Annotated in this window: 49 protein-coding genes (1 of these 49 only partly in view); 30 read left to right on the plus strand and 19 right to left on the minus strand. The window is 61.5% G+C overall.

The window, feature by feature from the left end; genetic code table 11:
* The 3 genes in view from E1N52_RS27460 to E1N52_RS27470 are tightly spaced (at most 23 nt apart) and all read left to right on the plus strand, a layout consistent with a single transcriptional unit that may run on beyond the window.
* Window positions 1-463 carry the 3' portion of a fumarylacetoacetate hydrolase family protein gene (locus E1N52_RS27460; protein WP_133185937.1) on the plus strand. 236 nt of this gene lie to the left of the window's left edge, so only the last 463 of its 699 coding nucleotides appear in the window; the start codon falls outside the window, past its left edge; the stop codon is at window positions 461-463.
* A 19-nt stretch (window positions 464-482) separates the two neighbouring features.
* Window positions 483-1133, plus strand: a complete 651-nt coding sequence (maiA, locus tag E1N52_RS27465) for a maleylacetoacetate isomerase (RefSeq protein WP_133185938.1) — start codon at window positions 483-485, stop codon at window positions 1131-1133.
* A gap of 23 nt (window positions 1134-1156) precedes the next feature.
* Entirely contained in the window at window positions 1157-2365 is a 1209-nt protein-coding gene (locus E1N52_RS27470) for a 3-hydroxybenzoate 6-monooxygenase (RefSeq protein ID WP_133185939.1), read from the plus strand.
* 446 nt (window positions 2366-2811) lie between these two features.
* On the opposite strand, the gene E1N52_RS27475 is transcribed toward E1N52_RS27470, so the two are convergent.
* Window positions 2812-3759, minus strand: coding sequence for a LysR family transcriptional regulator (locus tag E1N52_RS27475; RefSeq protein ID WP_133185940.1), 948 nt, complete (start codon window positions 3757-3759; stop codon window positions 2812-2814).
* Window positions 3760-3930: 171 nt separating this feature from the next.
* Here E1N52_RS27475 and E1N52_RS27480 point away from each other — a divergent pair, with 171 nt between their 5' ends.
* The 7 genes from E1N52_RS27480 to E1N52_RS27510 all read left to right on the plus strand — a co-directional run bounded on the left by E1N52_RS27480 (window position 3931) and on the right by E1N52_RS27510 (window position 11408).
* Window positions 3931-4977, plus strand: coding sequence for a 4-hydroxythreonine-4-phosphate dehydrogenase PdxA (locus E1N52_RS27480; protein WP_133185941.1), 1047 nt, complete (start codon window positions 3931-3933; stop codon window positions 4975-4977).
* A 72-nt stretch (window positions 4978-5049) separates the two neighbouring features.
* Entirely contained in the window at window positions 5050-6222 is a 1173-nt protein-coding gene (locus E1N52_RS27485; protein WP_133185942.1) for an L-rhamnonate dehydratase, read from the plus strand.
* A 2-nt stretch (window positions 6223-6224) separates the two neighbouring features.
* Window positions 6225-7142, plus strand: coding sequence for a dihydrodipicolinate synthase family protein (locus tag E1N52_RS27490; protein ID WP_133185943.1), 918 nt, complete (start codon window positions 6225-6227; stop codon window positions 7140-7142).
* 65 nt (window positions 7143-7207) lie between these two features.
* Window positions 7208-8500: an MFS transporter gene (locus E1N52_RS27495; protein ID WP_133185944.1), complete on the plus strand. Its 1293-nt coding sequence runs from the start codon at window positions 7208-7210 to the stop codon at window positions 8498-8500.
* Window positions 8501-8580: 80 nt separating this feature from the next.
* Window positions 8581-9528 carry a YncE family protein gene (locus E1N52_RS27500; protein ID WP_133185945.1) on the plus strand — a complete coding sequence of 316 codons (948 nt, stop codon included), beginning with the start codon at window positions 8581-8583 and terminating at the stop codon, window positions 9526-9528.
* The gene (locus E1N52_RS27505) at window positions 9497-10465 is read left to right on the plus strand and encodes an amidohydrolase family protein (protein ID WP_133185946.1); all 969 of its coding nucleotides are present in this window, start codon (window positions 9497-9499) and stop codon (window positions 10463-10465) included. The genes E1N52_RS27500 and E1N52_RS27505 overlap by 32 nt, the downstream gene beginning before the upstream one ends.
* Window positions 10466-10640: 175 nt before the next feature.
* The gene (locus E1N52_RS27510) at window positions 10641-11408 is read left to right on the plus strand and encodes an MBL fold metallo-hydrolase (RefSeq protein WP_133185947.1); all 768 of its coding nucleotides are present in this window, start codon (window positions 10641-10643) and stop codon (window positions 11406-11408) included.
* Between the two features lie 41 nt (window positions 11409-11449).
* Here the strand turns inward: E1N52_RS27510 and E1N52_RS27515 are convergent, their stop codons facing one another.
* The 3 genes from E1N52_RS27515 to speB form a co-directional block, all read right to left on the minus strand.
* A complete protein-coding gene (locus E1N52_RS27515; RefSeq protein WP_133185948.1) occupies window positions 11450-12997 on the minus strand; it encodes a DUF3138 family protein in 1548 nt (515 codons plus the stop codon).
* A 203-nt stretch (window positions 12998-13200) separates the two neighbouring features.
* Complete coding sequence (locus E1N52_RS27520; protein WP_133185949.1) at window positions 13201-14301, minus strand: polyamine ABC transporter substrate-binding protein; 1101 nt, start codon at window positions 14299-14301, stop codon at window positions 13201-13203.
* A 45-nt stretch (window positions 14302-14346) separates the two neighbouring features.
* The gene (gene speB / locus E1N52_RS27525; RefSeq protein WP_342777894.1) at window positions 14347-15465 is read right to left on the minus strand and encodes an agmatinase; all 1119 of its coding nucleotides are present in this window, start codon (window positions 15463-15465) and stop codon (window positions 14347-14349) included.
* Between the two features lie 6 nt (window positions 15466-15471).
* On the opposite strand from speB, the gene E1N52_RS27530 reads away from it, so the two are divergent.
* The 5 genes from E1N52_RS27530 to E1N52_RS27550 all read left to right on the plus strand — a co-directional run bounded on the left by E1N52_RS27530 (window position 15472) and on the right by E1N52_RS27550 (window position 21541).
* The gene (locus E1N52_RS27530) at window positions 15472-16383 is read left to right on the plus strand and encodes a LysR family transcriptional regulator (protein WP_133185950.1); all 912 of its coding nucleotides are present in this window, start codon (window positions 15472-15474) and stop codon (window positions 16381-16383) included.
* 134 nt (window positions 16384-16517) lie between these two features.
* Window positions 16518-17576, plus strand: coding sequence for a LacI family DNA-binding transcriptional regulator (locus E1N52_RS27535; protein WP_133185951.1), 1059 nt, complete (start codon window positions 16518-16520; stop codon window positions 17574-17576).
* Between the two features lie 91 nt (window positions 17577-17667).
* Complete coding sequence (locus E1N52_RS27540; RefSeq protein WP_133185952.1) at window positions 17668-19026, plus strand: sugar MFS transporter; 1359 nt, start codon at window positions 17668-17670, stop codon at window positions 19024-19026.
* Window positions 19023-20189: an ADP-ribosylglycohydrolase family protein gene (locus E1N52_RS27545; RefSeq protein ID WP_133185953.1), complete on the plus strand. Its 1167-nt coding sequence runs from the start codon at window positions 19023-19025 to the stop codon at window positions 20187-20189. Before E1N52_RS27540 ends, E1N52_RS27545 begins: the two co-directional genes overlap by 4 nt.
* Before the next feature lie 209 nt (window positions 20190-20398).
* The gene (locus E1N52_RS27550) at window positions 20399-21541 is read left to right on the plus strand and encodes a porin (protein WP_133185954.1); all 1143 of its coding nucleotides are present in this window, start codon (window positions 20399-20401) and stop codon (window positions 21539-21541) included.
* A 96-nt stretch (window positions 21542-21637) separates the two neighbouring features.
* Here E1N52_RS27550 and E1N52_RS27555 read toward each other — a convergent pair whose 3' ends face one another.
* From E1N52_RS27555 to E1N52_RS27590, 8 genes are all read right to left on the minus strand, one after another.
* Window positions 21638-23155 (minus strand): mechanosensitive ion channel family protein, encoded by a 1518-nt coding sequence (locus E1N52_RS27555; protein WP_246089233.1) that lies wholly within the window; start codon window positions 23153-23155, stop codon window positions 21638-21640.
* Window positions 23148-24608: a xylulokinase gene (gene xylB / locus E1N52_RS27560; RefSeq protein ID WP_133185955.1), complete on the minus strand. Its 1461-nt coding sequence runs from the start codon at window positions 24606-24608 to the stop codon at window positions 23148-23150. The genes E1N52_RS27555 and xylB overlap by 8 nt, the downstream gene beginning before the upstream one ends.
* A 47-nt stretch (window positions 24609-24655) precedes the next feature.
* Window positions 24656-25549, minus strand: coding sequence for an AraC family transcriptional regulator (locus tag E1N52_RS27565; RefSeq protein WP_133185956.1), 894 nt, complete (start codon window positions 25547-25549; stop codon window positions 24656-24658).
* Window positions 25550-25603: 54 nt separating this feature from the next.
* On the minus strand, window positions 25604-26776 hold the full coding sequence (locus tag E1N52_RS27570; protein ID WP_133185957.1) for an ABC transporter ATP-binding protein: 1173 nt from the start codon (window positions 26774-26776) through the stop codon (window positions 25604-25606).
* A gap of 3 nt (window positions 26777-26779) precedes the next feature.
* Complete coding sequence (locus tag E1N52_RS27575) at window positions 26780-27814, minus strand: NAD(P)-dependent alcohol dehydrogenase (RefSeq protein WP_133185958.1); 1035 nt, start codon at window positions 27812-27814, stop codon at window positions 26780-26782.
* A 10-nt stretch (window positions 27815-27824) separates the two neighbouring features.
* On the minus strand, window positions 27825-28637 hold the full coding sequence (locus tag E1N52_RS27580) for a carbohydrate ABC transporter permease (protein ID WP_133185959.1): 813 nt from the start codon (window positions 28635-28637) through the stop codon (window positions 27825-27827).
* Complete coding sequence (locus E1N52_RS27585; protein ID WP_133185960.1) at window positions 28625-29503, minus strand: carbohydrate ABC transporter permease; 879 nt, start codon at window positions 29501-29503, stop codon at window positions 28625-28627. Before E1N52_RS27585 ends, E1N52_RS27580 begins: the two co-directional genes overlap by 13 nt.
* A 73-nt stretch (window positions 29504-29576) precedes the next feature.
* Window positions 29577-30848: an ABC transporter substrate-binding protein gene (locus E1N52_RS27590; RefSeq protein ID WP_133185961.1), complete on the minus strand. Its 1272-nt coding sequence runs from the start codon at window positions 30846-30848 to the stop codon at window positions 29577-29579.
* A gap of 683 nt (window positions 30849-31531) precedes the next feature.
* Between E1N52_RS27590 and E1N52_RS27595 the strand changes: the two genes are divergently transcribed.
* Complete coding sequence (locus tag E1N52_RS27595) at window positions 31532-33088, plus strand: methyl-accepting chemotaxis protein (RefSeq protein WP_133185962.1); 1557 nt, start codon at window positions 31532-31534, stop codon at window positions 33086-33088.
* Window positions 33089-33144: 56 nt separating this feature from the next.
* On the opposite strand, the gene E1N52_RS27600 is transcribed toward E1N52_RS27595, so the two are convergent.
* Window positions 33145-33591, minus strand: coding sequence for a hypothetical protein (locus E1N52_RS27600; protein WP_133185963.1), 447 nt, complete (start codon window positions 33589-33591; stop codon window positions 33145-33147).
* Window positions 33592-34001: 410 nt separating this feature from the next.
* Here E1N52_RS27600 and E1N52_RS27605 point away from each other — a divergent pair, with 410 nt between their 5' ends.
* From E1N52_RS27605 to E1N52_RS27630, 6 genes are all read left to right on the plus strand, one after another.
* Entirely contained in the window at window positions 34002-35645 is a 1644-nt protein-coding gene (locus tag E1N52_RS27605) for a fatty acid--CoA ligase (RefSeq protein ID WP_133185964.1), read from the plus strand.
* Window positions 35646-35682: 37 nt separating this feature from the next.
* Entirely contained in the window at window positions 35683-36147 is a 465-nt protein-coding gene (locus tag E1N52_RS27610; RefSeq protein WP_133185965.1) for a MaoC family dehydratase, read from the plus strand.
* Between the two features lie 46 nt (window positions 36148-36193).
* Window positions 36194-37900, plus strand: coding sequence for an alpha/beta fold hydrolase (locus E1N52_RS27615; RefSeq protein ID WP_133185966.1), 1707 nt, complete (start codon window positions 36194-36196; stop codon window positions 37898-37900).
* A 65-nt stretch (window positions 37901-37965) separates the two neighbouring features.
* Window positions 37966-38388: a phasin family protein gene (locus E1N52_RS27620; protein WP_133185967.1), complete on the plus strand. Its 423-nt coding sequence runs from the start codon at window positions 37966-37968 to the stop codon at window positions 38386-38388.
* A gap of 78 nt (window positions 38389-38466) precedes the next feature.
* Complete coding sequence (gene phaZ, locus E1N52_RS27625) at window positions 38467-39318, plus strand: poly(3-hydroxyalkanoate) depolymerase (protein WP_133186002.1); 852 nt, start codon at window positions 38467-38469, stop codon at window positions 39316-39318.
* The gene (locus E1N52_RS27630; protein ID WP_246089234.1) at window positions 39315-40637 is read left to right on the plus strand and encodes a DUF445 domain-containing protein; all 1323 of its coding nucleotides are present in this window, start codon (window positions 39315-39317) and stop codon (window positions 40635-40637) included. The genes phaZ and E1N52_RS27630 overlap by 4 nt, the downstream gene beginning before the upstream one ends.
* Before the next feature lie 13 nt (window positions 40638-40650).
* Here the strand turns inward: E1N52_RS27630 and E1N52_RS27635 are convergent, their stop codons facing one another.
* Window positions 40651-43404: a winged helix-turn-helix domain-containing protein gene (locus E1N52_RS27635; protein ID WP_133185968.1), complete on the minus strand. Its 2754-nt coding sequence runs from the start codon at window positions 43402-43404 to the stop codon at window positions 40651-40653.
* 268 nt (window positions 43405-43672) lie between these two features.
* Here E1N52_RS27635 and E1N52_RS27640 point away from each other — a divergent pair, with 268 nt between their 5' ends.
* From E1N52_RS27640 to E1N52_RS27660, 5 genes are all read left to right on the plus strand, one after another.
* Window positions 43673-44422: an electron transfer flavoprotein subunit beta/FixA family protein gene (locus E1N52_RS27640; protein WP_133185969.1), complete on the plus strand. Its 750-nt coding sequence runs from the start codon at window positions 43673-43675 to the stop codon at window positions 44420-44422.
* A 24-nt stretch (window positions 44423-44446) separates the two neighbouring features.
* The gene (locus tag E1N52_RS27645) at window positions 44447-45394 is read left to right on the plus strand and encodes an electron transfer flavoprotein subunit alpha/FixB family protein (RefSeq protein WP_133185970.1); all 948 of its coding nucleotides are present in this window, start codon (window positions 44447-44449) and stop codon (window positions 45392-45394) included.
* 14 nt (window positions 45395-45408) lie between these two features.
* Entirely contained in the window at window positions 45409-47193 is a 1785-nt protein-coding gene (locus E1N52_RS27650; protein WP_133185971.1) for an acyl-CoA dehydrogenase C-terminal domain-containing protein, read from the plus strand.
* 199 nt (window positions 47194-47392) lie between these two features.
* On the plus strand, window positions 47393-48016 hold the full coding sequence (locus E1N52_RS27655) for an OmpW/AlkL family protein (protein WP_246089235.1): 624 nt from the start codon (window positions 47393-47395) through the stop codon (window positions 48014-48016).
* Between the two features lie 174 nt (window positions 48017-48190).
* The gene (locus E1N52_RS27660) at window positions 48191-48628 is read left to right on the plus strand and encodes a hypothetical protein (RefSeq protein ID WP_246089236.1); all 438 of its coding nucleotides are present in this window, start codon (window positions 48191-48193) and stop codon (window positions 48626-48628) included.
* Window positions 48629-49007: 379 nt separating this feature from the next.
* On the opposite strand, the gene E1N52_RS27665 is transcribed toward E1N52_RS27660, so the two are convergent.
* Both E1N52_RS27665 and E1N52_RS27670 read right to left on the minus strand, forming a co-directional pair.
* Window positions 49008-51335, minus strand: coding sequence for a nitric-oxide reductase large subunit (locus E1N52_RS27665; protein WP_133185972.1), 2328 nt, complete (start codon window positions 51333-51335; stop codon window positions 49008-49010).
* A 420-nt stretch (window positions 51336-51755) separates the two neighbouring features.
* Complete coding sequence (locus E1N52_RS27670; protein ID WP_165979455.1) at window positions 51756-52481, minus strand: sensor histidine kinase; 726 nt, start codon at window positions 52479-52481, stop codon at window positions 51756-51758.
* Between the two features lie 157 nt (window positions 52482-52638).
* On the opposite strand from E1N52_RS27670, the gene E1N52_RS27675 reads away from it, so the two are divergent.
* Together E1N52_RS27675 and E1N52_RS27680 are read left to right on the plus strand one after the other, a co-directional pair.
* Window positions 52639-53343, plus strand: coding sequence for a TetR/AcrR family transcriptional regulator (locus E1N52_RS27675; RefSeq protein WP_133185974.1), 705 nt, complete (start codon window positions 52639-52641; stop codon window positions 53341-53343).
* Between the two features lie 88 nt (window positions 53344-53431).
* Window positions 53432-53674 (plus strand): hypothetical protein, encoded by a 243-nt coding sequence (locus E1N52_RS27680; RefSeq protein WP_133185975.1) that lies wholly within the window; start codon window positions 53432-53434, stop codon window positions 53672-53674.
* 60 nt (window positions 53675-53734) lie between these two features.
* On the opposite strand, the gene E1N52_RS27685 is transcribed toward E1N52_RS27680, so the two are convergent.
* Window positions 53735-54679, minus strand: a complete 945-nt coding sequence (locus tag E1N52_RS27685) for a LysR family transcriptional regulator (protein WP_165979456.1) — start codon at window positions 54677-54679, stop codon at window positions 53735-53737.
* A 435-nt stretch (window positions 54680-55114) separates the two neighbouring features.
* On the opposite strand from E1N52_RS27685, the gene E1N52_RS27690 reads away from it, so the two are divergent.
* A complete protein-coding gene (locus E1N52_RS27690; RefSeq protein WP_133185977.1) occupies window positions 55115-55822 on the plus strand; it encodes a response regulator transcription factor in 708 nt (235 codons plus the stop codon).
* On the opposite strand, the gene E1N52_RS27695 is transcribed toward E1N52_RS27690, so the two are convergent.
* Together E1N52_RS27695 and E1N52_RS27700 are read right to left on the minus strand one after the other, a co-directional pair.
* Complete coding sequence (locus E1N52_RS27695) at window positions 55816-56835, minus strand: helix-turn-helix transcriptional regulator (RefSeq protein WP_133185978.1); 1020 nt, start codon at window positions 56833-56835, stop codon at window positions 55816-55818. The two genes, E1N52_RS27690 and E1N52_RS27695, sit on opposite strands and share 7 nt — an antisense overlap.
* A gap of 140 nt (window positions 56836-56975) precedes the next feature.
* A complete protein-coding gene (locus E1N52_RS27700; RefSeq protein WP_133185979.1) occupies window positions 56976-57347 on the minus strand; it encodes a response regulator transcription factor in 372 nt (123 codons plus the stop codon).
* Window positions 57348-57671 lie beyond the last annotated feature (324 nt).

Consider the following 57671-nt stretch of genomic DNA (forward strand, 5'->3'; position numbering starts at 1 on the left):
CTACCACTACGAGGCGGAACTGGTCGCGGTGATCGGCAAGAGCGGTTCGGACATCGAAGTCGAAAATGCTCTGGACCACGTTTGGGGCTATGCGGTCGGTCTCGATATGACGCGCCGCGACCTGCAGATGAAGATGCGCGAGATGGGCCGACCCTGGGAAATCGGCAAGGCGTTCGATCGTTCCGCGCCGCTCGGCCCGATTCATCCGGCCGCGAGCGTGGGTCACTTCGCGCAAGCCGGCCTGTGGCTCACCGTCGACGGCGAAACGAGGCAGAAGAGCGACGTCTCGCACCTGATCTGGTCGGTGGCGGAGACGGTTGCCTATCTCTCGAAGTTCTTCCGTCTCGAACCGGGCGACGTGATCTTCACGGGTACGCCCGAGGGCGTGGGTCCGGTCAAGCAGGGCGAGACGATGAAGGTCGGTGTCGAGCGCCTCGGCGAACTGACCGTGCGTGTGGTCTGAGCGGTCAGGAAACGGCATCATGCAGCTCTACAGCTTTTTCAATAGCTCGACTTCGTGGCGCGTGCGCATTGCGCTCGCGCTCAAGGGACTCGACTACGAGACGCTGCCGGTCAACATCCGCACCGGCGCGCATCGCGACACGCAATACGTGAACGAGGTCAATGCCTCTGCGGCCGTGCCGGCGCTGGTGGACGGCACGCTGCATCTGGGCCAGTCGCTCGCCATCATCGACTGGCTCGACGCGCAGTACCCGCAGCCGCGCCTGATTCCTGCTGACGCGCAGTTGCGCGCGCGCGTGCTCGAACTCTCCTATCTGATCGCCTGTGACATTCATCCGGTCAACAATCTACGCGTGCTGCGCTATCTGCAGGACGAACTGAAGGTCTCGCTGCTGGAAAAGGATAAGTGGTACTGGCACTGGATCGCGGAAGGCCTCGCGGGCGTCGAGCGGCTGCTCGCGCGCGCGGCCACGCAACACGACGGGCCATGGTGCTTCGGCGCGCTGCCCACGCTCGCCGACTGCTGCCTGATTCCACAACTCGGCAACGCACAGCGCATGGGCTGCGATCTCACGCCTTATCCGCGCGCGCGTGCAATCTTCGAACACGCGCAGACGGAGCCCGCATTCATGCAGGCGCAGCCGCAACTGCAGCCCGACTATATGGCGTGAGTTCGCCAGAGGAGACAATCATCATGAGCATAACGAATCAAAATGGACCGCGTGTGATCGTGGTTGGTGGCGGCATTGGCGGGCTGGCGGCGGCGCTCGCGTTGGCGCGCCAGAATGTGCGCGTGCTGCTGCTCGAGCAGGCCGACAAGATCGGCGAGATTGGCGCGGGCATCCAGCTCGGACCGAACGCCTTCAACGCGCTCGACGCGCTGGGCGCGGGCGAGGCGGCGCGCAACCGCGCCGTCTATACAGACTGGCTCAATCTGATGGATGCGACCGACGCGAGCGAGGTCGCACGCATCGAAACGGGCGCACGTTTTCGCGAGCGCTTCGGCAATCCCTACGCGGTGATCCATCGGGCGGATATCCACCTGTCGATTCTCGAAGCCGTGCAGGACAATCCGCTGATCCAGTTTCGCACCAGCACGCAGGTCCAGTCGCTCGAGCAGGACGAACATGGTGTGACGCTCACGGATCAGCATGGCGAGCGTTACCAGGCCGACGCTGTAATTGGCTGCGACGGCGTGAAGTCCGCGGTACGCGCGAAGCTGCTAGGTGACGCGCCGCGCGTAACAGGCCATGTGGTCTATCGCGCAGTGGTCGACGTCGAGAACATGCCCGCCGATCTGCAGATCAACGCGCCCGTTGTCTGGGCCGGGCCGCATTGCCACCTTGTGCACTACCCGCTGCGCGGCGGGAGGCAGTACAACCTCGTCGTCACCTTCCATAGCCGTGAACAGGAAGAGTGGGGCGTACGCGATGGCAGCAAGGAGGAAGTGCTTTCGTACTTCGAGGGCGTGCACCCGAAGCCACGCCAGATGCTGGACCGCCCGACCTCGTGGCGCCGTTGGGCGACCGCGGACCGCGACCCCGTCGAGCGCTGGAGCTTCGGCCGTGCAACGCTGCTCGGCGACGCCGCGCATCCGATGACGCAATATATCGCTCAGGGCGCCTGCCAGGCCCTCGAAGACGCCGTCGCGCTCGGCGCCGCCTATGAGGCCGCGGACGGCAATTTCGAGCGGGCCTTTGCGATCTACGAGAAAGCACGCATTCCACGCACGGCGCGCGTGCTGTACTCGGCGCGCGAGATGGGACGCATCTACCACGCGAAGGGCGTAGAGCGCCTCGTGCGCAACACGCTGTGGGTCGGGCGCACACAGGAGCAGTTCTACGATGCCATGCAGTGGCTGTACGGCTGGCGCGAGGAGCAGTGTCTGCAAGGCGCTGTGTAAGCGGTGCGTTGAAGCCAGGGGGCTCGACGATTCTTGAGAGGAAGCGAGGCCCCGCTCGAGGTAACGCACTGTTGTAAGGTATTTCGTCCCGCTTGATCACGTTGGCAAGTGTTGGACACTCGCCACTTAAATTATAAGCTTTCCTGATTAAAATAACCGGAGCAGCGCAACCTCTCAAATTCGAGGATCTTCCGGGCTTTGCCGAGGATCGTCGCTTGGAAAGCTTGCATATCCTTACCCATCATCCGGGGTGATTCACCGTGACTGCCAGCTCGGAGATCGCGCCATTATCACCGGTCTGCGGTTACCGTCAGGTAACTTCTTTGCCACACTGCATGAATCGGCTCGTTTTCTCGAAAACGCCGGGGTAGTCGATCGATACAGTACGCTCCAGGCGCAATCATGCACGCAGGGGCTGTCGGCGGGAACGGCCCCGCGGTATCGAACTACGCCGCATCCGGGTAGTCGTCGGCGTCCCGATGAAACAGCCCGAGAAATTGCCGGGCCGCAATGCTCAAAGGCCGGTCGCGCCGCACGACGCTGCCGTATGACGGCAGCTTTTGCGCGAACACGTAGTCGATGATTGTGACGAGCCCGTGTTCTGCGTTGCGCTGGGCAACCGTCAGCGGGATCACGCCGAGCATCGGAGAGCGGTCGATGAGGTTCATCGTCGTCAGAATCGAGCCGGTCTCGATTAGTCCACGCGGCATCGGCTGGTGGTGCATGCGGAACTCGCGTTCGACAACTTCGCGCGCGGGGCTTCCCGCCGGCTGCAGGATCCACGTGTAGTCGAGCAATGCGCGGAAAGTGACGGGCCCGGCGCCCGCGAGCGGGTGAGTGCAGCCCGCGACGACGGCGAGCGCCTCGTCGTCGACCGCGCGGAACGTGCAATCGGTCCCGACGTCGCGACCGATCACGACCTCGAGCACGCCGTCGTGCAGTTGCGGCATCAGCCGGTCGCTGGTGTCGACTGCAATTTCGATGGCGAGCAGTGGGTAGCGTTCCTTCAGTTGCACGAGGGCCTCGGTGAGCCGCCCTGGCGCGGCCGCCATGATGCTGCCAATCGCGAGCCGACCGGCGCTGCCGAGCTGCAGCTCCGCGAGTTCGCGGTTCAGCGCCTCGACGCTGCCGCGAATGCCGCGGAAATAGCCGAGCACCCGCGCGCCGGCCGGATTGAGCACGAGCCCGCGCCCAACGCGGTCGAACAGCGGCTGGCCAAGTGCGCTCTCGAGTTCCGCCAGCATCTTGGTCGCCGCGGGCTGCGTCAGGCTGAGCCGGTCGGCCGCCGCGCGCAGCGTCGAGCACTCGTCGACCGCAAGCATCAACGCGATCTGGCGCATCCGCAGCCGGTTCAGCAGTTGTGAAGTCGAATCGCGGCGGTCGATCGAGCCCATCTGATTACCCCTGGTTATCAATTCATCAAGAGTTTTCAATTTACCGACTCAATCCGTCTACCTAGTATGAACCCCACATGACGCATGGCCGGATCCCGGCCTCTACAGGAGACGCAACATGCAGAGCATTGCAAGGGCAGCGCGGCGTACCGCTCAGGCGGGGGAGGCGGCATGACAATCGATGCGAACCTGCCCGTCGTCGCGCTGACGCTCGGCGACCCGGGCGGAATCGGCCCCGAACTGATCGCGAAGCTGCTCGCCCATCCGAACGTGAGCGCGCGCGCCAACCTCGTGCTGATCGGCGATCGCTGGCTCTGGGAAGCCGGCCAGCGCGTTGCCGGCGTCAAGGTCGAAACGGATCGGCTCGAGTCGCTCGCCGATGCGCGCAGCCGGCAAGCGACTGGCCGTCCCGCTTTCGTCGAGATCGATACGGTTGAGCCGGAGCAGGTCCGTGTCGGTCAGGTCTGCGCCGAAGGTGGCCGCTCGGTGCTGAGCGTGCTGGACCGGTGCATGGACGCGGCGCTCGCGGGCAATGTCGACGCGATCTGCTTCGCACCATTGAACAAGCACGCGATGAAGCTCGGCGGCCTGCGCCACGAAGACGAGTTGCATCACTTCGCCGAATATCTCGGCGTCAACGGCTACTTTTGTGAATTCAACACGCTCGGGGAGCTGTGGACCGCGCGCATTTCCTCGCACATTCCCCTCAAGGATGCGGCGAGCTACCTGAGCGTCGAGCGGATCGGGCAGGCGGCCGAGTTGATCTATCAGTCGCTGCTTGCGAACGGCGTGGCGCTGCCGAAGGTCGCGATTGCCGCGTTCAATCCCCACGGTGGCGATGGCGGCAGCTGCGGCCGCGAGGAAATCGACATCATCGCGCCCGCGGTGCGAGCACTGCAGGCGCGCCACTGGCCGACTGCCGAGCCGTTCCATGGCCCGTTCCCCGCAGACACGATCTTCCTGAAGGCCCAGGCAGGCGAGTATCACGCGATCGTCACGATGTACCACGACCAAGGCCAGATTGCGATCAAGCTGCTTGGCTTTTCGCGCGGCGTGACCGTGCAGGGAGGGCTGCCTGTGCCGATCACGACGCCTGCGCATGGCACCGCTTACGACATCGCAGGCCGCGGGGTTGCCGACGTGGGTGCGACATGGCAGGCGCTACAGATTGCCTGCCGGATGGGCGCCGCGCACCGCCAGCAGGCGATTTCCGTATGACGCGCCGACCGGTCGTACACGCCGGCGCAGATTCCGATTCCGAATACCGATCGAATTAGAGGAGACACAAAAATGAAGATCAAATCCGTACGAGCCCGCGTATTTCAATGGAAGGGCAAGACCGTGCCGCCGCAGGGCAACTTCTGCTCCAACGCCATGGACCTACTCTATGCGCCGCAAGAAACGATGAGCACCTTCCGCTTCCACTCATGGACGGTGGTGGAAGTCGAAACCGACGACGGCATCGTTGGCCTGGGTAACGTGGCGCTGGCGCCTTCGATCGCGAAGGCCATCATCGATCAGTATCTCGCGCCGCTCGTGATCGGCCAGGATCCATGGGACTACGAATACCTGAACCAGCGGATGTACCGGGCAACCCACGCCTGGGGCCGCAAGGGCGTGGCCATGGGCGCCATCTCGGCTGTCGACATCGCCATCTGGGACATTCTCGGCAAGTCGGTCGGCAAGCCGGTGTTCAAGCTGCTGGGCGGCCGTACCAAGGAAAAGATTCCCTGCTACTACAGCAAGCTTTATCGCACCGACCTCAAGGCGATGCAGAACGAGGCGCAGAAGTTTCTCGATCAAGGCTTCACCGCGTTCAAGATGCGCTTCGGCTACGGCCCCGCACACCTGCAGCACGGCGTGAAGGAAAACCTCAAGTCGGTCGAAGCGATCCGCGAGGTGATCGGCTATGACAACGACCTGATGCTCGAGTGCTACATGGGCTGGAACGTCGAGTACGCAAAGCGCATCCTGCCGAAGCTCGAGAAGTTCGAGCCGCGCTGGCTCGAGGAGCCGGTGATCGCCGACGACATCGACGGGTACGCGGAACTGAATCGCCTGACGAGCATCCCGATCTCGGGCGGCGAGCACGAGTTCTCGCTGTATGGCTTCAGGCAACTGCTCGACCGCAAGGCGGTATCGGTCGTCCAGTACGACACGAATCGGGTCGGCGGGATCACGATGGCGCACAAGATCAACGCGCTGTGCGAGGCGTACTCGGTGCCCGTGATTCCGCATGCGGGGCAGCTGCACAACTATCACCTGACGATGAGCACGCTCGCTTCGCCGATGAGCGAATACTTCCCGATGTTCGACGTCGAGGTCGGCAACGAACTGTTCTATTACATCTTCGACGGCGAGCCGGTGGCCGAAAACGGCTTCCTGCAACTGCGCGACGACGTGCCGGGCCTCGGCCTCACGCTCAAGACGGAATTCCTCGACCAGTTCGAGATCGTGGAGTGACCATGGCGGCGCGTTACCAGGGTGTATTTCCCGTTGCCCCGACGATTTTCACGGAGGACGGCGCGCTCGATCTCGATGGCCAGCGACGTTGCCTCGACTTCATGATCGACGCGGGTTCGCACGGCATCTGCATCCACGCGAACTATTCGGAGCAGTTCGTGCTCGGCGACGACGAACGCGAGATGCTCACGCGAGTGACCCTCGAGCATGTCGCTGGGCGGGTGCCTGTCATCGTTACAACCTCGCATTTCAGCGCCCGCATCTGCGCCGAACGCAATCGTCAAGCGCAGGCGCTCGGCGCTGCGATGGTCATGGTGATGCCGCCATACCACGGCGCGACATTTCGCGTGCCCGAAGGGCAGATCCACGCGTTCTTCGCTGAGGTGAGCGCTGGCCTGCAGATCCCGCTGATGATTCAGGACGCGCCGGCGAGCGGCACGACGTTGTCCGTGCCGTTGCTCGTGAAACTCGCTCGCGAGATCGACGCAGTGTCGTACTTCAAGATCGAGACGGCAGGTGCTGCGTCGAAGCTACGCGAACTAATCGCACTGGGCGGCGATGCGATCGAGGGCCCCTGGGACGGCGAAGAGGGCATCACGCTGCTCGCGGATCTCGATGCGGGCGCGACGGGCGCGATGACGGGCGGCGGTTATCCCGATGGCATCCGCCAGATCACCGACGCGCACTTCGCGGGTCGCCGCGACGAGGCAGTCGAGCGGTACGCGCGCTGGTTGCCGCTCATCAACTACGAGAACCGGCAATCGGGCTTCCTGACTGCGAAGGCGTTGTTGAAAACGGGCGGCGTAATCGCGTGCGACAAGCCACGCGCGCCGTGGCCCGAGTTACATCCACAGGTCCGCGCCGGCCTGCTCGACGCGGCGCGGCGGCTCGATCCGCTTGTGCTGCGCTGGGGGCGCTGACAAGGCGAGCGCGGCGCATGCCGTCGGCGAAACGACCGACGTGACCAAACAATATTGGAGACACCATGACCATTCTGAACCCGGCAACCCCGGCATACGAAGCGGATGACGCCATTCCTCGACGCCGGTGGGTGCGCGTGATCGTGCCGCTGCTGCTCGCCTGCATCATCTCGTACATGGATCGCGTCAACATCGCGTTTGCCATGCCGGGCGGCATGAACGCCGACCTGGGACTGAGCGCATCGATGGCGGGACTCGCGGGTGGCATCTTCTTCTTCGGTTACCTGTTCCTGCAGATTCCGGGTGGCCGGCGCGCGGCGCTTGGCAGCGGCAAGAAGTTCATCGCGTGGTCGCTCCTTAGCTGGGCGCTTCTGTCTGGGCTCACGGGCTTCGTTACCCAGACCTGGGAGCTGCTCACGCTGCGCTTCCTGCTCGGCGTTGCGGAGGGTGGCATGCTCCCGGTCGTGCTGACGATGGTCAGCCACTGGTTTCCCGATCGCGAGCGCGGCCGGGCAAACGCGATGGTGATCATGTTCGTGCCACTCGCGGGATTGATCACCGCGCCGCTGTCGGGTTTCGTGCTCGCGGCATACGACTGGCGCCACCTGTTCTACTGCACGTCGGTGCTTTCGCTCCTTTTTCTCGGCGTTTGGCTCCTGTTTGCCGATGACGGCCCGGAGACCGCGCGCTGGGTTTCGCCGCGGGAAAAGGCGTACATCCTCGACGCGCTGCGCGCAGAGCATGAGCGCAAAGCGGCGGCGGGCGCGCCGACCGTCACGTCGCTGGGCGCGCTCTTGCGCACTCCGACGATCTGGCTGCTGATTGCGATCAATTTTTGCTACCAGGCCGGAATCTACGGCTACACGATGTGGCTGCCCACGTTGCTCAAGGACCTGACTCATACGGGCATGGGCAAGGTCGGCCTGCTCGCGATGATTCCGTACGTCGCCATGGTCATTGGCATGTTCGCGACGTCGTACCTGTCGGATCGTTCAGGTAAGCGGCGCCTCTTTGTGTTGCTGCCGCTCGTCGGCTTCGCCGCCTGCCTCGCGCTGTCGGTGTTGACGCACGCGACGATGGTCATATCATTCGTATTCCTGATTGGATGCGGCTTCTTCCTGCAGGCGGCAGCGGGCGTTTTCTGGGCGATTCCGCCGAAGCTTTGCAGCGTCGAGGCGGCAGGCAGCGCACGCGGCCTCATTAACGCACTCGGCAATCTCGGGGGGTTTTGCGGCCCGTATGCGGTGGGGGTACTGACGCAGCACGTCAGCTCGGCTGCAGGTGTCTACTCGCTTGCGGTCGTGCTGGCTGTCTCCGGCCTGCTGGCACTCACACTGCCGAAGCGATGCGAGGACTGACGCGCAAACGGCGAAACCGGACAGATCATGGTGGCAGCGGCGCGCCGTTGCACAATACTGAAAACATGGAGATGGGATCGATGAATGACATCCTGCTGCTAGTGCAGAAATGCGCTCACACTTTCAGCTTCTACGACCTCGAGACGAAGACGGCGCTCAAGCACATCGTATTGCCGAGCTTTCCGCACGAATTCACCGTCGATGCGGAAGGACGTTATGCGTATGTCAGCATCTTTGGGATCGAGACGGCCTGGACGCGCGGGCAGGACGGCGACCATCGCGTGGCCGAGATCGACCTGCACGAACGCAGACTGACACGCATGCTCGACCTGTGGCCGTACTACCGTCCGCATGGGATGGCGAGCGATGCATCTGGCCGCCTCTATGCAATGAGCGAGGCGAACGACATGCTGCTCGTGTTCGATCACCCGCGCGAGCAGGATGTGCCGAACATGGCGGTGCCGTCGGGCGGAGTCAAAACGCACCTTGTCACGTTGACGCGCGACGCCAGCCGCGCTTACGGCGTGCATCTGCTGTCGAATACGGTCACGCAGTTCCATCCGCGCGACGCGACGATCGCGCCGCGCGCGGTGATGCCCGGTCCGCGACCGGAGGGCAATGCGCTATCGAGTGACGAAAGGATCCTGTATGTCGCGAACCGCGGCGACGACACGCTTGTTGCAATCGACACCGAAACGATGACGTGCGGCCGCCGCGTGAAGACGCGCAGCGACCCGAACCGGATCTACCGCACGAGCGCCCCGAACGGCCGCGATCTGCTGTTGCTGACGAACTCCGGCGAGCAGTCGATCTCGGTGTTCGACGCGGCGCAGCTCGAGGAAATCGAGCGCATCGCGCTGCCGGCGAACCCCACGGCGCTGTCGTTCCATCCGTCGCGGTCAGCTGCGTACGTGTCGTTCCAGGATGACCACGTGCGCGAACTCGATCTGGGTTCATGCCGCTTCGTCAACGACATCGCCACGCTGCGCGAACCGGATGCGTCCCATGTGGTCCCCGGTGGCAACTGAGCCGGGCGCGGCGGATCGCACGCTGCCGGACGCGATCGTCGACGCGCATCATCACCTCTGGCGCCTCGACGGTGCGCTGCGCTATCCATGGCTTCAGGACGCGTACGATCCGGCGCATTTCATACTTGGCGACTACGCTTCGATATGCCGTGACTTCGATGTCGACGAGTACCGCCATGCCGCGGGAGGTGCACCCGTCGTCGCGAGCGTGCATGTCGAGGCCGAGTGCGCGCGCGATGACGCGCTCGCCGAGACCCGCTGGTTGCACGAAGTCGCTGCGCGCGCGCCGCTGCCGTCGGCGGTCGTCGCGTGGGTCGATCTATTGGCTGGCGACGCGGAGGAACGCCTCGCCGAACAGGCTGCGTATCCGCTCGTGCGCGGCGTACGGTTCAAGCCACGGACCTCCGCAGTGCCAGGCGGCATGCTCGACGGTCCTGGCACGCTCGACGATCCGCGCTGGCCGCGAGCGCTCGAACGGCTCGCCTCCCATGGCCTGAGCTGGGATCTGCGGGTGCCGTTCTGGCATCTCGCCGAGGTCGCGCAGCGTCTCTCCGATGCACCACCAGTCGATGTCGTGCTCGAGCACGCCGGCCTGCCATGGGATCGCTCCGAAGCCGGTCTCGCGGCGTGGCGGCAGGGCATGGAGGCGCTCGCCGCGCTGCCGCGCGTTGCCGTGAAGCTTTCGGAGTTCGGGCTGCGCGATGCCGAGTGGAACGAGGCAGAAAACAGGCGGATCATCGCCGACGCGCTCGCGATCTTCGGCGCCAGGCGCTGCATGTTCGCGAGCAATTTTCCGGTAGCCGGGCTGCGCGTCAGCTATCCGGCGCTCATGCACACGTTCGCGCAGGCTCTCGATACCTGCGGGTGGAGTTTGGCCGAGCAGCATGCTGTCTGGCATGACAACGCGATCCGCATCTACCGGATCGATTCGCGCTGAAGAAGGGCTGCCGATTGGCCGATCTGGTTTTGTCGCGGTCAGCGCAAGAGGTCCGTCAGGTTAAATACGATACGTATTCCTTATTCATCCAGTTAAACCATGGCGGAATCCATATTGTGTCGCTCGTTGCCTCGTGCGAGAATTCTGTAATCCAGATTAATTTCGCCACACCGTGATGCTAAAGATCGCCGCCAAATGGTTCGAGTGCAAGCAATTCGACGACGACGTCTATCTGTTCTGGGAACCACATGTGATTCCCTTGTTCCGGTGCAACATCTGGTACGTGCGTGGCCGCGATCGCGATCTGATTATCGACTCGGGGATGGGTTTTTCTAGCCTCAAGGAGGCCGGCAAGCACCTGTTTGGCAAACGCACGGCAGCGATCGCGACGCACGCGCATCTCGATCACGTGGGGAATCTTCACGAGTTTGATGAATGCATGGTCCATCGGCTCGAGGCGCCGGGACTGCGTAATCCACAATGGTCATATACGCTCGCGGACGACCGCTTCAATCCCGAGTACTTCAAGAGTGCATTTGCCGATTTCCCTTATGAGGGCTCTGTGGTGGATGCGTTGCCGCACGCGGAATATGAACTCGCGAGCTGGCACATCAAGCCGGCTAATGTGACACGCGAGCTTGTCGACGGCGACATCATCGATACGGGCGACAGGCATTTCGAGGTGCTGCATCTGCCGGGACATTCACCGGGCAGTATCGGCCTTTGGGAAGCGCGTACACAAACGCTATTTTCGGGGGATGCGATCTATGACGGTCCATTGATCGACGACCTTCATCACTCGTCGGTGCCGGATTACGTGAAGACCATGCAGCGTCTCTCGCGTTTGCCAGTGAAGGTCGTCCACGGCGGCCATGACGCGAGCTTCACCAGGGAACGGCTCCTCGAACTCGTCGGTATGTATCTCGAGCGCGTCGGTGCGTGAGCGGGTGGGGCGCCGTATGCCGGCGCTCGCTTCGATGCCGCTCAGAAGGCGTAAATGAACTGCATGGCGAACAAGTCATTCGCCTTGGCGTACGACCCATCATTGCGGAGGAAGACCTGGTTGTTTGCCCAATCGTGCCGATACTCGACCTTCACCGTAATTTGCTGCGTCGCATAGAAGAGCAGATTCAGCGCAACGTCCTGACGAACCGCCCCCTTGCATTCGAATCCGAGACCGCCGTTCGCCTTGGAGTTTGCCAGGCAGTCCGCGCCGATACCAAAGCCGTTGTAAGGGTCCATGCCGTTGCCGTTCAGGAATATGCCCCCACCCCCACCACCGTTCTTGCTATTGACAAGGAGGTCGTAGCGCGCGGTGACGCCCATGCGGCCAACGACCGGCATCGAGAACTTGCGGTGTGCCAGCAACGACAAGCCATACCACTGTGCATTGCCGCCATTGAACGCAGCGCGTTGCTGCGTGCCATAGTCGGCCTCGGCATTGAACTGCGCATCGGCAAGCGTGTAAGTGGCGTCGAGCTCGCCGAATATGAAGTATCCGCCCGAACTCGATGCCTGGCCGCCCGCTCCATAAACGGTGCGACCGGTCACCGGATCGTGGGCGCTCGGCAACGTCTGTCGGCCGATGGTGAACGAGCCACCGGTGTCGAGCGCCGTGGACCACGTATAGTCCGCTCGCGCGGCGAAGCTCGGCACGCGGTTGCTGGTCGTGACAGGGTCGCCAAGCGCATTCTGTCCTGTCTGCGTGACGGCGCCGTAGGTCCGGGCCTGTTCATTGCCGAGCATGAACTTCCAGGACCAGTTGCTGGCTTCGGGCGTGTAATTGAGGCCGACGCCGACATAGGCCGCCGGGTCCGAGAAGTCATAGAGCAGGTTATGGGTCAGAGTCAGCGTTTGCGTGGACAGTTGGTATTCGTATCCGCCGAATGCGCTCATCAGACCGGCAAGGAAGGTTGTCGTGCCCGACAACGGCACGGTGGCGAATGCCGTGTTGAGAATGTTGTTGCCAATGTTGCCATGCTCGTTTGCGAGCAGCGAAATGCCATTGCCACGATTGGGCATCAGCGAGAATTCGGCCGATGGCGCCATGGGACCGACACCGAACGTCTTCTTGATGTTGAGGTAGACGTCGCCGATCGTACTGTTGAAGTACGTATAGGATGACTCGTGATTCGCGAAGAGGAACGACGAGGTCCTGGCGGCCCGGTTATAGACGTACGCGGGATCGATATATCCGGTCACCGAGAGTCCGGCGAGCGGTCCCGAGGTGGCGGCATCGGAGAGCGAGTCGACTTTCAACTGCTGGCTCGCGAGCTGCTGCTTCATGTCGGCGAGGTCATCGTTGGTCAGCCTTGCAGGCGCGTTTCCGTAGCCGGGTGTCGACGTATCGACGATTTGTGGCGCGTTGACAGCGGGCGGTTTCGCGGCGAGTTCGGCCTTCAGCGACTCCACTTCCTTCTGCAGCGCCTTGAGTTCTTGCTGCAGTCCTTCGATCCGCGCGGAGATCGGATCGGCTATCGCGAGACACGGGACAGTGCCGCTCACGATCAGGCAGATCAGTTTCCATCGCATGGAAAGTCTCCTTACTGTGTGGCCTTTGAAAGGGCAAAGCGAGTCCCTATCCGGGCCCAAATCGGTTGGCGTCGGGGGGGGCGCAGCCGCTCGCTAAGGCTTGCCGGCGATGCGGCAAGCCATTAGTCAGTTCGCGATGGCGTCGTCGGGGGAGCTGATGCGCTGTTATGGCGGCGTGCTGCCGCCGTGTGACAGGCGCGACCTTAGCGGCCGTCCTTCAACTGCGACCAAAGACGCGTTTCCAGACGCTTGATCGCAGCGGGCAGCGGCTGTTGCATGAACAGCGTTGCAAGGACCTCGGGCTTCGGATAAACCATCGGGTCGTCGAGCAATTCAGTTTTGACGAACTTCGAAGCGGCGCTGTCGGCGTTGGGGTAGTAAATCGTGTTGGTAATCGCTGCGTGAACTTCAGGCCGCTCGATGTAGTTGATCCACTTGAGCGCGGCCTCCGGATGAGGCGCGTCCTTCGGGATCGCCATCATCTGGAAGGAGACCGGCGCACCGCTCTTCGGTATGAAGTACGCCAGCTGGATGTCTTTGTGTGCCTCGCGCACGCGGCTCGCAGCCATTTTGACGTCGCCCGACCAACTCACCCCGAAGCAGATGTCCCCGCCGGCCAGGTCGTTGATCCATGAATAGAGGGCGAATTGCGTCACATAGGGGCGGATGCTCTTCAACAACTCATAGGCGGCCTGATAGTCAGCCGGATTGTGACTGTTTGGATCCTTGCCGAGATAGTGCAGGGCGATGGAAAACATGTCGGTCGGCGAGTCGAGCAGCGAGACGCCGCAGCTCTTCAACTTGCTCAGGTATTCCGGTTTGAACAGGATGTCCCAGTTGTCGAGCGCCACGGAAGGCCCGAGTGCCTTGCGAGCCTGGCTGACGTTGTACGCGAGACCGGTGGTGCCCCATGCCCAGGGCACGCCGTATTGATGCCCCGGGTCGGCCGCGTCGGTCAGCTTCAGCAGTTGTGGATCCAGGTTGGCGAGGTTCGGCAGCCTGGACTTGTCCAGCTTCAAGTAGATCCCTGCGGCTGCTTGCGCGCCGAGATAGCTCGACGAGGGCACGACGATGTCGTAGCCAGACGAACCGGTAAGCAGCTTGGCCTGCAACGTATCGTCGCTATCGAACACGTCGTAGCGGACGTGGATACCGGTCTCCTTCTCGAAGTTTGGTACGGTATCCTTAGCGATAAAATCGTCCCAGTTATAGACGTTGAGTGTGTTCTCGTCTGCGAGCGCTGTCGTCGCTAATGCACAGCAAGTGAGCAAGGCGAGCGCTATTCGTAATTTCGTTGCTGGCATGATGTCTCCGATAGGGTCTATGGTTGTTCTAGTGAGTTGGCGCGCTCAGGGGCGGCGTTGCTTGCGCATAAGGAACAGAATGTCGGCCGCGAGATGCGCGGCCGCGAGCGCGGTGATATCGCTCTGATCGTAGGAAGGCGCCACTTCCACGACGTCGGCGCCGACAAGCTGGATCCCGTCCAGCTCGCGCACGATCTCCAGCGCCTGCGCCGAGGAGAGTCCGCCCGCGACCGGCGTGCCGGTGCCCGGGGCGAAGGCAGGATCGAGACAGTCGATATCAAAGGTCAGATACACGGGGTCAGCGCCCACCACCTCGAAAATCTGCTCGACCACAGCCGCAGTGCCGTATCGATGCACCCAGGGCGCATCGAGTACGCGCACACCCATGAAGTCGCTGTTCCAGGTCCGGATGCCGACCTGAACCGACCGCGCGGGATCGATCAGGCCTTCGCGGATCGCCTTGTAGAACATCGTGCCGTGATTGAGGGAATCTGCGTGCTCGTCGGGCCATGTGTCGCAATGCGCGTCGAAATGAATCAGCCCTAGGGGGCGGCCGAAACGTTCGACATGTGCGATCAGCAGGGGGTACGTGATGTAGTGGTCGCCGCCCAGCGTCAGCATCTTGGCCCCTGAGGCGAGGATAGTGCGGGCGTGGGCCACAATGGCTTCGCGGATCGTCCACGGACGGTGCGCATCGAACCAGCAATCGCCGTAGTCGATCACGTTCAGTGCGTCGAGCGGCGCAAGCCCCCACGGATAAATGCCCAACTCGGCCAGTTGGACGGAGGCCGCACGCACGGCGGCGGGGCCGAGGCGCGCGCCGGGACGGTAGGTCGTTGCAAGGTCGAGCGGCACACCGGAAATGGCAACGTCGACGCCGGTGAGATCGCGGCTATAGGGGCGCCGCAAGAATGACAGCGGTCCGGCGTAGGTCGGCGAAGCGGGGTCTTGCTGCTGCGGCGAACTATTGCCTGCTTGCGCGGATTCAGTGGCGAATGGGTCTTTTTGGAAGGCTGAGATCATGGTCTCGGTATGTAAGGTGCCAGTAAATCGATTCATACGACTTGTCGTCTCATTCAGGTCGAATGCCATAAGCGCTATGATTCGCCGGACACAATTGATATAAAAGCGAAGGATTTTTCTGGAACTATCGATTTCGTTCATACCTCGATGCGCAGACTCCCACCTCTCCAGGCGTTGCTGGCCTTCGATTCGGCGGCCCGACTGGGCTCGTTCACACGTGCGGCTCAGGAGCTGTCGCTGACCCAGTCAGCGATTAGCCATCAGATCCTTCAACTCGAGGAATGGACTGGGCAAGCTCTCTTTTTGCGCGTGGGCCGGGGTGTCGTGCTGACCGCGGCCGGCAAGCTGTTTGCGCAGACAGTGGCCGACGCGCTCGCGCTGCTGAGCGACGGCCGCGAGCGGATCGAGCCTTATGGCAACCCCGATTCGGTGCTGCTCTATTGCCCGCCGGAATTTGCCTCTGGCTGGCTGATTCCGCGCATGGGCGAACTGACGGCCGCGATGCCGAACGTCGAGATCTGGCTGGTGACCGATATGGAAGTAACCGAGATCGACCGGGTCGACATCGATCTTGTGGTATCGGCCAAGCCGATCAAGTCGCCGGATGTCGAATGCCGGCTGCTGATGGAGCAAGAAAAAGTGGCAATCTGCGGCCCTGGGACTGCGAGCCGGCTCTATCACGCGCCGTTTCCCGAGGTGCTGGCGCGTGCACCGCTGCTCGTGCACGAACAGTCACAGGAATGGGCGCCCTGGTTGCCCGAACTGCGGCGCAGCGGTTTGCAAACCCGGCGCGTAATGACGAGTGCCGATCCGCATCTGCTCGTGGCGGCTGCGGAACGGGAGGCCGGCATTGCCATGGTCCCGCAGCTGTTCGCGAGCGAAGCGCTGGCGCAACAGCGCGTATGCCGATTGCCACAGGTGCCGGCGATCGCAATGCCGCCTCTGTGGCTCATGAGATCGAAGCTGCCCGCGCGCTCAACGGCGGTCGAGCCCGCCTTCCGATGGATTGCCTCGGCTTGCGGTGTTTGCGTCGATGATGGTTCCACGCCGATGCAGTGATTTCCCATCGCATCAAGCGTCGCGATGCGCGAGATCAACAGACCGATTCACGTTTTCCCTACGCCATGTTGATCGCCGAAGTATCTGTGGTATCGTTCCCAAATCAACGGTGATATGCGAGCAGGAGAGCAAACATGGAGGCGCCCAACGGACGCAGGCCGACCGTCATCGACGTAGCGAAGCGCGCAGGGGTTTCCAAGAGCACTGCCGCCCGGGTACTGTCGGACGCGCCCAACATTTCCGATTCGGCAAGGGAGCAGGTACTGCTTGCTGCGAAAGCGCTGGGCTATACGCGCAATGAGCTGGCGGTCAGCATGCGTTCGGGCCGCAGTGGCATGCTGGGACTTGTCTTGCCAGACATCGCAAATCCATTTTGGGGCGAAGTTGCGCGGGGTGCGCAGGACCGCGCTGCGGATGCAGGGGTTTCCATCCTGATTTTTTCGTCCGACTGGAGTGCCGAAAAAGAAAAGATGCATTTGAGCACGATGATGCAGGCGCGAGTGGATGGCGCGATCATCAATCCAGTCGCAGACGACCTCGGCGATATCGATCGCTTCGGCTTACCTTGCATCATGATTGGATCGAGTGCTGAGCGGTTTCCCGACAGTTCTTCGGTCGGCTCGGACATTGCACAAGGCGTGAGTCTCGGCATGGATTACCTGCGCTCCAAAGGCCATCTTCGGCCCGCCCTCATTGTCGGACAGCGTACGCGCCTTGCCCGTGCGCGGTTCTTGCGCGCGGTACACGACCACTGCATCAAGCACGATATCGATCCTGTCACACTGCCGGTGGAAGACGCCGACTACACGACGGAAGGCGGTGCACTCGCAATGCGACGACTGCTGGAGAAACATGAAGGTGGGCATTTGTGTGTATTTGCCGCGAACGACCTCATGGCTCTCGGGGCAATGGGCGCCGTTCGAGAGGCGGGTTTGCACTGTCCGGAAGACGTTTCGATTCTTGGTTTCGACGGCATTCAAGCAGGCACATTTGCCTGGCCAGGACTCACGACCATAGAAAAGCCCGCCCGCCAGATTGGCGTCGAGGCCGTCGCGCAACTACTCAAGCGCCGAGTCGAGAAAGCCCACGGCACGCGGACTTATCTGCCATGCACGTTAATTGAACGTGGATCGATTGCGGATCTGCATCGTGCATCAATGCGCGGCTCCGGGGCATCGGAGGGGAGCAGCTGAGCCGCAAGGCGAGCGATATATTTTTTCCGCAGAATGGGAACGTTCCCATAATCAATGGCAATGCCAAAACTCAGTGGAGGAGACAAGAACCATGTTGACCGTTCAGCCAGTCGTACAGCCGCCCGACAGAACATACCTTCGGCCCATGCTGACCATCGGCATGCTGTATTTCGTGACCGGCGCCTTCAGTTGGCTCAATGGGCCATTGACAGTCTTCGTCAAACTGGCCTTCAGACTTGATGATGCTCAGGCGCTCCTGATTACCGTCGTCTTCTATATCCCGTACTTCGTGTTCGCATTGCCGTATGCCGCTGCGTTGAAGCGAATCGGGATGAAAAGAGGCATGGCCGCGGGCCTGGGCGTGATGTCGATCGGTGCGTTGTCCTTCAGCCGGTTCGTTGGCATGCACAGCTACCCCGGCGTACTCGCCAGCCTCCTAGTGATCGGTACGGGCTTGTCCTTGATGCAGACCGCCTATAACCCGTACGTCAGCATTCTGGGACCGATCGACAGCGCGGCGCGGCGCGTGGCCACCATGGGAATCTGCAATAAGACCGCAGGTATCCTTGCGCCCTACGTATTCGGCGTGTTGGTAATGAGTGGTGTGGGCGAATTCGTCAACCAGGTGAAAGCGGCGCCGACAGCCGCACATGCTGACGTTCTGCTCAATGCATTTGCTGCCAGATTACATGGACCGTATCTTGCGCTCGCGGCCATTCTTGCGGTACTTGCTGTTTTTATCGCGTTTTCCTCTCTCCCGGACATCAAGCCATCGGAAGTCAATGTCGCCACGCGCAGTAGCCATTCCGCGCGCAGCATCTTTTCATTTCCTCATCTTTGGTTGGGAGTGCTTTGCATCTTTACGTACATAGGTGCAGAAGTGTTGGCGGGGGATGCGATAGGCCTCTACGGGCAGAGCCTGAATCTGCCGCTCGATGAGACCAAGCACTTCACGTCTTATACGATGTCCGCGATGCTGGTTGGCTATCTGGTCGGGCTCGTCCTCGTGCCTCGCTTCATATCGCAGCAGCGCTATCTCGTCGTTTCCGCACTGGTCGGCGTGCTGCTAAGCGCTGGCGCATACGCCTCGCACGGCTATGCGTCGATTGCTTTCATCGCCGCACTGGGCTTTGCGCACGCGATGATGTGGCCAGCAATATTTCCGCTCGCAATCAAAGGACTGGGCCGATTTACCGAGACGGGATCGGCACTGTTGATCATGGGGATTGTGGGAGGAGCGGTGATGCCCCAACTCTTCGCACATCTGAAGCGAGTGTATGACTTCCAGTTTGTCTACATGGCACTAACCGTGTCCTGTTACCTGTACATCATGTACTACGGCTTTCACGGCCACATGGTGGGCACACGTGCTTCGAAAGTCACGAGCACGTCCCAAATGCAACAGGCCAAACAAGGCAGCGCCGAAAACGAAGATAAGGAGAATGTATGAGCGTCACCCCCCAGTCATTGCAGGACCGTATCCGCGGGCTCGTGTACGGGGTCGCATACGGCGATGCTCTCGGAGCAACGGTTGAGAAGCTCTCGGCGTCGCAAATCCGTGAGCGCTTCGGGCGGGTAACGTCGATCAATACCGAATGGCATCGTGCGAAAGACGACGAAGCCGCCCGTAAGGGTCGCGTACGCGGAGGTGGCATCGTCACCGACGACACCTTCATGGTCCTTTCCCTGATGAGTGTGTACAACGAAGTAGGTCGGCACCTCGACGCGTGGGACATGGCAGACGCGATGGTGCGCCAGATCGCCTGGGTTCCGCGGTGGATACCCGAACTGCAGCGCGAGACGGTGCTGATCGAGCGATTGTTCTATCCGGAAAAATGGATCTATCTACGGCATCAACTCGCTTCCTGCGATCCGCGTCAAGGGGGCATTGGGAACATGGTCAACTGCGGTGCGGCCATGTACATAGCCCCGATCGGCGTGATCAACGCAGGTGATCCCAGGGGTGCCTATGACGAGGCGATCGCATTTTCCAGCGGACATCAGGAGAGCTACGGCCTTGAAGCAGCCGGTGTGCTCGCTAGTGCGGTAGCCGCGGCATTCGTGCCTGGCGTCGCGATCGAAACGGTTGTCGAGGCAGCGCTCGACGTCGCAAAGGACGGTACGCGTGCGGCGATAGACGCGATCGCAGATGCCGCAGTGCGACTGCGTGGCAAAGACTACGAAACGGTGGTAACGGAATTTCACCGGATCATCGGACGCTTTTCGCCGATTGGTGACGATGTCGAGCATTCCGCGAGAAAAGCCGGCGTTGCGTCCGACGCCTACCGGCCCTCACGGCGTCTTTCGATCGAGGAATTGCCGCTCGCGCTCGGCTTCATCCTGACGAACTATGGAGACTTCCATCAGGCGATCGAGGACGGCATCAATTCGGGACGCGACACCGATTCGATCGGCGTAATGATAGGGGCAGTGCTGGGCGCAATGCATGGCAGCACAGTGATCGATGAACACATTTGTCGGCAACTTGACGAGGTGAACCGGCTGGATCTCCTGTCCGCTGCCGATTGCTTCGCTCATACGGTCAAGGCCGTCCATGAGGCGGACCGCGCACTCGCTGAAAAGAAGTTTAAGGTGCGTGCGGACCTCTCCTAGATCGAACAGGGAAAACTGTTGAACGGGCGGGCGGCGTTCAGATCAAGCCTTCTGTTCCAGCCGTGACCGCCGTTTCCCCTGTCGCTACAGGGACGACATTCTGACGTACTTGTACGTTCAACATTTAAGTTAGTACTACGACAGATCAAATTGGACCTAACAAATCACCGCGATCCGTCGAGTTATCCATCTTATGGGCAGACAAAGTCATGAGAGACAATATCCAATTGGCTGCAATCGCAGCCGCGCTGCTTGCACTGACTAGCATCGCGCAAGCACAGTCTAGCGTTACGCTCTACGGGATCGTCGACGATGGTCCGAGCTACACGAGTAATGCGGGTGGCCATGCTGGCTGGCAAATGGTCAGCGGAAGCGCGCAGGGAAGTCGCTGGGGTTTGAAGGGAATCGAAGATCTGGGAGGCGGCCTCGCGACAATCTTCAGGCTCGAGAACGGCTTCAACGTCAATAACGGCACGTTATCGCAGGGTGGACGTGAGTTCGGCCGCCAGGCGTACTTCGGAGTGACTTCGAGCACGCTCGGAACGCTGACGCTTGGCCGCCAACTCGACATGATCAATGATTTTGTGGCGCCAATGACGGCAAACTCGTCGTGGGGCGGTTACGCCTTCTCGCACCCGTTTGATAACGACAATACGGACGGATCGTTTCGTATCAACAACGCGATCAAGTACACCAGTGCGAACTACGGGGGGCTGAATTTCGGGGCGACATACGCGTTCAGTAACGCAACGGGTTTCGCGCAGGACCGTGAATACAGCGCGGGGGTTGAGTACACGAACGGTCCGCTGGTTATCGCCGGGGCATATTCGAACGTCAACGGACTCGGCACGAGTACGACCGGCGCCGTGACGGCCGACACCGCGCCGTTCGTAGCGGATTCCGAGAGGATAGCGGGCGCGGGCATCAAGTACGCTTTCGGCCCTGCGGCAGTCGCTTTCGTCTACACCTATACGGATATCGGCCAACCCGTAAAGAACAACCTCGTCCACGCAACCTTGAGCGGCTCCAGTTTGAGGTTCAGCAACTACGAAATCAACGGGTCATACCAGTTCACTCCGCAGTTCGCCGTTATGGCGATGTACGACTTTACACATGGAGATTACGCAGCGAGCAACGGGACCGTCCGCCCGAACTGGAACCAGGTTGGGTTGATGGGCGACTACCTGCTATCAAAGCGCACGGACGTGTATATGCAAGGTGTGTGGCAGCACGTGAGCGGCGTGGCCAACGATATGGGTGGAATGAGCGGGGCGTTGATACTCGGCAGTGCAGGGCAGTCGAGCACGTCAAGCCAACTGCTCGTGCATGTTGGATTGCGACACAAATTCTGAGTACGCGAACCGGCGTTTGGCCGGCAGTCAGTTGAGTGAGGGCGTGGCGAGCTTGGTGTCGGTGCCGCGGTGCGCCGGCACCGATCAGGCCTCCCTTTACAACGCTCTTCGGTCCTGCCAGCAGCGTAAGCCGAAGAGCGGCACGAGTGCGTAAGCATGGTCGAGCATATCGGACTGGAGGCTTTCGTATGGCTCCCAGCGCGTCTCGGCAACGTAGAGAAAGATCTCCAGCGCGACCACTGGCTGGCTCGACTGGACCTGGCGGATGACAAGCGGCATGTCGCGGCGGACCGCCGGGTGATCACGAAAATACGCGGTCAGATAGAGACGGTACAGGCCGAGGTTCGTGCGGTGCTGGGCTTCCCCTGGTACATATGACGCAAGTGGCCGGTCGATATCGTTACGCAACCGGGCGAGCAGGGGCCCGTCGGGAAGGCGAACGGTATCGGCATCGAAATGGATTGCATGCTTGACGCGCCTACCGCCCGATTCAGTCATTCCACGCCAGTTCCTCATGCTATTGGTAAGCAAGACGTAGCTTGGCAGCATGACGATCGAATTGTCGAAATTCCGCACTTTGATTGTGTTCAGCGCGATGTCGATCACGGTGCCGTCGGCGACGAAGCCGGGCACTTCGATCCAGTCGCCCACCCGCACCATGTCGTAGACGGTGAGCTGGATGCTCGCCACGAAGCCGAGCAGCGAATCGCGGAAGATGATGATCAGGAGAGCCGTCATGGCGCTGAGGCCAGTGAGGAAGTAGGCCGGCGACCGCTCCATCAATATCGAGATTGCCGCGATCAGCGCGATCACATAGAGTGCGATCGTCGCGATCTGCAAAAAGCTTTTGATCGGCCGCTCGCTCGCAGACGGGAAGTGACTATAGCGCTCAGCGACGCTATTGAGGAACGCTAGCGCGGCGCGCAGGAGCGTGTAGACCATATAGCAGGGCGCGAGCAACGCCAGCGGATGCCCGAGCGCCGCGATCAGTGGGAACGTGAGGCCTGAAAGCAGGGGGGCGGCCGCATAGAGGATCATGGCGGGCACGAGTGGCGCGAGGCGATGAAACACCTTGTGCGATTCGGCGGCGCGCAGCCATTTGCGTTGCGGCTGGCGCGCAAGGCGGCCGACGATTATCAGCATGACCGTGCGTGTCACGTAGTAGCAAATCGCACTCGCCAGCAAGATTGCAAGCAGCAAGGCTGCAACGAGCAGAACCGCGACAGTCATGCTGTCGGTATAGATGTGGAAGTGATGCCAGTCCGGCCCGCCCTCGAAACGCAGTTGCCTGTCGAACATGGGTTCCCTCCAGTGCCGGCAACCGATTTCGCCGGGCATGTTCCATCTGGCCAATGGTGCGGGACGCTGCGGTGCTTCAAACGCGCACGCCTGCGGCGGCGTGCGAAGCCATGCGGACAGGTCGTACTGGGCCGCTGGCGCGCTGTGCGGTTTCTTATTGTAGCGGTGTCGTCGGCGGTAGATTATTGCATGGCTACAGGCATCGGGGATGGATGTGCGGACACCGCGGGTGCATGCTTGGGGCGAGCCGGAAGCACAAACACCAGTCTCAATCTGACAGGTTCTTGCGCGTCGGCACTGGAGCAGATCAGGCACGAAACCCGGATTTCAACGCCTGATAGAGTCGCCGATACCGCTCAAGCCGGTCTCCCAGCACGCTCCGAAGCGCCGTCTCAGGCTCGTATCGTTCAAGGACAGTGGGCGCTCTGACCACCGCAGCCAGTTCTTCACGGGCGCACGCGAGGCGAGCCAGGCGACTTGCTCCAATTGCCGCCCCGAGATCGCTCCCTTCGTTTCGATTGAGTTCGAAGCCCAGCGCGGAAGCGCAGAGTTTTCCCCAGAATGCGCTGCGCGAGCCGCCGCCAATCAACGCGGCTGCGGTGAGCGTCGTTCCCGCTCCCCGCAGCGCCGCATATCCGTCTGCCATCGCGAACGCGACGCCTTCCATCACGCTGTATGCAAGATGCTGGGCACCATGCGTCGAAGTCATCCCGTAGAAGACACCCTTTGCTGCGGCATCGTTGTGTGGCGTCCGCTCACCGTTCAAATAGGGAAGGAAAATCGGCGCGGCGGCGCTTTGTCCCGAGGGACCCATCTCGATCAGTTCGGCAACGCTGGTCTTGAGCAAGCGCGACAGCCACTGCAAGCTCGCCGCTGCGCTGAGGATGACACTCATTTGATGCCAATGCCGCGGAACGCAATGGCAGAACGCATGGACCGCCTGCGCCGGGTTCGGTGCATAGCTTGCGGTCGCAGCGAAGAGCACACCCGACGTCCCCAGCGAGAGAAACGCATCGCCCGGCCGGGCAACGCCAATGCCAACTGCGCTCGCGGCGTTGTCACCGGCGCCGCCACATACCGTCACGCTGCCATCGAGACCCCACTCACGCTGAAGTTCTCCCCGCAACTGGGCCGCAGGCTCGCTGCCCTCAACCAGCCGGGGCATGTGCTCCCTCGACAATCCGGTCGCGTTGAGCATGCGGTCGGACCAGTCGCGTTTTGCAACGTCGAGCCATAGCGTCCCCGAGGCGTCGGACATGTCGGATGTAAACTCGCCAGTCAGACGCCATGCTATGTAATCCTTCGGAAGCAGCACTTTTTGCACCGCACGAGAGACGGCTGGCTCGTACTTCGAAAGCCAGAGCAGCTTGGGCGCCGTGAAGCCCGGCATGGCCTGATTCCCGGTGATATCGCGCGAGTCGGGCACGAGCGCCTCGAGTTCGACGCACTCCGCGTACGCGCGTGTGTCATTCCACAAAATCGCTGGACGCAGGACGTTGCCACTGCGATCGAGTAGCGTTGCACCATGCATCTGGCCGGAAAGACCCATTCCGCGCAGCGCCCTGAACGCACGAGGCTGCTCACTGCGTATCGCCGCGATGGCGTCGACCGTAGCATTCCACCAGTCCTGGGGACTTTGCTCAGACCACAGCGGGTGAGGGCTCTCGACGCGCAGTCGGGCCCGGCTGGTGGCGATGACGTGCGATTCGGCATCGGTAAGCACAACCTTTACCTCAGACGTGCCGAGGTCGATTCCCAGATAACTCAAAGTGTATTCCCGACGGTGAGCAGGCGGTCGCGCCGCCTGGCATGGTCTCAGGCCGCTGCCTTGTGAGCGTGTGACTGGGCGTCATTGAGCTGGTGCAGCGCACGAAACTTCGAAGGCGGAATCCCTTTTTGCGCGAGAAACTGCCGATTGAAGTTCGATACGTTATTGAACCCGACGCGATAACAGATATCGGTCACGCCGAGATCCGAACACATAAGCAGTTCGCAGGCTTCGTTAAGACGCAGCCGATTCTGATACTGCACAAATGTGCAGCCTGTGTGCCGTTTGAAGAAGCGCGTAAACGTGCTGACGCTCATGCTCGACATTTCTGCAACGTCGACTTCACGCAGATTGCCGGCGAGGTTCTGCTGGATATAGGACAGCACCTGGTTGATCGTCGACGACATATAGCGCTGCGCACTGACGTTGTATGCCGGTCCCGCGAGCAACTTCCTGCTCGTGCAGGCGATCAATTGGTCGAGGATCGACATCAGCAGCATGACGCGGCGCGCACCGTGCGCACCGGAGACCTCCTGCATCACAGGGGCAATGGCGAGGCCAAGCGCGTCCGGAAACTGGACGCCTCGCGAAGCCTGATCGATCAGCGCCATCGCAGGGCTCAGTTCGGCGAACGCTGCGACCATCTTTTCGACGGCATCACGTGAGAACTGCAGCACGAGGTCGCGGGACGGCACGCTCGCGCCGCCGTCGCTGTCCGTCACCCAGTTATGAGGCAGGTTCGGGCCCGTCAGCACGATGTTGCCAGGAAGGAAGTCCCCGATGTGGTCCCCAACAAAGAACTTGCCCGAAGACGCGCGGATGACGTGCACTTCGTATTCCGGATGGAAGTGCCATTTCGCAACCGTATGCGGATAGTCGTGCACCCAAGCCCGAAAGGACTCGTCCTGACGGGTATGGACCAATTCGAGATCCGGATTCATTGCTCTCGTCTCCACGGGAATCCTGCCTTCGCGGCCAACACGCGCGCTTGCACGCTAATGTACTCCCACGCCGGGCGCCGCGTGCAGGCGTGGGTCGGGTAGGAGCGCCGCCGCTGCCTCGTCTGCCAGCCCAAGCGACACATTATCCCCCGTCGCGACGTCGAAAACATGCAGATCGTGTTCGCGCAACGCGAGCCTGACGTGATCTCCTGTGTGAGGCACGGTACTCGCCGGAACAAGCGCGGTGATACGTTCACCTGAGCAGTCAACGGTAATGAGCGCTTCTGCACCCAACACTTCGACCAGCTCCACAATACCGCTGAGCATGAGCGCATCATCAGCTTTCACATCATCTGGCATCCATACGAAATTTGGGCGGACTGCCAGCTTGATTGCCTGTCCGTCCTGCAAGCGCTGAAAGCGGTTTCCGCGTAGTTGCCAGTGACCGACGGCAGACGACACGATGACTCTTTCACCAGTGCGTTGCACTGAGGCATCGAGAAAATTCATCGCAGGCGTGCCGATAAAGCCCGCACCAAAAATCGTGCGCGGATACCGGTATAGCTCGGTCGGCGTGCCTTCCTGCTCGATGCGTCCGCCGCGCATCAGAATGACGCGGTCGGCTAGCGTCATCGCCTCGAGCTGGTCGTGCGTCACGTAGACCGTGGTCGTTTTCAGGCGCTGATGCAAGCGTTTGATGTCGGTTCGAAGCTGGGCGCGCAACTTGGCGTCGAGGTTCGACAGCGGCTCGTCGAACAGGAAGACCGCGGGCGTCTTGATCATCGCCCGGGCGATGGCGGCGCGCTGCTGCTGGCCGCCCGACATGGCGCGCGGCTTGCGCTCGAGCAGCGCATCGAGATTGAGCATGGCGGCCACCTCGTGCACGCGGCGGTCGATCTCGGCCTTCGGCGTTTTGAGGCGCCGCAGGCCGAACGCGATGTTCTCGTACACGCTCATGTGCGGATAGAGCGCGTAGTTCTGAAACACCATCGCGACATTGCGCTCGCGTGCGGGTACGTCGTTCACAACAGTGCCGCCAATCGAGAGGCTGCCTCCCGATATCTCCTCCAGCCCGGCGATCATGCGCAGCATCGTCGACTTGCCGCATCCCGACGGCCCCAGCAGCACCACGAACTCGCCTTCGTCGATGTGCAGGTCGAGCGGATGCAGTACGGGTTGCCCTCCGTCGTACTGCTTCGTGAGCCCTTCGCAGACAATAGTCGCCATGATTCAATCCATCTCGATCTGGATTTTCACGTCCTCGGGCCGGCCAGCCGCGGCCTCCTCGAACGCCTTGATGCCGTCTGAAAATGCGAATTTGCGGGAGATGAACGGATTCACGTCTATCATTCCCGAACTGATGAGGGCCAGCGCCCGCGGGAAAATGTTCGCGTAGCGGAATACAGATTCGAGCCGGATCTCCTTTGCCTGCATTGCTACCACGTCGAGCGCGACCGGCCCCGGCGGCATGCCCACCAGCACCGCGCAGCCGCCCGGACACACGAGGTCCAGCAGCGTCTCGAAGACCTTCGCATTGCCCGACGCTTCGAACACGACATCGGCGCCCCAGTCTTCGGTCACCTGGCGCACCACGTCCTCGAGCGATTCCTCTGCGGCATTCACAGTCGTCACTGCCGGATTGCCTGCGAAATGGCGCAATTTCTCTTTCACGACGTCAGCGAGGATCACGCGCGATGCGCCGCCCGCGAGTGCGGCGAGCGCCGTCATGGCGCCGATGGTGCCTGCGCCAATCACGACGGCCACGTCGCCGGGCTTCATGGCAGCCTTCGTCGCTGCTTGCAGGCCGATCGATAAGGGCTCGACGATGGCGCCTTGCGCGAACGAGACATTGTCCGGAAGCCGGTAGGTGAACGCGGCCGGGTGCACCACGTAGGGGGTCAGGCAGCCATGAACAGGAGGCGTGGCCCAGAACCGCACGGCGGGGTCCAGGTTGTAGAGTCCGCGCATGGTGGCGCGTGAGTCGAATTGCGGCACACCGGGTTCCATGCAAACCCGGTCGCCAACTTTCAGGTGACCGACTTCGGCCCCCACCTCGACGATCGTGCCCGACGCCTCATGACCGAGCACCATCGGCTGCTCGACCTTGAACGGCCCAATGCGGCCGTGCGTGAAGTAGTGCACGTCGCTCCCGCATACACCAACTGTATGAATGCGAACCTTGACATCGCGTGGCCCGATCTCAAGCGGCAAATCGATGTCCCGCAGGCTCAGGCGTCGAGCTTCTTCCAGTACAAGTGCCTTCACAACATTCTCCTTATTTTCCTTTGACCATTGAGTTCAGGAGCCGAATCAATACGCCCACGAAGATGATTGGCGGCAGTGCAAGCAGAACTGTCGATGCGTTGATCACGCCCCACGGCACTTCCTGGCCGAGCGACGTAAAGGCGGATGCGACGACCGGCAGGGTGGCGCTGCGCGAGGACGTTAGTGCAAGTCCCATCATCAGTTCGTTCCAGACCAACACGAAGCTGAAAATGATGCCGCCCAGCAGCGTATTGCCACAGGTCGGCAAGGCAATACGCCAGAACGTAGCGTAAGGTCCATAACCGTCGAGCGTGGCCGCCTCCTCGATTTCGCGCGGCATGCGCTGGAACACGGGTATCGAGAGCCACGTGATGGTGGACAAGGTCGTTAGCAGATAGGTGACGATCATCGAGAACCGTGTGTCATACAGACCCAGGTCCACCCAGATCGCGATGAGCGGAATCGCTACCGCGACCGGCGGCAGGAAACGCAGCGACAGCAGAAAGAACTGGATGTCGCGTTTTGCCGGAACGTGAAAGCGCGCGATCACATAGGCCGCCGGCACGCCAAGCACCGTGCCCAGGATGACCGCGGTGCCCACAATGACCGAACTGTTCTCCAGTGCGATCAGCACCTCCGGGCTCGAAATCACCTGCCGGTAATTGTCCAGAGTGGGCGTGAAGATGAAACGCGGCGTGGGTGTGACGATATCGAGCAGGTTCTTCAGTGAATTGAGCACTGCCCAGAGGATTGGGAACACCGCCACCACGGCGAGCGCTACACCGAGTAGCAGGATCGTACTGCGGGAGATCAGTCTTCCCATTTGTTCACCCGCTTCCAGATAAGCGTGAAGATCAAGGTCGTTGCGACCATCATCAAGACAGCCATGCTCGACGCGTACGACACCTTTCCTGCGAGGCCGATTCCCTGGGAGTACGCGTACATGTCCAGCGTCTCGGTGGATACGCCCGGGCCGCCTTTGGTCATCACGTAAATCAGGTCGAACGAACGCAGCGATTCCACCATCTTGATGAATACAAGGCTCATGATCGGCGCCTTGAGCATTGGCAGCGCGATGTATGCATAAACCTGCCAGGTGCTTGCATAGTCGAGCCGTGCCGCTTCGAGCGGCTCGGGCGGCAGCGTCTCGAGCAGCTTTAGCACCACCACTGAGAAAAACAGGCCCCATTGCCAGATATCGACTAGCGCGACTGCATAGAGCGCTAGCGCCGGGTCCGAGAGAAAGGCCGTGTTCGTGATGCCAAAGAGTCCGATCAGCCAGCTGAGAATGCCATTGAGCGGCGAGTACATGAACTTCCAGATAAACGCCGCGGAAACACGTGGCAACAGCACAGGGATGATCAAAAGCACACTGATGGCATTGCGCAGCCGGCCGTGCACATGCTCGAACAGATAAATGGCAACGACGATTCCGAGCGCGACCGCGCCGAGCACCGTCACGAACTCCCAGATGGCCGAGACCTCAATGGAGTTGATGAAGCGCCGGTCGGCAGCAAGGCGAACGAAATTGCGCATCCATACGAACTCGCTATCCGGGTAGCGCAATACGCGATTGCGGAGCGCGAGGTTGATGGCCGCGATGGTAGGCACGAATCCCAGCACCGCCATCGCAACGAGAGGCGGCACCAGAAACACGAACGGAAGGCTAGTCTTTCCGCGATTGAACATTCAGCTCTCCAGCTTCGAACAGTCGGGAGCGCATGCGCCCGCTCCCGTGCACAGAGGGGACTCGCGCTGCTGCTCACTTGCGCGCATGCTCCATCGCATCTTCCGCGTACTGGGTCGAATCGTTGAGCGCTCCCTGAATGTTCTTCTGGGTGCCGGTAAAGATTTCCTCGAGCGCCACGCCCAGGTTGTCGCCGATATCCGGCCATTGCGGGCTCGGCCAGAAGGTGACCTTCGACACCGGCGTCGTATCCTTCAACCCGGCGAGAATCTGCGGTTTGACGTGCTTCTGGAAATAATCGCTTTCGATCGTGCTCGTGCGGTTGTAGTCGCTGAACACGTTGTCGCGCAGGCGTGCCTGCTCCTGTTCCTTGCTTGTTGCCCATGCAATGAACTTGCCGGCCGCCTGGCGGGTGCATTCGTCCTTCGCGCCGACCGCAGAAATGGCCAGACCATGCCCGTAAGCAGCGGAGGGCAGCGGTGCGGGTGGCCTCGCGTAGCCGACCTTGTCGGCGACACTCGACTTGGTGGGGTCTTCCATCCAGTCGGCGAACGGCGTCGACTCGATCATGAAGGCCACCTTGCCAGAGCGGAATGCCTCAAGCGCGTTGCTCCAGTCGTAGGTGGTGGAGCCCGGCGGCGCATACTTGAAGAGGTCCGTGTAAAGCTGTGTGGCCTTGACGGCAGACGGCGAATTGAATGCGGGTTGCTGCTGCTTGTCGGTCCATGTGCCGCCTTCGGCGAGCATGAACGGCGCCCAGCGCCAGACGTTCATGCCGGAGCCGCGCTGGCCTCGCGCAACCCAGCCGTACAGGTTCGGCGGCGCGTTGAGTTTCTTGATGTCGGCAACCAGCTCGTCGAGCGTGCGCGGCACCGGCATATGTGCTTTTTCGAGGATATCCCGGCGATAAAACAGGAAGTCGGAACCACCGATCAGCGGCGCGAAATACGCGACGCCCTTATAGCTTGCGACAGCGCGGCGTCCGGGCAGGAAGTCGTTGTAGTCGGCATCCTTGGGATAGTACTTCAGCAAGGGCACGATCCAGCCCGCCGTCGCGAACTCGGAGACATTCGCTTCATCCACGTAGTAGACCTGGTATGAACCGGCGCCGGTCGACGCGTCGAGCCGCGATTTTGCGCGGCGGTCGTTCTCTCCGAAATAGCTGATCTCGATCTTCGTTCCGGTCTTTTTCTCGTAGTCGGGCAGGGACTTTTCCATCACGGTAAGGCCGAGACTTTTCTGCGCGAGCACCTTGATGACTGGAACATTGCACGACTGTGCGACCGACACGACAGGCAGGGTCGCGCCCAGCAACGCACACAGTGCGGAATAGTGGAACCTTTTCACTGCCGTCTCCTGGAAGGTTTTAGTTCGAGTGGTTGTTATCGGCCGGTGGCGTTTGCGTGCCGGTAGATAGCGAGCGTAAGTTAGCACCGGCCTGGCGAGCCAGCCACGCCAAAACGGGGCAGCGGTTCTGTACTTTTTGCTCAGTTTTTGTGTGCAGCGCAAAATTTTGTGTCGAACCTGGTTTGCGAGAGCGTGGCTGTATGCGTTCTGGCAGGGCGCGATACCAGTTCGATTGGTGGTTCAGGGAGGGTCGCGCGCACAACCTTCGGCTTTATAAGTCGGAAAATCATCGCGGCACTCATGCTAAGCATCACTATGTAATCTGGATATTCGCGAGGATCAAATCTCTGGAAATCTGGGCTCTCAAAGGGAAGGGCAAAAGTGAGCCGAGCCCCCGGTACTCGCAAAAATCTGCATCCAAAGACGATTACCCCAGCAGGGCGTGGATAGGTATTTATACCAATGCCAAAACGTATATCGGGGAAGGCCGATTTTTCATTTGAAGGTTATCGGACTTCTCCATAGACTGTGCCGAACCCGCGTTCCAGCTCCGTTCGCGTGGCACTTCGGGGTGACATACGCCTGGCGCGCCTGCCGGGAAGCGTTGGAGTTTTCCAGATTAATAAAAAGTCATCACGGCCCGTGCGAGAGGTCTGTTTGACACATCATGAATCGGGGGGAATATGCTCAAGGGGCTCAGTATCAAAAGCGGGTTGACCTGCGTAATTTCGGTGTTTGTCGTCATCCTCGCTGTGACGAGTTCCGCCGGCATTCTGGCGCTGAAGCTGAACAACGACGCGCTGCGAGCCATGTATGAAGTGGATACCAGTTCGCTGGTCGCGCTGAAGACCAGTGACGCCTTGCTTCAGCGTGCACGCGTCTCGCTCGACAGCTACCTTTCGTTGTATGGTCTGGGTGACCCGGAGCCGGACTTGCTTTCAGGCGCGCGACAGGATCTAAAGGATTCCGAACTAGAATTCTCGAAGTATCTTTCGCTACAAACCGGCGCGGACTCCGAGGCCGTGAGGCAGCTGGCAGGGCGCCGCCGATCTGTCCTCGACAAGGCAGTCCTGCCGTCGGCTGACGCGCTCGGCCAAATGGATTTCGGCCGCTTCAAGGAACTCCAGGGGAAGGCGACGCAGGATGCGGTGGCGTCTTATCAGAGCGCGATGAAGGAGCGCGAGAATGCGGTCGTCGATTCGCAACGGGAACGTTTTGCGCAGGCGCAGTCGCGCTTTCATTTGATGGTCGCCATGCTTGCCGCAACGGCGGTAGTCGCACTTGCCGTGGGAATAGGCGCGAGGCGGATCCTCGTCGGAATCATTGTGCGTCCTGTAGCCGAAATCAAGACTCATCTCGCACGCATTGCCTCAGGCAATCTTCAGGGCGATGTACTCGCCGAATATCGGAATGAGATGGGAATGCTCATGGCTGACGTCAGGACAATGCAGGACGCGTTGGTGCGAACCGTCCGTAGCGTTCGCGGCGGAACCGAAACCATCAACGTCGGCGCGCAGGAGATTGCCTCCGGCAGCGCGGATCTTTCCCGGCGAACCGAGCAACAGGCCGCTTCGCTTGAAGTTGCGGCCGCGAACATGGCGCAGTTGACGCGAGCAGTCAAGAAGAACGCGGAGACAGCCGATACCGTGAGTCGACAGGCATTGGCGGCTTCACAAACGGCATCTGCGGGCGGCGAGGTGGTTCACGAAGTCGCCCGGACGATGCAAGGCATATCGGTGCATTCCAGCAAGGTTGCCGAAATCGTGGGGCTGATTGAAAGCATCGCCTTCCAGACCAACATTCTGGCGCTGAATGCCGCCGTCGAGGCGGCACGGGCTGGAGAGCTCGGTCGCGGATTTGCGGTCGTCGCGAGTGAAGTCCGAAGTCTCGCTCAGCGAAGCGCCCAAGCGGCGAAGGAGATCAAGCATTTGATTGACGCTACTGTTGGAAAGATAGACGAAGGGTCGCTGCTCGCGCAGAAGGCGGGCACGATCATGACCGAGGTCGTGTCGTCAGTCTCAGCGGTAAGCGGCTTGATGGCTGAGTTGCACCGGGCTACGCAGGAGCAGAGCCACGACATCGAGCAGGTGAGTGGCGCAGTCGTACAAATGGACACCACAACCCAGCAAAATGCAGCACTCGTTGAGCAAGCTGCCGCGGCAGCCCAGTCGCTCAAGGAACAGGCGGCGCTGCTCGATGACGTCGTGTCGGAATTCAAGATTGCATCGGGTACGTCGTGACTCTCCGGTCACCCGGTGACGGCACCACCTGATGCCGCTCCGCAATCATGATGCAGTCAGACGGTATCGTTCACGAGACCTGTGGTGTTGCCGCTCGCCAGCATTAGCTGCGCGAGTTCCGCGGTTGCCGTTTGCAGCGCCGATTCGATGGTTGCGACCTGGCCGCTCAGGCTCATGGCGGCGCTGGCCGCAACGCCGCTCGCGTCCTGCCTGGCCAGCGCCTGTTCATGCGCGATGGCTTCCTGTGTTTTCGCCAGTTGTGCACGCAGCGAGTTGATCAGCGCTTTCAACTGCTGGATGGCGGCACTATTCGCACTGCCGCTCGAGGAAACACCGGCGGCTGAACCGGCACTTGCGCTCGCATTCGTGCCGCTTGCCGATGCCGCGGAACCGGCGCTGGCGCCGGCGGAATCTGTGGTCGTGGACGACGAACCCGCGTCGGTAGAACTGCTCGTGGTTCCGGTTTGCAGAACCCGGGGAGATACATTGGCGTTGACTTGCATGTTCAATTCCCGTTTTCCAATTGTTCTGCTCGTAAATATCGGCCCAAAGGACGCTTTCTTTAGCCTTTCACAAGGCGATCGAGGGGACACAATAATGGGTGGAGAGTAGTGTCCGGAAACCCCTGTCGCATCAGGGGTTGATCCGTATTTGTGGGCGGAATTGTGTTCCCCGGTTGAACGGGAACTGATCCGCCCCGCAACGCATAACGGCACGTTTCCACGCGCGTCCCCGGGCGCAACGCTATCCGCCCCTTTTTCCTGCCATCACTCCCCCCTCGCTCCCCCGTTCAGGGGATGTTCCGCCCCCTTGTCTGAGCCGAAGATGACGTCATTCGGGATGTCACTGTCCAGCCGTAGTACGACGAATCTGTGCCAGCCCGCCATCCACTTTCAGACTCAAGGAGAGATTGATGCAGGACGACGTGCAGAAAGCGGCGACTTCGGCCCATGCCTATCCGCTGTTGATCAAGCAACTGCTGCATACGCCATGCGTTCAGGCGCCGGACCAGGAGATCGTCTACCGCGGGCAGCTGCGGATGACCTATTCGACGCTTCGCGAGCGCATCGCGCGCCTCGCCAGCGGCCTGAAGGGGCTCGGTGTGCAGCATGGCACCACGGTCGCAGTGATGGACTGGGACAGCCATCGCTATCTGGAGTGCTACTTCGCCGTGCCGATGATGGGCGCCGTGCTGCAGACGGTGAATGTGCGTCTTTCGCCTGAAGAAATCGCGTACACGATCGACCATGCCGGCGCCGAAGTGCTGCTCGTGCATACGGACTTTCTGCCGGTCGTCGACTCGATCAAGGACAAGCTCAAGAACGTGCGCACCTTCGTCTATATCGACGAGCCGGACAGTGTGGCCGTCGCGCATTCGATCGACTTCGTGGCGCAATACGAAACGATGCTGGCGCAGAGCGAAGCGCACTACGACTTCCCTGATTTCGACGAGAACACTCGCGCCACGACTTTCTACACGACGGGCACCACCGGCCTGCCGAAGGGCGTCTACTTTTCGCACCGTCAACTCGTGCTGCATACGCTCACGTTGATGGCGGCGCTCGCGAGCCCTGTCTCCGGGCAGCGCTTCCATCGCGGCGACGTGTACATGCCGCTCACGCCGATGTTCCATGTGCACGCGTGGGGCATGCCCTACATCGCGACGGTCATGGGCGTGAAGCAGGTTTATCCGGGCCGATATGTGCCGGACCGCCTGCTGGAACTGGTGCGCGACGAAGGCGTCACGTTCTCGCACTGCGTGAGCACGATTCTGCACATGCTGCTCAACAGCGGTGAGTCCGAGTCGGTCGACTTGAGCAAGTGGAAGATCGTGATTGGCGGCGGAGCCTTGCCGCAGGGCCTGGCGCGCAAAGCGCTCGAACGCGGCATCGACATCTTCGCAGGCTACGGCATGTCCGAGACGGGCCCGGTGCTGAGTCTCGCACAACTGCCGACGGGCGGCGAGCAGCTCGATCTCGACGAGCAGGTGCGCTTGCGCTGCAAGACGGGCTTTCCGGTTCCGCTCGTCGATCTGCGCGTTGTCGACGAGGAGATGGACGACCTTCCGCGCGATGGCAAGGCCAACGGCGAGATCGTCGTGCGCGCCCCCTGGCTCACGCAGGGCTACCTGAAGAATCCCGAAGCCTCGGAGCAGCTCTGGGCGGGCGGCTATCTGCATACGCAGGACATCGCCAATATCGACCCGACCGGCAATCTGCAGATTACCGACCGTATCAAGGATGTGATCAAGTCGGGCGGCGAGTGGGTGTCGTCACTCGAGATTGAAAGCTTGATTTCGCTGCATTCTGCGGCGGCCGAAGTCGCGGTCATCGGCATCAAGGACGAGAAGTGGGGCGAGCGCCCGGTGGCGCTCGTCGTGCTCAAGCCCGGCGCCGAAGCGAGCGCGGACGACATCAAGCAGCACGTCATGACGTTCGCCACGTCAGGCCACATCTCGAAGTACGCAGTGCCGCAAATCGTCAAGTTCGTCGATGCCTTGAAGAAGACGAGCGTCGGGAAGATCGACAAGAAGTGGCTGCGCGAGCAGTTCGCCTGACACGTCATTCACCAAGGATCAAAAAGGAGTATTCGCAATGAGCATCAAGGGATACAGCATCGCCACGATCGACGAATTCGTGGGCCGCGAGCTGGGCGTATCGGATTGGGTCGTCGTCGACCAGGCACGCATCGACGCATTCGCGCACTGCACGGGCGATCGGCAATGGATTCACGTGGACGTCGAGCGCGCCAGACGCGAGAGCCCTTTTGGCGGAACGATCGCGCACGGCTATCTGACGCTTTCGCTGCTGGCAGCGCTCGCCATGGAGATTGGCCTGATTCCGGAGGACGCGTCTGCGGGCCTGAACTATGGGCTGGACAAGGTGCGCTTCATGACGCCGGTAAAGGCAGGCGCCCGGGTGCGCAACCGCGTGTCCCTGGTGTCGGCGGAGAAGAAGGGCGGTGGTCGAATCATCATCAAGACGATGAACGAACTGCAGATCGAAGGTGAAGACAAGCCCGCGCTGGTCGCCGAGACCCTCGCGATGCTCGTGGCGTAATCCGGGCGTTCAAGGACGCGCAATGCGTCGCATAAGGAGCAAGAAAATGGCGGCAACGGCGAAAAACGATTCGCAGAACGAACAGATTGACGATATCTCGGCGTCGGCAACGGAAGGCATGCTCGGCCCCAATCCGTTTGTCGGACTGCGGCCGTGCGATATCCTGGCCACGGCGCAGCAGATCGGCGCGCAGGCCGTGCGGCAGCCCGCGCTGCTGGTCGAACAGGAAGCGGCGCTCGTGCGTAATCTCCTCGCGGTGCTGGGTGGCAACGCGAAGAGCACACCGCCCGCAGGCGACAAGCGTTTCGCAGATCCCGCGTGGCAGGACAACACGTGGTATCGCATGGCGCTGCAGGGCTATCTGGTGTGGCGCGACGCACTGAGCGGTTTTGTCGACCGCTCGGCGCTGGACCCGAAGAGCAAGGAGCGCGCGCAATTCGTGATGTCGCTCTTCACCGACGCGCTTTCGCCCACGAACACGCTGCTCGGCAACCCGGCGGCGCTCAAGAAGGTGGTCGATTCGGGCGGTGCAAGCCTGATCGGCGGCCTGAAGAACGCCATGTTCGACATGCTGAAGAATCAGGGCATGCCCGCGCAGGTGGACAAGAGCGCCTTCGAAGTGGGCAAGAATCTCGGCACCTCGCCGGGCGCGGTGGTATTTCGCAACGAAGTGCTGGAGCTGATTCAGTACAAGCCGGCCACGGAACAGGTCTATGGCCGCCCGCAATTGATCGTGCCGCCGCAGATCAACAAGTTCTACGTGTTCGACCTCTCCGAAGGCAAGAGCATGGTCGACTACCTCGTGAAGAACGAGTTCCAGGTGTTCGCGGTGAGCTGGCGCAATCCCACGGCGGCGCAGAGCCACTGGGACATGGATACCTACGTCTCTGCGCTGCTGGAGGCCATCGAAGCGGTGCGCGACATCACCGGCAGCGAAGATGTGAACCTGCACGGCGCATGTTCCGGCGCAATGACGATCTCGGCGCTGCTCGGCCATCTCGCGAGCCGCGGAGAGAAGACGGTCAACGCGACGACGCTGATGGTTGCCGTGCTGGACAGCACCGCCGATTCGCAACTCGGCCTCTTCTGCACGCCCGAAGCGATCGCGGCGGCCAAGCAGAACAGCCTCGCTCGCGGCGTGCTCGCAGGCGAGGAGATGGGCCGCGTGTTCGCGTGGATGCGGCCCAACGATCTGGTGTGGAATTACTGGGTGAACAATTACCTGCTGGGCAAGGCGCCGCCCGCGTTCGACATCCTCTACTGGAACAACGATACGACCCGCTTGCCCGCGCGCTTTCACGGCCAGCTGCTCGACATTTTCACGGGTAACCTGTTCAGCAAGCGACACGCGCTTACGGTGCTCGGCACGCCTATCGATCTTTCCGAAGTCACGTGCGACACCTACGTGGTGGCAGGCATGACGGATCACATCACGCCGTGGAAAGGTGTTTACAACACGGCGCGTACGTTCGGCGGCAAGACGCGCTTCGTGCTCAGTTCGAGCGGTCACATCCAGAGCCTGATCAACCCGCCGGGCAATCCGAAGGCAAAGTACTTCATGAACCCGGAGTTGCCTGCGGATGCGGACACGTGGCTCGCAAGCGCCACGCCCGAAAAGGACTCGTGGTGGGGCAACTGGCGCGAGTGGCTGGCAAGCCGTTCGGGCGAGCGCCGCAGCGCGCCGGCTTCGCTCGGCAATGAGCGTCACGCTGCGCTTGCCGACGCACCGGGAACGTACGTTACCGAAGCCTGATTTACGACCAATCGTTCAGAAGTTATTCATTGTTTTTTCAACGTAGTACTAATGGAGTTTTAATCATGGAATCCACCAATCCGACGAATCTTTTTGCCGAATACACGAAGGTCATGGGCCAGTTCAAGCTGCCGGGCGTCGATGTGGCGGCCATTCTCGAATCGCGCCGCAAGGACATCGAGGCGCTGGCACAGGCCAACAGCGCGGCGCTCGCGGGCGTACAGTCGCTCGGTCTGAAGCAGGCTGAAATCCTGCGCACGACCATGACCGAGCTGCAGTCGCTCGTGGCGAAGCTGGGCGCGCAAGGCGCGGCGCCGGGCGCGAATACGGGCGAAGTCGTGCAGCAGGCGCTGCACAAGGCGCTCGTGGACATGCAGGAACTCGCGGATACGGCTTACCGTGCGCAGTCGGACAGCATCGCGGTCGTGACCAAGCGTGTGGCCGAGCACGTCGAGGAGCTCAAGGCGCTCCTGCAGCCGAAGAAGTAAGAGGGCGCGGCGATGCAAAACGCCGATGTTTCCAATGACGCAACCCGTGGCGAGACACCTGTGCAAGAGGTCGAGCAGATGAGAGCAGAGGCTTCCAGTCCCGATTCGAGCGGCGGCCCGGTCGGCTTGCAGATCCAGACCGTCGATCTTGACGGTCAGGTCCTGCGCGTGGGCGTCCGGCACGGCAGCGACGCTTCCCCGCCGCTGCTCCTTTTCAACGGCATCGGCGCGAATCTCGAGCTGGTGGAGCCGTTCGTCGAGGCGCTGGGGGATGTGGGCGTCATCATCTTCGATGTGCCCGGTGTCGGCGGATCGCCCGTGCCGCTCGTGCCGTACCGCTTCTCGACGCTTTCCGTGCTCACGGACAAGCTTCTGACGCGGCTCGGCTACGACGGGCCGGTCGATGTGCTCGGGGTCTCGTGGGGCGGGGCGCTCGCTCAGCAGTTCGCGCGTCTTTACCCCGCGCGTTGCCGCAGGCTCATTCTTGCGGCAACGTCGCCGGGCGTCATCATGGTCCCCGCGCGGCTCTCGGTGCTCGCCAAGATGATCGGGCCGCGCCGCTACACCGACCGCAGCTATATGAAGCAGGTGGGCGCGGAGATTTATGGCGGTGCTTACCGGCGCGACCCCAGGTTGCTGGAGGAGCATAGCCGTCATATTCATCCGCCGCGCGGCCGCGGCTACCTCTATCAGCTGCTCGCTGCGTCCGGCTGGACCAGCCTGCCGTGGCTCGGCGCGCTGCGTCAGCCCACGCTCGTGATGCACGGCAACGACGACCCCATCGTGCCGCTGACCAACGCGAAGATTCTGGCGGCGCGCATCCGCAACTCGACGCTCTACGTGATCGACGACGGTCATCTGTTCCTGATCGCGCGTGCGAAGGAAGTCGCGCCTGTGGTGCGCCGTTTCCTGCGCGAGGAACTGGCGTGAACGAGGCAGTTAGCGAAGAGGTCAGCGCAGCGACCGATGGCGTCGAGAGCCCGCTGAATGCGGCTGACGAGGCACTGGCGGCGCGCAAGGCGCTGCGTCTCAAACGCATGCAGCGCACCGCGACAGGTCTGCTCGCAGTCGTGTTCGCGGTGCTGCTCGCATGCGTTTTCTTGCAGGCCAGATATCCGTGGCTTGCCGGGCTTCCGTGGCTTAGGGCATTCGCGGAAGCCGGTACGGTGGGCGCCATCGCGGACTGGTATGCGGTGGTCGCGCTGTTCCGGCGGCCGTTTGGCCTGCCGGTTCCGCATAGCGCGATCATTGCGCAAAACCAGCAGCGCATTGGGGAGAGCCTCGGCAAGTTCGTCGAGGCCAACTTTCTTGAGCCCGAGCTCATCATTGGCCGGCTGAGCGGCCATAACGCCGCGCGCTCGCTGGCCGTATGGCTCGCCGAGCCGGCGCATAGCCGGGCGATCGGCGACGTGGTGGCCGATTCGCTGCCGCGCCTGCTGAACGGCATCGACGACACGCACGTCGAGCAATTCTTCGAGCGCGTGGCCACGCCGCAATTGCGCTCGCTCGACGTTTCTCGCGCCATCGGCGGGATTCTCAAGGTCCTGACCGAAGGCAATCATCATCAGCCGCTGCTGGACCGAGGGCTGGCAGGGCTCGAGCAATGGCTCGCGGCCAACGTGGACCTGATCAAGGCCAAGTTCAGCGAGGCGTCGAGATACACCCCCGCGCCGCTCGACGCGTATATCGTGAGGAAGTTCGTCGATGGCATCGTCGCGCTGCTGCACGAGGTGGCGGCGAGCCCGGAGCACGAGCTTCGACACCAGTTCGACGAAGCGGTGCAGGACCTGATCGTCCAGTTGCGGAGTTCACCCGTCTATCGGCGCTTTGGCCGGTCATTGATGCGCGACTGTATCCGCCATTTCAGAAACGAGGCCTATGCGCAGCGCGTGCTGAGCCACGTGCGTGAGCGCGTAATCGCCGATGTCGGACGTGAGAATTCCATCGTGCGTAGCGCGCTGGCTGGCGTACTCGCAACGCTTGGCAAGAGCGTGAGCGAGGAGCGCGCGATCCAGCACAAGCTCAACGCGTGGTGGCTGGAGCTGGCGCGCGACCTGGTGGTGCGCTATCGCCACCAGCTCTCTGCGCTGATCACCGACGTCGTGAAGGGCTGGAACGCGCAGGAGGTCAGCGGCAAGATCGAGGCGGAGATAGGCCGCGATCTGCAATACGTGCGGATCAACGGCACACTGGTGGGCGGAATGGTCGGCGTGTTGCTGCATGGGCTCGCGCTCGTCATTGTGATGTGACGCGCCGCACGATTCAGACGCTTCCGACCAACCCCAACGATTGCGCTCGCGCCACCGCCTGCGCGCGCTTGTCCACCGCGAGCTTCACGAAGATGCTCTTCACGTGCGACTTGACGGTCTCCGGCGCGATACCGAGCGTGCGTGCGATCTCCTTGTTCGACTGGCCGTGCGCGATCAGCCCGATGATGTCGCGCTCGCGTGCGCTGAGCGGCTCGCGCTCCGCGTTGCGCGTGCGGGTTTCGCCGAGCTGATACAGCGCGCGGCTGCCGTCCAGCAGGCGATCGACGTACGCCAGCAGCGCTTTCGCTTGCGCGTCGCCACGCAGCGCGTCACGCACGGCCTGTAGCAACGGCACGATCTGCGGCCCCTGATCGACGATGGATTGGTATAGCCCCGCGGGCGCCGCGGCCTTCAAGACTTCGCGAAAGGTCTCGACGGCCCGCGCGCTTTCGTTCGCCGCCATCCAGACGAGCGCGAGCACCGTGCGTAGGCGCAGCGCGAGATAGCTGCCGTGCCGGCACTCGATGGTTTGCAGCGTGGCGGTCAACGTGTCGGCGGCGTCTTGCGTGCGGCCCTGCGCCATCGCGAGATACGCGCGCGCGAGACCGCGGTAGGTGGCGATCTCCGCGGCAGCGGACGTTGCGGCGGTGCTGGCCGAATCCGCAAGCCGGTCGAGCTGCGCAACGCTGGCCGCGGCTTCCACAATGCGGCCTTCGGCGAGATTGAGCCGTGTGCGTTCGACGAGGGCGCCGGCGCTCAGGCGGTCCCATTTGCGCGCGTAGGCCAATGCCTGAGCCCGGTCGATCAACGCATAGGCCTGCACGGTGTCAGAACGTGCCCCGGCGGTGCGGATGAGCATCCGGTAGGCCATCAGGGCGCTGTCGAGCAACACGGCGGCGTCGATGACCGGCATCAGGTCGCTTACCAGCGCTTCGGCTTCGTCCAGCCGGCCTTGCTCGTAGCGCAGCTGCGCGATCATCGGCGCGACCTGCGCGACGGCGATGGACTTCGGACCGGCGTGCTGCTCCGCGAGCCGCATGGCTTCCTGAAAATACCGCTCGGCCAGCGGGAAGTGCAGTTGCTGCATCTCCACGTGGCCCAGCAGCGTGAGCCGGTAGACCGACGCGAACACGTTGCGCGAGTCTTCCTCTATCGAATACGGAACCCACGGCACCGCGTAGAGTGCTTCCAGGTTGCCCATTTTCCAGTGTGCGAAGCGCACGACGTTGGAAGCCACGTTGGTGGTCCAGACGTCAGTCGATGGCCGTTTGAGGCAGCTTTCGGCGAGCGCGAGGCAGGCGTGCGCGTCGTCCTGAAGGGCGGCCACGACAGAGCGGATCGCCTGGCATTCCCAACGAACTGAATCAGGATCGGCACTTGACGCGGCGTCTTTCTCGATCGTATCGAGCATCGCGCGCGCTTCGTCGAAGCGCATGGCGAGCGCCATTCCCCAAGCGATGGCGAGCGTGACCTTGATCTGCGAACGCATCAGATGCGCCGGGAACTGCCGCTGCCAGCCGAGCAGCGTGAGCAGATCACCTTTCGTGACCAGCGCCATTGCGCAGCGGCCGATCAGCGAGACCGCCTCGTCCGCATCTCCCGCGGCAATGGCATGCCTGACCGCGTCGGTCCATTGCGCCTCCTGCGCGTACCACTGGCATGCGCGGCGATGCAGGTCGGCGACCTCGTCGCGGTGCTGCGTTTGCAGGCGCCGGTGCAGGTATTCGCCCATCAGATGATGGAAGCGGAACCAGGTACCGTCGAGATCCAGCGGTTCGAGCAGCAACTGGCGCGCGGCGATCGACTCCAGCATGGCCTGGCTCGTCCCGACGCCGGTGACCGCCTCGCACAGCGGCGCGCTCAGCCGCTCGAGTATCGAGGTGCGCAGCATGAAGTCGACCATGCCGCCAGGCAGTCGCTTGACCATGTCCTCCAGATAGGCCGCGAAGGGGCGTGACGCGCCCGAGGCCGGCGCGACCTCCGCATCCGGCTTGTGTGCGGCGCGCGCCAGTACCGACGCGGAAATGCGTAATGCGGCGGCCCATCCCTCGGTGCGGGTAAAGAGCGATTTGATGCTGGATGCATGCAGCTTGCCCGGGCACTCGTGCTCGACAAAGCTGCGCGTTTCGTCGAAGTCGAAGCGCAACGTGGAGGCGTCGAGTTCCAGCAGGCTGTTGCCGGCTCGCAGGCGGCCGAGCGGCAGTGGCGGGTCGGTGCGCGTGCAGATCACCACGTGCACATGCGAAGGCGCGTTTTCGACCAGAAACGACACCGCGTCGTGGACGGCGGGAAGGCTGATCAGATGGAAGTCGTCGAGGAAGATGCAGACTTCGTCGTCGACCTCGACGAGCTCGTTGATGAGCGTCGACACGATCGACTGCGCTGGCACGAGCGACGCCGCTGTCGTGAGCCCGATGGCCGACGCGCCGACGCCGTCGCACGCCTGCTGCAGAGCCTGCGCGAGGTGATAGAGGAAGCGCGCGGGCTCGTCGTCTTCACTGTCGAGCGACAGCCACGCCACCAGTACGCCCTCCCTGCGCAAGCGTTCGAGCCAGGTCAGCGCGAGCGAGGTCTTGCCGAAGCCCGCTGGGGCCTTGATGACGGTGAGACGTTTGTTCTCGGCCTCCCCGGCGAGACAGACAAGGCGCGGACGGTCGATCAGGCCCGCGGGAAGCCGGGGCGGATAGATCTTCGTCGCGAGCAAAAGGGGAGGTCTGGCCGTGAACGCCCCTCCAGTCACCGTTCCTGACGCTTCGCTCACGTGCATGGGCTGCTCCGTGTCTGCGGGTTCGCCCCGGCTGCGTCCCCTTTTTTTTCGATCGGTCACCCCTGTATGGGGGATATTGCGCCGCGTCAGCCTGAGAGACCATGGCATCTAACGAAGCGGACGGAAAAATGATAGCCCAACCGCTACGAAGCTGGCACGGTTGAGCGCGACGATTTACGTTGCAGCGCACAAGTCCTCAGCGCGGGAAACCACGAGCAACAGTTCGTTATCCAGAATATTTGGATCATTTCAAGGAGCGGAGCAGGCAATGAAAGTACTTGTACCAGTCAAACGCGTCGTCGACGCAAACGTGAGAGTGCGCGTGAAAGCGGACGGCAGCGGTGCGGATACCGCGAACGTGAAGTTTTCGATGAACCCCTTCGACGAGATCGGGGTGGAAGAGGCCGTTCGCCTGAAAGAGGCCGGCGCCGCGACGGAAGTGGTTGCGGTGTCCTGCGGCGTGCAGGGCTGCCAGGAAACGCTGCGCACGGCGATGGCGACTGGCGCGGACCGCGGCATCCTCGTCGAAACCGATGTGGAGTTGCAGCCGCTCGCTGTCGCCAAGCTTCTGAAGGCGCTGGTGGATAAGGAGCAGCCGCAACTGGTGATGCTCGGCAAGCAGGCCATCGACGACGACGCGAACCAGGTCGGCCAGATGCTGGCTGCGCTGCTTGACTGGCCGCAGGCGACGTTCGCCTCGAAGGTGGAAATCGGCGGCGGCAAGGCTGTCGTGACGCGCGAGATCGACGGCGGGCTGGAGACGATCGAGGTCGATCTGCCCGCGGTCATTACCACCGATCTTCGTCTGAATACGCCGCGCTACGCGAGCCTGCCCAACATCATGAAGGCGAAGAAGAAGCCGCTCGACGTGGTGAAGCCCGACGCGCTGGGCGTGGACGTCGCGCCGCGACTGGAAACACTGAAGGTAGCCGAACCGCCGAAGCGCGAACCCGGTGTGCGCGTGGCCGATGCCGCGGAACTCGTGGCGAAGCTGCGCAACGTGGCCCAAGTGATCTGATACGCCAAGGAAAAGGAAACAGAAATGACAGTCCTCGTAATTGCAGAGCACGACAATCAGGTGCTCAAGGCAGCGACCCTGAACGCTGTGACCGCCGCCGCGCGTCTCTCAGACGACATCCATGTTCTCGTGGCCGGATCGCAATGCGCGAACGTGGCCGAACAGGCGGCGCGCGTTGCCGGTGTGACCCGCGTGCGCATCGCCGATGCCGCCCATTACGGCCATGCGCTGGCCGAAAATCTTGCGGCGCTCGTCGTGAACGTCGCCCCTGAATATAGCCACGTGCTGGCGCCGGCCACCACGACCGCAAAGAACGTGATGCCCCGCGTGGCCGCACTGCTCGATGTCGCACAAGTCTCGGACATCATTGCCGTGGAATCCGCCGATACGTTCGTGCGCCCCATCTACGCGGGCAACATTCTCGCGACCGTGCGCAGTGCCGACCGCATCAAGGTCATCACCGTGCGCACGACGGCCTTCGACGCCGCGAGTGCGCAAGGCGGCGGCGCTGCCGTCGAGCCGCTGGAGGCAGCAGCCGAAGTGCCTCGGGCCCGTTTCGTGAGCCAGCAACTGACGCGCTCCGAGCGGCCTGAGCTGACCTCCGCGCGACGCGTGGTTTCCGGAGGACGGGGGATGGCCTCCGGCGATAACTTTGCACTGCTTGAAGATATCGCCGGCAAGCTTGGTGCAGCGGTGGGCGCTTCGCGAGCGGCGGTGGATGCCGGCTTCGTGCCCAACGACTATCAGGTGGGCCAGACCGGCAAGGTGATCGCGCCGCAACTCTACGTTGCGGTGGGTATTTCGGGTGCGATCCAGCATCTGGCAGGCATGAAGGACTCGAAAGTAATCGTCGCGATCAACAAGGATGAGGAAGCGCCGATTTTCCAGGTCTGCGATTACTGGATCGTCGGCGACCTTTTCAAGGTTCTGCCCGAACTCTCGCGCGAACTGGACACACTGCAGCAAGGCTGACGAAGGAGCCGACCATGACGACCTATATTGCCCCTCTGCGCGACATGCGCTTTGTGATGACCGAGCTGGCTGGCCTCGACTCGATCTCGGCATTGCCCGGTTTCGATGACGTCTCGCCGGAACTCGCCGATGCGGTGCTCGACGAAGCAGCGAAGTTTGCGACCGAAGTGCTCGACCCGCTCAACAAGCCCGGCGACGCGCAGGGTGCGCGCTTGATGAAGCATGGCGTGGCTTCGGCGGAGGGATTCCCGCAGGCCTATGCGCAATACGTTTCGGGCGGCTGGTGCGGCCTCGCCGGCGATCCGGAATTCGGCGGACAGGGCTTGCCGGAGTTGATGCACGCGTCCGTGGTGGAGATGTGGAATTCATCGAACATGGCATTCGCGCTGTGCCCGATGCTTACCGCCGGCGCAACGGAAGCGATTCGCCTGCACGGCTCCCAGCCGCTGAAGGAGCGCTATTTGCCCATGCTCGTGAGCGGCGAATGGACCGGCACGATGAACCTGACCGAGCCGCAAGCCGGCTCGGACCTCGCGGCTGTCCGAACGAAAGCCGAGCCGGATGGGGAGCGCTATCGTATTCGCGGCCAGAAGATATTCATCACGTGGGGCGATCACGACATGACAGACAACGTGATCCACCTCGTGCTCGCGCGCCTACCTGACGCGCCAGAAGGCGTGCGCGGCATTTCGCTCTTCCTCGTGCCCAAGTTCCTGCTGAACGACGACGGCACGCTTGGCGAGCGCAATGACGTGCGCTGCATCTCTCTCGAGCACAAGCTCGGCATTCACGCGAGCCCGACTTGCGTGATGAGCTTCGGCGAAAACGACGGCGCGATCGGTTACCTGGTCGGCCAGCAGAACAAGGGCCTGGCGCACATGTTCACGATGATGAACGAAGCGCGCCAGAAGGTGGGCATCCAGGGCCTCGCGATGGCGGAGCGCGCGTGGCAGCAGGCCCGCGAATACGCGAAGGAGCGCGTGCAAGGGCGCCTCGCGAGCGGCAAATCGCCCAACGCGGTCGCGATCGTACATCACCCGGACGTGCGCCGCATGCTGATGACGATGAAGGCGCAGGTCGAAGCGATGCGTGCCTTTGCCTACGTCATGGCAAGCGACATGGACCGCGCGCACCGGCATCCCGACGGCGACGAGCGCGCGCGTCACCAGGCTCGCATCGACCTGCTGATTCCGGTGCTCAAGGGCTGGTGTACCGAACTCGGTGTCGAGATCGCGTCGATGGGCGTACAGGTGCATGGCGGCATGGGCTACATCGAAGAAACGGGCGCTTGCCAGTTTTTGCGCGACGCGCGGATCGCGACGATCTACGAAGGCACGACCGGCATTCAGGCGGCAGACCTGGCCGGCCGCAAGCTGGCGTCCGATCGCGGCATGGCGATGGCGGCGCTGATTGCGCAGATGCGCGAGCTCCTGCCGGCACTGGAGCGCAACACCGATGCGCAAGTCGTATCGATCTGCACGCGTTTTGCCGCGGCCGTTCAGACACTCGAGGACGCCACCGGCTGGATGCTGGGCGCATTCGCTAAAGACGCCGACGAAGCACTCTGCAGTTCGGCGGATTACCTGATGCTCGTGGGCTATGTGTGCGGCGGCTGGCAGATGGCACGCGCAGCTGAGGTGGCGGCGCAGAAGGGGGCGTTGCACGAAGATCCGGAGTTCTATCAAGCCAAGCTCGCCACCGCACGCTTCTACGCGGAAAAGATCCTGCCCAAGGCCTCTGCGTTGCTGGAAGCGATCAAAGTGGGCACATCGGGCGCGGTTGTCATCGAACAGCTATAAAGCCGGTTGGACGGAATTTTCTGAAATCTCCGTTACGATAAATTCGGAATCCAAATCAAAAATGAAAGTGAAGAAATTCGTATGTCTCGCCCTGATACCCGGGGCGATTTGTAGTAGCGCGATGGCCCAGAGTGCGGGCAGCCTCATTACCAGCGTGGGTGGGGCGTGGCTCGACTTTGGGCAATCGTCGGCGACTCCCATGACGAGCACCACGGCGTTCGGCACCTATACTTCGCCCGGCACGGGCGGCCAGATTCACAATACGTTCACCGCCGAACTCTCGATGACGTATTTCGTCACCGACCACATCGCGCTCGACCTGGCGAGCGGCATACCGCCCAAGCTCAAGCTCTATGCGCAGGGCAGGGTGACGCCGGTCGGCCCGAGCGGTCCGGGGCTCGACCTGGGCAACCTGCAGCCGCTCGCCACTACGCGCTCGTGGCCGCCTATCCTCTTCGTGAAATATTACCTTGGGGATGCGCAGTCGAAATTCCGGCCGTTCGCGGGCGTGGGCGTGAATTACACGTGGTATTCACACACCGAACTCAACTCGACTTTTAGCGGCGCATTGCAGCAGTTCGCAGGGCCGGGCAGCCACGTCGAGAGTTCGTTGAGTCCGTCCTGGAATCCGGCGTTCAACGTGGGCGCCTCGTACAACTTCAGCAAGAACTGGTACGCTACGGCGTCGGTAACGTATTTGCCGCTCAAGACGAATGCGACAGTGACAGCCTATGCCGCCAATGGACAACCTGCGCTCACGAACAAGACGCGCATTACCGCGAATCCCTGGATTACGTTCGTGGGGGTCGGATACCGCTTCTGACCGAACTCAATGCGCGACGCGTTCGGCTTGGGCACCTCGCGCACCTTGCATCGGTACGGATAAGCCGCTAACACCATTGTGCAATTGAGTCGGGCACCGCTTTGCGCTTAAGCTTTCTCTCTGGAAGGCCACGGCGCCGAGCCAGCGAGCCGATTGTCCAAGGAGAAGATAGTCGTGAAGATCTCTCATCTGCCTCGATGCGTCGCGTTCGGCGCGGCCTTCGTCTCGAATGCGATTTACGCGCAGGAGATCGGCGCCAGCCTCGATTGCCATCTCGGTCCCCACACGTTCATCGAGCAGCTGGTCAACGAAAAGGAGATCGATCCGATACCCATGAAAGTGTCGGCCAACTCGGTCAACGCGTATCGACTCAAGCCGAACCAGAATTTGACTGCGCTAGGTTTCAAAGTGCGGGCTGTCTTTGGCTTTTCCCCGAACGACGAGATGTTCACCCAGAAAATCAGCGCAGGTGAAACGCCCCATCGGGTCTATGGTGTCGTCGTAATGGCAGGCAAAGAGGCGGTTAGCGATCGCGTTCGTGAAGCCGGAAGTCCGGCGACAGTGAGGGAAGTCATGCCGCTCGTCATGACGGTGGTCGTTTGTGAACAGTAGCTCGTCTTCAAGCACCTCATGCCCCGTGAATCATTCCGGCCAGCAAATCAGAATGCCGGGTGACACTCGAAGGTCAACTCCGTTCCTTGCTCTTGCAACTCGCGCCCGCTTCGAATGAAGTCGAAACTGGCGCCAACCTGCATGCCACGTTGTGCGCAGTAGTCACTGGCGGTGCTCACAGCCTTTCGATATGCGCCCGCCCACGACAGTCGGGCGCCACGTGTACTCGCGGTGACGGTAAACACATTCGGCTTGTCGGTGGCGGTGACACCCGATGTGCTCGCGCAAGCTGCCACTGATAGTACGCAGGCGGCAAGCGACAAGCACACGAGCGGCCTTTGCAGACCGCTCCGGGTGATACCCAAAAAGTGAAGGTTGCTCACAGCGACTGTTCAGATGCGACGGTTGCAGACGGCGCATCGGCAATGCTGGCTCCGCGCTGCGCGAGAAGCTTGACAATAAAGTCCCACGCCATTAACAAAGCGCCCACGGCGAACACGATGTCACCTGGCATGCGCATCCACTGCCAGAAGGTGGTGGTGCTGTAGAACTCGAGGCTTCGTGCATACGCATAGCCGTGCGTGTAAGCCGCTAGCAGTTGCGGCCAGCCAACCGGGTAGAAGTTCATCACGATCCACATCACGAGGCCGGTGTTGTAGAGCCAGAATGCCCACACGCCGCAGCGATCGCTCCACGCGCGATGGCCGTTCAGATAGCGCAAGACCATGTAGATCAGACCAATCGCGAGCAGTCCGAACGCACCGAACATCGACGTATGCGCGTGGTTCAACGTGAGGAAGGTGCCATGCTCGTAATAGTTGACGAGCGGCGCGTTGAGCGTACCGCCGCCGAACACCCCGGCGCCGACGAAATTCCAGAACGCAGAGCCGAGAATGTAGAGAAAGGCAAGTCGATACGGGAAATCCTTTTCGCGCTGGATGTGACGCTGCTGCTCGATGGCTTCAAGCACCAGCAGGAAGAGCGGCAAGACTTCGAGGAACGAGAACATGCTGCCGAAGCTCACCCAGAGATTCGGCTCGCCTGCCCAGTACATATGATGGCCAGTACCGAGCACGCCGCCGACCATAATCAGGATCCATTCGAACAGCACAGCGCGTTCAACCATCTGCCGTGACACCAGTTCGAGCGCCATGAGGAAATAGCCTGTTACCGCCGCCGCGAACAACTCGAAGGCAAGCTCGACCCAGAGGTGCACTACCCACCAGCGCCAGAAGTCGGTGATCGAGAACGAGGGGTTGGGTGAGCCGAACGGAATCATGCCAAACACGTAGAGCACCGTGACGCTCAGCGTGGCGCCCCAGAGAAGATGCTCGATCCGGAAAAGGCCGTAGAGCGATCCGCCGCTTTGCTTGAACAGCGTCTTGAGCGTGGGCCAGAACGCACGCAGCAATACCAGACACCATACGGCGAGGCCGGCAAAGAAGAGAACTTGCCAGAAGCGGCCCAGTTCCAGATAAGACAGTCCCTGGTTACCGAACCAGAACCAGTGTGTCTTGATCACGCCCATCACACCGAGGTAATCGCCGATCAGCGCCCCAGCGACGATCACTACCAGTACCCAGAAAATGAGGTTGACCAACGCCCGCTGCCCGGCAGGTTCGCGCTTGCCGATCAACGGCGCGAGGAAGAGGCCCCCAGCGATCCAGCTAACGCCGATCCAGACGATCGGGGCCTGCAGGTGGACGCTGCGCAGGGCGGCAAACGGCAGCCATTTGTCCAGTTCGATGCCGTAAAAGCTCGTGCGATCGGTGTAGTAGTGCGCCATGATCGAACCCGCGAGAATCTGCACCAGCAGGACGGCGGCCACCACCAAAAAATACTTCCAGAGCGCACGTTGACTGGGCGTGGGTTCCTTGAAGCCTCGCAGCACCGGTTCGAAAGTTTCATTCGCGGCCTTGGGCTCGATCCAGAGGCGAAAGATCATCAGGATCGCGCCGATCGCGAAAAATATCATCGTGAACGAAATCCACGTCCACTGGAACGTGGCAGCAGTGGGGGAGTTGCCGACCAGCGGCTCGGGCGGCCAGTTGACTGTCCACGAATAGTCCTTGCCGGGGCGGCGCGCGACGGTCGTGAGGGACGAATACAGGATGAAGCTCGCGGTTTGCGTTGCTGAGGACGCGTCGAGCGAACGTGCCCCCGTATACCCTTGCGCAAAGTTGTCATTGAGCAGCGCTGCGCTGATGCGTGGCCGCAACGTCTGAATCGCCTGCGCCACGCTGTCAGGAAGCACAACCTGCTGCTGACTCAGATCGATTCCCTGCAGTTGTGCCTGCATGGTGCGGGTGACGCTTGCCTGCTGATCGGCCGTCGCGACGTCGAACGATTTGCCGTAGCGCGACAACGCCAGATTGTTTCGCACCTCCTTCGCCAGCTCGACGAGGTACTTGGCGGTGAAGTCTTCACCAAAGTAGGACCCCATGCCATAAAGGCTGCCGAAATCCATCAGATCCGCTTGCTGAAATCCCGACTTGCCCGCGACGATGTCGGCGTAACTCATCACCGGTGCGCCGTTGGGCGCGACCATCTGCTGTGGCAGTGGCGCTGCCTGCTGATAGGTGGCGCGCGTTGCCAGGATCATTCCCAGCCAGCAGAGCGCGGTGACGACGATGAAAACCCAGATCAGGACCCGGCTCGTGCGATCTTGCGGACAGCGATTGCCCGCAGTGAGCGGCTTTGCATTCATGGTTCCATTCCTTCGCGAAATGCCCGAGCGCAGTCTTCGGCGATCGAATACTCGTTTGCGATTCCGAGTATCAATCCTTTGCGGCTGCCAGGTGGCGGATTGGATAGATCTGGAGTACAAGTGATGAGGAGTCCAAATGCAGGTGATGGGCAATTGACCTCCAGCGCCGCGAGCGCCGTTCAGCACTCGGAGCCGATACCATCATGTCGCAATTGCGAAAACAAGAAAATCGTACCAACGGCTCGCGTAGCTCCCCAGAAGGGTAGTGGGGTCATACATGTGTATGTTGGGAGTCGTTCCGGGTTAGAAAAACGCGTTGCACGTTTCAGGCCGGTTGCACCGGTACGATTCGAATGGCTATGAATTCATTGCAGGGGTGTCGTCATTGCGTGGCGGCGCGCCATGCCGAGCCACCGCGATTCACTCAGCGGTGGCGGTCGCTTCAATCACGGGCAATCGACATTGAAACGTTGCGCCGTGCCCGGCGTTGTTGAATGCCAATATGATTCCGCCATGTGCTTCGATGATCGAACGGCACATCGCGAGGCCTATCCCCTTGCCACCGCGTTTCGTCGTGAAAAAAGCGTCGAACAACCGATAGGCGTGCTCCGGCGCGATTCCGGTGCCGGTATCGCGCACGCTGACGATCAGAAATCCACCGGTTTCCATGCACGATTCGATCAGGAGCTCGCGCGGCCTGTCATCGATGTCTGCCATGGCCTGAATGCCGTTCAGGATCAGGTTGATGAAAACCTGCTGAAGCTGAACGCGATCGCCAAGCAGGGGCGGCAGACCGCGAGCAAGGCGCAGTCGCAGCGAGACGCTGTGGTTCGATACGTCGTGACGAACGAGGGGCATCACGTCATGAACCAGGTCGTTTAGCTCCAGTCGTGTCGCTTGCAGCGCGGACGGAGTCGCGAGGCTGCAAATGGACCGGACGATTTCGCTCGCGCGCAGCCCGAGGCCAATGATGTTTTGCACGCTGGCCGCCGCCTCCTCGTATGCCGGTGTCTCTCGATTGAGCCATCGCAGGCATGCTTCACCGTGTGTGACGATCGCGCCGAGCGGCTGATTGACTTCGTGTGCGATGTACGCGCTCAGCTGGCCGAGCTGAATGATTGGATCGGCATTTTCGCTGTGCGGCATTACCTTCATCCTCGGTTGAATGCGCAGCCGGCATGAGATGCACGTAACTGAACGCGTTCAGTTACAATAGCGCCTGAAGTTCCGTGATGTCAAGAAAGACCCTGCCGGCGGTGTTCTTGCGCCATGCCGGCCCGACTACTCTCAATGAACGTACACCTTGAGCAAACGTACCCCTGGAAGCGGCAGTCTGAGCCGCGCGAAGACACCCGAAGACAAGGCGAAAGTCAGGCAGGCATTCGTCGACGCCGGCCGTCGGCTGCTGGCACAAGAAGACGCGTCCCAGGTCTCGCTTCGCCGCATAGCGGCCGAGGCGGGTTATTCGCCTGCGTCTATTTACCAGTACTTCGATGACCAACGGGCACTGTTCGTCGCGGTTCGCGAAGACGATCTCACGGCTGCGGCGGAATACTTCGAGGAGGTGGCGTCGGGTGTGACCGATCCGATCGAGCGCGTGCGCCAGGTGTCGTTGCGCTCGGTCGACTATTGGCTCAGTCGTCCCGAGCAGTTCGACTTCCTGTTTGCGATGGCCGGGAAAAAAACCGATATTGCGGACGATGACGAGATGCGCTTCGGCGAATCACCCGTCGTCATGCGAGCGCTCAATGTTTATTATCATGCCGTCGACGCATTATTCGACGCGTTGCCGGAGCCGCCGCTACCCAATCGGCTTGCCGGGGACACCCTGATCGCAGCAATCTACGGCGTGGTGCTCGTGCCGCGCACGACTCCGACGAAGCGTTGGTCCGACACCTGCAGGATGGTCGAACTGACCGTCGACGCGATCATCGACAACTGGGTCTCTGGCAGGGTACGTGACGGGCATACCAGGCGCAGTCTTGCGACGAAGCGCAAGCCACGGTAGGTTGGGCGCTTTCAGGCGCCTGGCAAGTCATCTCGCTGAACGGAATCATCTACTATTCCATTGAGACTTACCGGATCGAGGCATAGCCATGTTCGACGTCCCACTCCTCCATATTGAAGACGATGTGCTTTTTAGCTACCAGATCGGAGGCCGCGTGCATCAGATACAGGTCACGGCTCAATGTCTCTCGGCTATCTTCCGGTCCGATGGCAGTCAGGAGGGCAACGAGATTTCCGTGCGCGAGAACGCTGAACAGATTCTGCGCGTGGCTTCCGACAAGGTCATGCGGGGCGCACTCTCGCCGGTGCGTGTGAACGCGACAGATTTTTGATTGCGTCGGATACGGCGTCCCGCGTCACTGCGTACCCCGGACCGACCGTCTGCGGCAGGCTCACGCCACCTGCAAATCACTCGTGTTGTAGAGAACCAGTTGATCGTTCTTGCTGGATTCAGCAAAACTGCCTTTCAGATGTTCAACCCACGTTCTCACCTTGGCGTCGAGAAACATCTTCGACGCAAAGAGTGCGTAGATGTCAACGTGTTCAAACTGGCAGGCAGGCAGTATGTGCACGAGGCGTCCATCGCGGAACGCATCAACGGCTGCATGGAGCGGCAGCAAACCCACTCCCATCCCAAGTTCGAGGGCATCGGCAAGCGAAGATTGCGAACTGATGCACAGCCCGGGTTGCAGGGAAACCGTTTCGCAGCCGTTTGACCCTTGCGACGTCAATTCAACACTGTCCGACCACGTGGGCGCGAGACAAACGAGACTATGGTTCGCAAGGTCGGCGAGCCGGTTGATCATCGGATGCACGTCGAGATAGTTTGGAGACGCGCACATCACGCTGTAGGACCTGCCAAGACGCGTACCGATGAGCGAAGAATCGCGCAGCACCTCGGTCGCCACGACGGCCATGTCGAATTCGCCGGCGAGAAGGTTGACCGGAGAGTCCGATAGCGTCAGTCCAACCTGCACGGACGGGTGCCGCTCTCGATAGGATCTCACTGCAGGCACCAGATAGTGCTGCGCAAGCGATTGGGAGGCGTGAATCCTAAGGCAGCCTGTGGGACTGATGTGAATCGATTTGGCTTCAGCTTCTGCCTCGTCCAGCGCTTCGAGAATGGAGTGGCACCGCGCCAGATAGCGTTTGCCCGCGGGCGTCAAGGCAATCCGCCGCGTCGTGCGATGCAAGAGCCGTGTAGCCAGGTGCTGTTCGAGATCGAAAATGAGCCGCGAGACTGAACCCGTACTCATGTTCAGTTCCCGAGCCGCCGACGTATAGCTTGCGCCATCGGCCACACGCTCAAAAATTCGCATGCTTTTCAACAAATCCATAATCGTTTCTCCGCTCCGGATTTCGGTCAGGACCTCGATGAGGACACTGTCGAAAGTCCGAACCATCCATGTCGATTAGTACCGGATAAAAGGTAACGTAGTGGCGTTCCGGTGACAAATGTGGGATTGGATGTGGAGATCACGTGATAGGCCAGGTGAATCATACGTTCGTATAACCTTACGGAATGAAGGTTCGCTGCTATCCAGCGACTTCCCGCCAGGCGAAAGGAAACGCCCTTTGCCGTGGCGCGTGCAGACTGGATTTTCGGACATGAATGGCACGCTCAGACCATCCAGGCCGCGGGGGCAGGGATATCCTCACGGTACGGGACCGTCGCATTTGCCAATACGGGGCGCGGGTGCAGTGACTGTCCTGAGACCGCGCCGGTTCTGCGTTGGGCCGTATCGCAGTTGCTGCCGGAGCGGGAGAGGGAGATGCGTGCTGAGCCGGTTTCGGCCGTTAAGAAAATGGACCCTGCGGATGATCTGGACTCGATGGTATACGTGATCGACGACGACGAGGCAATGCGGATTGCGCTCGTCGACCTGTTGCATTCCATCGGGTTAGGCGCCCAGGCGTTCGCGTCCTGCCGAGAATTTTCGGCATGCCATAAGGAGGACGTACCGAGTTGCCTGATTCTTGACGTCAGGTTGCACGGCGAGACTGGGCTGGCATTCCAGGATGAACTCGTGAAGACCGGTATTCGGATGCCGATCATCTTCATGACCGGGTATGGCGACGTCGCCATGTCCGTGAAGGCGATGAAAGCCGGTGCAGTGGACTTTCTCCCTAAACCATTCCGCGAACAGGACATGCTGGACGCGGTCACCAATGCGCTGACATGCGATAGCGAACGGCTCGCGGCTCAACGAGCGCTCGCCGCGCTACGCGCCTCCTACGCGTCTTTGAGTCCTCGGGAGCAGCAGGTGATGCTGTACGTCGTGGACGGCTTGATGAACAAGGAAATCGCCAGCGAGCTGAACCTCAGCGAAATCACCGTCAAGATTCATCGTGCTCAAGTCATGAGAAAAATGGCCGCGCGCTCGGTCGCGGATCTCGTCAGAATGACTGCGGCGCTCGGGATAGAGACGCCAAAAGGCAAGCCTGCATGGGAGACTTGGGACGCGCAGGAAAACTATTGATCTCCATCCCATTCAGCAGCATTTCGGGCGGCCGTGTCGCTCGCATCGGTGCCGCTGCGCATACGCAATTGCTGCGGTGTAACGCCCATCCTTCTGCGCACCACGCGGGTAAAGTGCGAAGCATCCGCGAAGCCAGCGCGGCGCCCAATTTCACCCACCGTCACCCGCGAGAATATGTTCGATTCGAGCATCCGCAGCGCGCAATTCATCCTTGCATCGAGCAGTTGATCGGCGAAGGTCTGCTGGCATCCCGCCAGCGCTCGATGTAGTGTGCGCACCGAGATGCCGAGCGAGTCGGCGACGGCTTCGGCGGTCAGGCCATGCTCGTGGCAGCGCTGGGCGAGGCAGTCGCTCACGCGATCCCGCAACGATCGCTCGGCAGGCTTGCTGTGCGGCTCCTGACCGCTCATCTCATGGGCGATGAGCGCGAGCAGGGCGCCCACCTGGTCGGCGAGCACGCTGTGCGGGATGGGCGCGTTCGCAACCGCATCAGGCAACAGCTGGATCAGGTAGGCGGCAAGGGCCGCGCCCCAGTTGGAATTACCCGGAATGCGCCGACCAACAAGAGAGCCAACGTCGGGAATCCAGCGTTTGAGCCACTCAACGGGAATGCCGATGTTGAGAAATTCGTACCACCGCACCAGATCAATGCCGCAATTGAGGTCCGAATCGACGAGTACGAGGTCGCCGGGCGCGAGGCACAGATCGTTGCGATGTGAGACGTGATAGGTGTTATTCAGGCTCATCATCAGGTGATACTGGCGTTGGCCGCTACGCGCCAGTTCGCTGCGCCCCCGGCCGCAAGTGTGCGGAGTGCCCGACTGCCGCACGACCGTCAGCGGCCCGCAGGCCACCACAGTCATGCTCGCTTCGAACTCGCGTGGATTGCGTGCCCGGACATACAGGGGAATCATTGCCGAGGTCAGCACATCCGCCCAGACATCGAGGCGCTGGGGGGCAGGCAGGTCACGGGTCGACCACCGCGCGACCTCTGCAATTCCACTGCCGTTCATGAGCGAATCCCCTGGGTTGGGTGGGAATGGGAAAAGGGCCGCCACGCCGCTGCAAGAAGTATAGGTGCTGGCCCGGACGAGGTCGCGTACAAGGCCGCGCCGTTGTAGCGAAATCCTTAATAAAGACTCGCAACAGCGGACTAAGGCCGACGTAAAGCATGATTCAGCCACCGCTCCAGCTCATCGGGGTCCATCGGCTTTTCGAGCAAGGCAAACGCGCCGGTTGCCAGAACTTCGGCGCGCAGAGAGGCAGTTGGACCCGCGGTGACGAAAACGACAGGAGGCGCGAGTCCCAGCTCCAGAAGGCGGCTATACATCGCCAGCCCGGACATACCCGGCATTTTGATGTCTGAAATGAGGAATGCCGTGTTGTGAACGTCCTCTGAATCCAGGAATCGCTCCGCGGAATCGAATGCCCGCACGATCCACCCGAATGCTTGCACGAGGCGCGCAGTCGCCGAGCGGAAAGGCTCATTGTCATCGACGATGGAAACGACCTGGGGCGCACGCATGCAGCGATCCCTCGATTAGCTTTGCTCAGTGAACGCTACGCAATCGTGCATCGGTACCAGGCTGCGAGCCAAGCGATGAAGATTGTTCGTTGGTGTAATCGGCTTACACCAAAGTATGACTCGCCTGGCACATCGTATGGGCAGCGCTGGTGCATACCATCGCGACTTCGCCCGCTGAATTGCAGTCCGTTCGATTCTCCCACCGTCGAGTTGATCACGGTACGGGAAAATCGGGCGGATTAGTGCGTAGATAGTGAGTGACCGGCAAACCCGGTGATGGTGAAATTGTCCATGAGTTGAACAGTTCGTGTGGAATCCACAGAC

This window comes from Paraburkholderia guartelaensis, assembly GCF_004353905.1.
Taxonomy (GTDB): Bacteria; Pseudomonadota; Gammaproteobacteria; order Burkholderiales; family Burkholderiaceae; genus Paraburkholderia; species Paraburkholderia guartelaensis.

Bases quoted from the DNA above. Each gene is read 5' to 3' on its own strand.
- maiA (WP_133185938.1), top strand. From the start codon at position 483: ATGCAGCTCTACAGCTTTTTCAATAGCTCGACTTCGTGGCGCGTGCGC.
- E1N52_RS27470 (WP_133185939.1), top strand. From the start codon at position 1,157: ATGAGCATAACGAATCAAAATGGACCGCGTGTGATCGTGGTTGGTGGC.
- E1N52_RS27475 (WP_133185940.1), bottom strand. From the start codon at position 3,759: ATGGGCTCGATCGACCGCCGCGATTCGACTTCACAACTGCTGAACCGG.
- E1N52_RS27480 (WP_133185941.1), top strand. From the start codon at position 3,931: ATGACAATCGATGCGAACCTGCCCGTCGTCGCGCTGACGCTCGGCGAC.
- E1N52_RS27485 (WP_133185942.1), top strand. From the start codon at position 5,050: ATGAAGATCAAATCCGTACGAGCCCGCGTATTTCAATGGAAGGGCAAG.
- E1N52_RS27490 (WP_133185943.1), top strand. From the start codon at position 6,225: ATGGCGGCGCGTTACCAGGGTGTATTTCCCGTTGCCCCGACGATTTTC.
- E1N52_RS27495 (WP_133185944.1), top strand. From the start codon at position 7,208: ATGACCATTCTGAACCCGGCAACCCCGGCATACGAAGCGGATGACGCC.
- E1N52_RS27500 (WP_133185945.1), top strand. From the start codon at position 8,581: ATGAATGACATCCTGCTGCTAGTGCAGAAATGCGCTCACACTTTCAGC.
- E1N52_RS27505 (WP_133185946.1), top strand. From the start codon at position 9,497: ATGCGTCCCATGTGGTCCCCGGTGGCAACTGAGCCGGGCGCGGCGGAT.
- E1N52_RS27510 (WP_133185947.1), top strand. From the start codon at position 10,641: ATGCTAAAGATCGCCGCCAAATGGTTCGAGTGCAAGCAATTCGACGAC.
- E1N52_RS27515 (WP_133185948.1), bottom strand. From the start codon at position 12,997: ATGCGATGGAAACTGATCTGCCTGATCGTGAGCGGCACTGTCCCGTGT.
- E1N52_RS27520 (WP_133185949.1), bottom strand. From the start codon at position 14,301: ATGCCAGCAACGAAATTACGAATAGCGCTCGCCTTGCTCACTTGCTGT.
- speB (WP_342777894.1), bottom strand. From the start codon at position 15,465: ATGAACGAAATCGATAGTTCCAGAAAAATCCTTCGCTTTTATATCAAT.
- E1N52_RS27530 (WP_133185950.1), top strand. From the start codon at position 15,472: ATGCGCAGACTCCCACCTCTCCAGGCGTTGCTGGCCTTCGATTCGGCG.
- E1N52_RS27535 (WP_133185951.1), top strand. From the start codon at position 16,518: ATGGAGGCGCCCAACGGACGCAGGCCGACCGTCATCGACGTAGCGAAG.
- E1N52_RS27540 (WP_133185952.1), top strand. From the start codon at position 17,668: ATGTTGACCGTTCAGCCAGTCGTACAGCCGCCCGACAGAACATACCTT.
- E1N52_RS27545 (WP_133185953.1), top strand. From the start codon at position 19,023: ATGAGCGTCACCCCCCAGTCATTGCAGGACCGTATCCGCGGGCTCGTG.
- E1N52_RS27550 (WP_133185954.1), top strand. From the start codon at position 20,399: ATGAGAGACAATATCCAATTGGCTGCAATCGCAGCCGCGCTGCTTGCA.
- E1N52_RS27565 (WP_133185956.1), bottom strand. From the start codon at position 25,549: ATGAATCCGGATCTCGAATTGGTCCATACCCGTCAGGACGAGTCCTTT.
- E1N52_RS27570 (WP_133185957.1), bottom strand. From the start codon at position 26,776: ATGGCGACTATTGTCTGCGAAGGGCTCACGAAGCAGTACGACGGAGGG.
- E1N52_RS27580 (WP_133185959.1), bottom strand. From the start codon at position 28,637: ATGGGAAGACTGATCTCCCGCAGTACGATCCTGCTACTCGGTGTAGCG.
- E1N52_RS27585 (WP_133185960.1), bottom strand. From the start codon at position 29,503: ATGTTCAATCGCGGAAAGACTAGCCTTCCGTTCGTGTTTCTGGTGCCG.
- E1N52_RS27595 (WP_133185962.1), top strand. From the start codon at position 31,532: ATGCTCAAGGGGCTCAGTATCAAAAGCGGGTTGACCTGCGTAATTTCG.
- E1N52_RS27600 (WP_133185963.1), bottom strand. From the start codon at position 33,591: ATGCAAGTCAACGCCAATGTATCTCCCCGGGTTCTGCAAACCGGAACC.
- E1N52_RS27605 (WP_133185964.1), top strand. From the start codon at position 34,002: ATGCAGGACGACGTGCAGAAAGCGGCGACTTCGGCCCATGCCTATCCG.
- E1N52_RS27610 (WP_133185965.1), top strand. From the start codon at position 35,683: ATGAGCATCAAGGGATACAGCATCGCCACGATCGACGAATTCGTGGGC.
- E1N52_RS27615 (WP_133185966.1), top strand. From the start codon at position 36,194: ATGGCGGCAACGGCGAAAAACGATTCGCAGAACGAACAGATTGACGAT.
- E1N52_RS27620 (WP_133185967.1), top strand. From the start codon at position 37,966: ATGGAATCCACCAATCCGACGAATCTTTTTGCCGAATACACGAAGGTC.
- phaZ (WP_133186002.1), top strand. From the start codon at position 38,467: ATGAGAGCAGAGGCTTCCAGTCCCGATTCGAGCGGCGGCCCGGTCGGC.
- E1N52_RS27635 (WP_133185968.1), bottom strand. From the start codon at position 43,404: ATGCACGTGAGCGAAGCGTCAGGAACGGTGACTGGAGGGGCGTTCACG.
- E1N52_RS27640 (WP_133185969.1), top strand. From the start codon at position 43,673: ATGAAAGTACTTGTACCAGTCAAACGCGTCGTCGACGCAAACGTGAGA.
- E1N52_RS27645 (WP_133185970.1), top strand. From the start codon at position 44,447: ATGACAGTCCTCGTAATTGCAGAGCACGACAATCAGGTGCTCAAGGCA.
- E1N52_RS27650 (WP_133185971.1), top strand. From the start codon at position 45,409: ATGACGACCTATATTGCCCCTCTGCGCGACATGCGCTTTGTGATGACC.
- E1N52_RS27655 (WP_246089235.1), top strand. From the start codon at position 47,393: ATGACGAGCACCACGGCGTTCGGCACCTATACTTCGCCCGGCACGGGC.
- E1N52_RS27665 (WP_133185972.1), bottom strand. From the start codon at position 51,335: ATGAATGCAAAGCCGCTCACTGCGGGCAATCGCTGTCCGCAAGATCGC.
- E1N52_RS27670 (WP_165979455.1), bottom strand. From the start codon at position 52,481: ATGCCGCACAGCGAAAATGCCGATCCAATCATTCAGCTCGGCCAGCTG.
- E1N52_RS27680 (WP_133185975.1), top strand. From the start codon at position 53,432: ATGTTCGACGTCCCACTCCTCCATATTGAAGACGATGTGCTTTTTAGC.
- E1N52_RS27685 (WP_165979456.1), bottom strand. From the start codon at position 54,679: ATGGATTTGTTGAAAAGCATGCGAATTTTTGAGCGTGTGGCCGATGGC.
- E1N52_RS27690 (WP_133185977.1), top strand. From the start codon at position 55,115: ATGCGTGCTGAGCCGGTTTCGGCCGTTAAGAAAATGGACCCTGCGGAT.
- E1N52_RS27695 (WP_133185978.1), bottom strand. From the start codon at position 56,835: ATGAACGGCAGTGGAATTGCAGAGGTCGCGCGGTGGTCGACCCGTGAC.
- E1N52_RS27700 (WP_133185979.1), bottom strand. From the start codon at position 57,347: ATGCGTGCGCCCCAGGTCGTTTCCATCGTCGATGACAATGAGCCTTTC.